We start from the raw sequence: 40,921 nt of genomic DNA, 5'->3' as shown, positions 1-40,921 counted from the left end.
GGCCTGTTAAGTCCATGAAGCGGACATGCCCTCCCCTGACCCCTCCCGCAAGCGGGAGGGGAATATTATTTCAGAGCCGTGCGGCCTTCATCGCGAAGATCGTCTCATGCGGCTGATACGCCGCCATCTGGTCCAGCAGCCCTTCGATGCTGTCATCATGGATCATGATGCCGGCATGCTGCGGCCGGATGAAGCCGGCTTCCACCATCTGCCGGTTGAAGCCGATCAACTGGTCATAGAAGCCCGCGACGTTGAGCAGCCCGACCGGCTTGTTGTGATAGCCCAGCTGCGCCCAACTGATCGCCTCCCACAGCTCGTCCATCGTGCCGACGCCGCCCGGAATCGTGACGAAACCGTCCGACAGGTCGGTGAAGAGCTGCTTGCGCTGGTGCATGGTCTCCACCACGTGCAGTTCGGTGCAGCCGCGATGCGCGACTTCGGCGCCGACCAGCGCTTCGGGGATCACGCCGATCACCTCGCCGCCCGCTTCCAGCGCCGCATCCGCCACCGCGCCCATCAGGCCCAGCCGTCCGCCGCCATAGACGACACCGATGCCGCGCTGTGCCAAAGTGCGGCCGACATGGCGCGCCGCGTCGATATAGGTGAGGTCGGCCGGCGTCGCCGAGCCACAATAAACAGCCAGTCTTTTCATCATCTTCCAGTCCCGAAGCGCCGCGCGCTCCTCAAGCCATGTCCTGCAGCATCAGCGCCGCGGTCGCCTTGGCGCTGCCCACCACGCCGGGGATGCCCGCGCCGGGATGGGTGCCGGCCCCTACCAGATAAAGGTTGGGAATGACATCATCGCGATTATGGGCGCGGAACCAGGCGCTCTGGGTCAACAGCGGCTCCAGACTGAAACCGCTGCCCAGATGGGCATTGAGGTCGCGGCCGAAGTCGCTCGGCGCATAATGGAACTGGGTCACGATGCGCGAGCGTATGTCGGGGATCAGCCGATGCTGGATCTCGTCCAGGATGCGCTCGGCATAGGCCGGCGCGAAGCGATCCCAGTCGATCGGCAGCTTGCCCATGTGCGGCACCGGGGCGAGCGCATAGAAGGTCGAATAGCCCTCCGGCGCCATCGACGGATCGGTGACGGTCGGGTGATGCAGATAGAGCGAGAAATCCGCCGGCAGCACGCCATGGCTGTAGATATCGGTCAGCAGCCCCTCATAGCGCGGGCCGAATAGGATCATATGGTGGGGAATGCCCGGCCAGCTGCCCTTGATGCCGAAATGCAGCACGAACAGGCTGGGCGACCATTTCTTGTGCTGCAGCTTTTCCGCCTGCTTCTGTCCGCGCGGATGATGGCCCAGAAGGTCGCGATAGCTGTGCATCAAATCGCCATTGCTGGCGATCGCGTCCGCCTCCCCGCGCCAGCCCGACGCGGTGCGCACCGCCACCGCCCGGTCGCCATGAGTCTCGATCTCGACCACCGCATCGCCCAGCCGCAGCACGCCGCCCAGCCGCTCGAAATGGGTCGCCATGCCCTGCACCAGCCGGTTGGTGCCGCCCTTGGCGAACCACACCCCGCCATCCTTCTCCAGCTTGTGGATCAGGGCATAGATGCCGCTGGTGGTCATCGGATTGCCGCCGACCAGCAGGCTGTGGAAGGACAAGGCCTGGCGCAGCTTCTCGTCCTTCACATGGCTCGACACGATCGAATAGACCGATCGCCAGGCCTGATATTTGGCGAGGCTCGGCCCCGCCCGCACCATCGAGGCGAAGTCGAGGAAGGCGACCGAGCCTAGCTTGCGATAGCCCTCCTCATAGACGCCGTCGGCATAGTCGAGGAACCGCTCATAGCCCGCGACATCCTCGGGATTGAGCTTGGCGATCTGCGCGCGCAGCGCCACCTCGTCGTTGGAATAGTCGAAATTGGTGCCGTCGCGCCAGTTGAGCCGGTAGAAGGGCGACACCGGCACCAGGCTGACATCCTGCGCCATGTCGTTCCCCGACAGGCGCCACAATTCGGCCAGGCAGGCCGGATCGGTGATGACCGTCGGCCCCGCGTCGAAGGTAAAGCCGTCCTTCTCCCACATATAGGCGCGGCCACCGGGGCGGTCGCGCGCCTCGATCAGGGTGGTTGCCACCCCGGCCGACTGCAGACGGATGGCCAGCGCCAGGCCGCCAAAGCCCGCGCCAATGACAATCGCTTTCCGCTCCATCAGGCGGGTGGGTTCAGCAATGCGTGCATGGCATCCCTTATGCGCACCGGGGGACGCCCGCACAAGATGCGGATGCGATCGGCGATGGTCGATCGCCCGGCATAGAAGCGCTGGATCAGCCCCGGCCGCAGCCGATAGAAGCGGGCAAAGATGCGCCAGCGCTGGTCCGGCACCGCAGCGCCGAAGAGCATCCGGCCAAGCAGCCGATAATAAAGTCCCTTCTTCCAGTGCGCCGCAGCATAGGTCCGCGTCGCCGCCGGCAGGCCCTTCAAGGGCTGCTCCACCAGCCAGGTCGCGAATCGCACCGCATCGGGCAGCGAATAGCCGGTCATCGGCTGGAACAGCCCGGCCTTCACCCCGGCCCGCGCGACCGGGTCATCGGCCGGCCAGTAACGGTCGAAATCGCCGCCATGCACCACCGGCAGCACGCCGCTCTCGCTGTGGATAACTTCCTCCACCTGCCACCCCTGCGCCTGCGCATAGGCGGCGATCCGCTCCGCGATCCCTGCCTCGTCCAGCGCGGGGCTATCGCTATAATAGGTATCCTCGACAAAGATCGTCCGGGCGTCGCGCGGCAGCAGATAGACGAAGCGATAGCCGTCGATCTGCGCCACCGTCGCATCCATGATCACCGGCCGCGCAATCCCGTGCGGCTGCGCCAGCCGCAGCGTCTGCCCGACGAATTTCTGCCAGCCACAGCGCAGCGCCGACAGGTCGCCCGCGCCCCGCGCATCGATCATCGCATGGGCGTTGATCCGCCGCCCATCCTCCAGCACCAGAAATTGCCGGCCGATCGTCGCCACCCGCGCGCCGGTCAGCAAGTGATCGCCCAGCGCCGCCCGCACATGCGCGTCGAAACGGGGGGAGGCGATGCTGTTATAAGGGGTGTCGAGTTGCCGCCGATAGCCGGGAAAGCGCACTTCATGCCCCTGCGACCAGCGGCTGCTGACCAGCGGATCGACCAGCCAGCGGTCGCGCGCATCGACATCGCCGTCGAAGAAGGACCAGATATGATTGCCGCCGACATGATCGGCCTGCTCGATCAACAGGATGCGCGTACCCGGCCGCCGCTCGGCAAAGGCAAGCGCGATCAGCCCCCCGGCAAGGCCCCCGCCGATAATCGCAAGATCGCATTCCAGATCAGCCACTCCCCCTGTTAGCGACGCCGACGCCAAAGGCAAAGCGGGATGGTCCGGCTGGGATGGGTGGGTAACGGAATGGCGGCTTTAGTCGGAAGCAATCTTAAAGCCGCCATTAGAAAAGCGGGTTGTGCCTAACACCGCCTGACATATTCATGCCGCACGACCAAAGATCGAGGGTGCCGCTATCGACGACATAGGTCGCAGAAGCCGCGAAATAATCCCTGTCATCGATAACGCTTTTTCTCTCGACTGATTTTACAAAGCGCCCGGCCGGGAGCCGATCATGCCCAGCGAGATGGATGGCAACATCGATGCGATTTGGATCGATTTTCCATCCTCGCTTGGCGAATTGATACTCCCTCCGCATTTCGGATATATGCTTTAAGCATGGGTCTCGGCCCAACCGCGCCTCTATGACTACGACGTCTTCTATCTTCGGCTTGCCTGTAGGACACCCGGCCATGAAGAGTAGGCTAGGAAGTAAAGCGTAACCTGCATGAGCCATTCGACAATGCTATGCTGCACGGTCAATGTCTGCAACCGGGATTGACGATGGCGACTATTCACTGCCGCAAATGGTCGCAGGCCGACCTACCCACATCCGTCATGCCGGGCTTGACCCGGCATCCCGCTTTTCGATGCGACAGATAAAGAAGCGAGACCCCGGCTCAAGGCCGGGGTGACGATGATGGTGAGGGCTGCTCTTGGTCGTACCCGGCCCATTGAACTCGACCCGCTGCCTGCCCTGTGGATAAAAATAGGGCCGGTGTTTTCACACCGACCCCAAGGCATGTTCGCAGGAGGAACAAGGTGAGGCGGGGGGGCCGTCCCCGGGGGGGGCGCCCCGCCCTGCCAATCTCAGTAATTGTAGGCGCGCTCGCCATGCTCGCCGAGGTCGAGGCCTTCATATTCGACCTCCTGGCTGACCCGCAGGCCGGTGATGGCCTTGGCGATGAAGATGGCGATGGCAGTGCCGATCGAGGCCCAGATGATGGTCACGACGACCGCTTCGATCTGGACGAGCAACTTGGCGCCGATTTCATAGTCCGCCGCGCCGGGGCCGCCGAGGGCCGGCGAGTAGACGATGGCGGTGCCGATGGCGCCGATCATGCCGCCGATGCCGTGGATGCCGAAGGCGTCCAGGCTGTCGTCATAGCCAAGCTTGGGCTTGAGCACGGTGACGGCATAGAAGCAGATGATCGAGGCAACGGCGCCCAGCACGATCGCACCGAACGGGCCCGAGTTGCCGGCGGCCGGGGTGACCGCGACGAGGCCGGCGATAACGCCCGAGCAGAAGCCCAGGGCCGATGCCTTGTGGCCATTGACGCGTTCGATCAGCATCCAGAACAGGCCGCCCGATGCGGTGGCGACGAAGGTGTTGATCATGGCGAGCGCGGCCGAACCATTGGCTTCCAGCGCCGAACCGGCGTTGAAGCCGAACCAGCCGGCCCACAGCAGGCCGGTGCCGACGGCGGTCAGCGTCAGGCTGTGCGGGGCCATCGGTTCCTTGGGATAGCCGATACGCTTGCCCAGGATGATCGCGGCGACCAGCGCCGAGACGCCGGCGTTGATGTGGACCACGGTGCCGCCTGCGAAATCGAGCGCGCCGGCCTTGAAGAAATAGCCCGAAGCAGCCCAGACCATGTGCGCGATCGGGAAATAGACGATCGTCAGCCAGACGGCGGCAAACACCATCACGGCCGAGAATTTGATGCGTTCGACCACCGAACCCAGCACCAGCGCAACGGTGATCGCGGCGAAGGTCATCTGGAAGCAGACGAAGACATATTCCGGAATCTCGACGCCGGCGGTGAAGGTCGCGGCCTGCGAAGCGGGCGTGATGCCCTTCAGGAACGCCTTGTCGAAGGTCGAGACGACGTTGGAGAGGCCGCTGGTATAATCGGGGCCGAAGGCCATCGAATAACCGTACATGACCCAGATCAGCATGGCGAGGCAGGCGGCGGCGCCGATCTGCGTCATCACCGACAGCATGTTCTTGCTGCGGGCAAGGCCGCCATAGAACAGGGCGAGGCCCGGCAGGATCATCAGGAAGACGAGGATGGTAGAGGTCATCATCCAGGCAACGTCGCCCTTGTCCACGGTCGCGGCCGGCGCGGCCGCGTCCTGTGCCCAGGCGGGCAGCGCGGCGAACAGCGAGAGGCCGGTGGCCCCCAGCGCGCCGCAAATCTTCTTCGAAAAGGTCATCATTCCCCCCTTCTTACAGCGCGGTTTCGCCGGTCTCGCCGGTGCGGATGCGCACGGCCTGGCCGACATCGAGGACGAAGATCTTGCCATCGCCGATCGCGCCCGAATTGGCGGCGGCCTGCGTCGCTTCCACCACGCGCGGCGCGAGGTCGTCGTCGCAGACCACCTCGATCTTGATCTTGGGAACCATGTTGGTGGAATATTCGGCGCCGCGATAGATTTCGGTCTGGCCCTTCTGGCGACCAAAGCCCTTCACTTCGCTGACCGTCATACCGGCGATGCCAAGCGAGGAAAGAGCCTCGCGGACATCGTCAAGCTTGAACGGCTTGATGATAGCCATGACAAGTTTCATGTCGCCCCCTTATTTGGTGTGCGGCGACATACCAGCAAGAGGCGTGCCAATTTGCTAATGACGCATTAACGCGGGATTTCCACTAGGGGAGATTGTTGCGCCGCCGAAAAAATGTGCAGATGCACAGCCATGCCTAAAAAATAGGCATGTTCCCGCCTACCATTGCGATCCTTCGGCGACTGCTGCCGCTTCGGCGGGCAGGGTGGTGCGACCAAGAGCGGCGTTGCGATGGGGGAAACGACCAAAGCGCGCGATGGTTGCATGATGCTGGCGGGCGAAATCGAGCGACCGGGCGTCGCCGGTCCCTTCGAAAAAGGAGAGAAGGAGCGCGGGCCCGCCCCGCCAATCTGGATGTCATAGCCCAGCGCGATGGCGCCGCGCGCCACCTCACGGGCGATCGGGTCGGTGGCAAAGGCCTGGGCCTGGCCGCGGAACATGTTGCGGGGCAGCTGGTCGAACAGCAGCACGGCGGCCAGCGCATCGTCGGCGCGGTCGAGGAAGCTTTCGGGCGGAAGCGTCCGCTTCTCGCTCCACAGGACGGCGAAGCGGTCGATGCAATGCTGGTCGAGCGCCGGATCATGGCTGTACCAGCCTTCCTCGCCCACTTGGTTGAACCAGAAGTCGAGCAGGGCGGCCGCCCAGTCGGCGGTCACGGCGTCATGGCTGTCGGTCAGCATGTTCATACGCAAAATACGTATCGATCGTCGCCCGGTTCCTCGGCCCATGGCGGCGGCGGGTCGGGTGACCGCGCCGCCATGGCAGCAATGGGGTCAGGCGGCGGTGCCGCCGACGGTCAGCCCGTCCATCAGCAGGGTCGGCTGGCCGACGCCGGCCGGCACGCTCTGTCCGCCCTTGCCGCACATGCCGATGCCTTCGTCGAGCGCCCAGTCATTGCCGATGCCGATCACCTTGGTCAGCGCGGTCGGACCGTCGCCGATCAGGGTCGCGCCCTTGATCGGATCGCCGATCTTGCCATTCTCGACCTTGTAGGCCTCGGTGCAGGAGAAGACGAACTTGCCCGAGACGATATCGACCTGGCCGCCGCCGAAGCTCTTGGCGAAGATGCCCGACTTGACGCGCGACAGCAGCTCTTCCGGATTGTCCTGGCCACCCTTGATGAAGGTGTTGGTCATGCGCGGCATCGGCGCATGGGCATAGGATTCGCGGCGGCCATTGCCGGTCGGCGCAACGCCCATCAGCCGGGCGTTGAGGCGGTCCTGCATATAGCCCTTGAGGATGCCGTCCTCGATCAGCACATTTTCCTGGGTCGGCGTGCCTTCGTCATCGATCGACAGCGAGCCGCGGCGATCGAGGATGCTGCCATCGTCGACCACGGTGACGCCCGGCGCGGCGACGCGCTGGCCGATGCGGCCGGAAAAGGCGCTGGTGCCCTTGCGGTTGAAATCGCCTTCCAGGCCATGGCCGATCGCTTCATGGACCAGCACGCCCGGCCAGCCGGGGCCGAGCAGCACGGTCATTTCGCCGGCGGGTGCGGCGACCGAGCGGAGATTGACCTGCGCCTGGGCCAGCGCTTCGTCGATGGCGCGGTTCCAGATGCTGGGGTCCATCACCTGATCATAGAGATAGCGGCCGCCAATGCCGAACACGCCAGTTTCGCGCCGGCCATTTTCTTCTAGGATGACCGAGACGTTGAGGCGGACGAGCGGGCGGATGTCGCTGGCGGTGAAGCCGTCGGCGCGGACGATCTCGATCACCGACCAACTGCCGGCTAGGCTCACCGAAACCTGGGCGACGCGCGGGGCGCGGGCGCGGGCGGCGGCGTCGATCGCGGCGCACAGGGTCACCTTCTCGGCGAAGGGCACCAGCTCCAGCGGATTGGCGTCGGTATAGAGGTGGCGATTGGTGCGCTGGGGCGGCGGGGCGGGCTGGCCCTTGGCCGGATCGAGCAGGGTCAGCGTCTGCGCCGCCTTGCGGATAGCCGCTTCGCTCAGGTCATTGGCATGGGCAAAGCCGGTCATCTCGCCCGACACACCGCGCAGGCCGAAGCCGGCATCGGTCGAATAATCGGCGGTCTTGAGCCGGCCGTCGTCAAAGCCGAAGCTCTCGCTGGCGCGATATTGGAGGTAGAGCTCGCCATCGTCGCAGGCCGAAAGCGCCTGCGCGGTCAGGCGGCGCGCGCCATCGGGATCGAGCAGGCCCGGACGATAGAGCAGGCCGCGGGCATCAGTGAATTGCGAAGCGAGATCGGTCATGCCGCCCGATATAGGCGCGGCATGACGGATGCCCAATGGAAATTTTAGAGGGTGCCTTAGAGGCTGGCGCCCGAGGCGATGTCCGGCTTGTTGCCTATCTCGGCATTGTCGGCGACGCCGCCGGCCAGCACGAAGCGGCGATCGCAATAGCCGCAATCGACATAGCCATGCTCGTCGATTTCCAGGAAGACGCGCGGATGGCCAAGGGCGGCGGGAATGTCACCCGAACCGTCGCAGGAGACGCGGGACTTGGTGACTCGGATGATTTCGGGCGGCTGGATCATGGGAGGCGGAATTAGCAGCGGTGACGCGGCGCCGCAATATCTGGCAGCGCGTGATTACATCAGCGGATAGAGGGGCTGGGTGCAGCCGGCGTCGGCAGGGGGCTTTGCCGCGATCCTTGCGCTTGGGGGCTTGGCTTGCCAGTCGGCGCAATTGCCGACCGCCATCACCGCGAAAGGCGACAGCATCAGCAATATCGGCGCGACGGAGCCGCCAAGGAAGACGCTGATCGGCATGGGCGAGAAGATGCCGGAACCATGCTTGCTGCAGGATGAATGTTACGGGTGCGGATCGGGGCGGGTTTGCGGGGGCGCTAAGCCCTTCGCTGTCGCTCGGGAGGTTCGCCGGAAGCCGTCCCCCGGACGGCTTCTCATTCGGCGAAACTGGTGGGCGATGACGGGCTCGAACCGCCGACATTCTCGGTGTAAACGAGACGCTCTACCAACTGAGCTAATCGCCCCCATGGGGTGCGGGCGCTTCTAGATTTTTTTGGGCGCGGGTCAAGCGGCCTTTATCCGATGGGGCAGATCAGTGCGCGCGATAGCGATGGCTGGCGCCGAACCAGCGAATGAGCTTCTCGGCCGCATCGTCGGCCAGCGCGATGAAGATGCGGCGGCCGTCATGCGGATCGGCGCGGCGCTCGACCAGGGCCTTGTCAGTGAGCGTGCGAATCCAGCGCAGCGCCGTGGTCGGCGGCACGGCGGACGCGATGCAGAGGCTGGAGACCGAGACATGGGCCTGTTCCAGCCGGGCGGCGAGCAGATCGAGCATCATGTCCCAGGCCGGATCGGCGAACAGGTCGCCGGGCAGGAAATCGGCGCGCAGCCGGCGGGCGCGCAGCAGGTCGCGGACCTGGGCGGCGGTGACGGAAGCGGTTTCCGCCATGGTGGCCGCGCCGATCGTGGCCATGGCCGGCATGGCGGTATAGCCACCCTGGCGGTCGGCGATGCGCGCGGGCATGTCGAACGCGGGGAGCGTCGGGCGCGGCCGATCGGTCAGGGCCTCGATCGTGCGGGCGAGACGGCTGACTTCCTCGCTCAGCCGCTGCAGCCGGTTGCCGTCGCTTTCATGGGTGGCGTCATGCAGATTACGGGGCAGAGCATCGCCGTGCGCGGCGGCGAGCAGGGCGGCGGCGATGTCGCTATTGTCGGGACTGCACAGCAACTGGGTCTGCGGGCTGCGCATGCAGGCATAGGCCATGTCGAGCGTCTCGATCCCGGCGAGCAGGACGACCGCCATGCGATTCTGGATCGCGATCGTCTCGACCTGAACGATCAGCCGTTCGAGCAGCGGATCAGGCTGGTGGCAGAGCAGCAGGACGACATCGCACCCGACCTGCATGTCGAGCCGGGCGGCGGCCCGGTCGAGCGGGACGGTGCCGAGCAGGCGCAGGCCGGCGGCATGGGCCAGCATGGCAGCATCGTCGAACCACTCGTCATCGGCAACGATCAGCAGCCCGCGCCGGTCATCCGGCGCGGCATAGGGGCTATCATGATCGGTCGAGAAGGGACTGGCCATCACCACGCAATCTCCCGTGCCTGTTATGTTCCGCAGCTTAGCCGCTTGCCCACCGGGCGCAGCCGGCGCTGACTCCATAATGGCGCAAATGCACGGGGCTGTCGTGATGGCCGTCACGCGGCCGAGATATCGGCGGGGATGCGGAAACGAAAAGGGCGCCGGCTGATGCGGGCGCCCTGTTCTGCCTATTCGATCCGAAATGGACTCATTTCGTCGCAGGTCAGACCGCGGTGCGGCGGGCGAAGTCGATATAGAGTTCGCGCAGCCGGGTCGCGACCGGGCCGGGGGTGCCGTCGCCGACCGGCTGGCCGTCGATCCTGACGATCGAGAGGCAGAAGGTGGACGCGCTGGTCATGAAGGCTTCCTTGGCGGCGAGCGCTTCGGCGAGGGTGAAGGGGCGACGGATGACGGCGATGCCGCTTTCTTCGGCAAGGGCCGTCAGCGCCGCGCCGGTGCAGCCGGCCAGCACCGACTGGCTGTAGGGGCGGGTGACGATGCCTTCGTCGGTGACGATGAAGGCGGTGGAGGAGGCGCCCTCGGTGATGAAGCCATCCTCGATCATCCAGGCTTCCTGCGCGCCGGCTTCCTTGGCGGCCATCTTGGCCATCGCCTGGGCAAGCAGGCCGACGCTCTTGATGTCGCGCCGCGCCCAGCGCAGGTCGGCCATGGTGGCGACCGCGACGCCGGTTCTGGCGGCGGGCACATCGAGGAAGGTCTTGTTCTGGACGAACATGAACAGGGTCGGCTGCAACCCGGCCGGCGGGATGAAGTCGCGGGTGACATCGGCGCCGCGGGTGATCTGGAGATAGACCAGCCCCTCGCCAAGGCCGTTATGGGCGACCAGCGCCTTCTGCGCCGCCTCGATCTCGTCCAGGGTCAGCGGCAGGGCGATGCCGATTTCCGTGCAGGAGCGTTCCAGCCGGGCAAGATGGCTGGCGCTGTCGACCAGCCGGCCATCGATCACGGCCGCCACTTCATAAATGCCGTCGGCGAACAGGAAGCCGCGATCGAGCGGGGAGATGCGGACGTCTTCGAGCGGCAGAAACTGGCCGTTGAGATAGGCGACGGACATGGCGGCGGGCGATCCTTGATCTGGTGATTTACGCCGCCGCTTTTGCCGCCGCGGCGGCCGGGGTCAAGGCAGCGAAATAGGATTTGCTCCGCTTAACTTCGCATATTTCCCGCACATTGTGACATTATCTTGCGCTGGCCTGATCCTATCGGAAAGTCAGGGGATGGCAGCGCCGATGATAGGGGAAAAGGCTGCTGTAGGACAGGCTCAGGCGGCCTTGCCCTTGAGCGCCTTTTGCCGGCGGCGCTGGACCGAGGAGCCGATGCCCATGGATTCGCGATATTTGGCGACGGTGCGGCGGGCGATGTCCATGCCCTTGGCGCGCAGCAGGTCGACCAGCGTGTCGTCGGAGAGGATGGCATGGGCCTCCTCCGCGCCGATCAGCGCCTTGATATGGCTCTTCACCGCCTCGGCCGAGACGGCGCCATCGCCATCCGCCGCCGCGACGCCGCTGGTGAAGAAATATTTGAGTTCGTAAAGGCCGCGCGGGCAGGAGAGATATTTGTTCGAGGTGACGCGGCTGACGGTCGATTCATGCATCTCGATCGCGTCGGCGACCGCGCGCAGGGTCAGGGGCTTGAGATAGGCGACGCCGTTGCGGAAGAAATCCTCCTGCTGGCGGACGATCTCGCTCGCGACCTTGATGATCGTCTTCTGCCGCTGGTCGAGTGCCTTGACCAGCCAGTTGGCGCTGGCGAGGCAGTCGGCCAGCCAGGCCTTGCTCGCCTTGTCCTGCGGGCCGCCGGCCAGTTCGACATAATAGGTGCGGTTGACCAGCACGCGCGGCAGGGTGGCGCTGTTGACCTCTATGCCCCAGCCTTCGCGGGTGCGGCTGACGAACAGGTCGGGCGTGACCGGCGTGGCGCTGTCGCTGGCGAAGCGCAGGCCGGGCTTGGGATCATAGCCGCGCAGTTCGCGGATCATGTCGGCCAGATCCTCCTCATCCACGCCGCAGATGCGGCGCAGCTGGGGCAGGGCGCCCTTGGCCAGCAGGTCGAGATTGGCGAGCAGCCGCTGGATGCAGGGATCGTAGCGGTTCGCCTCCTTCGCCTGAAGGGCGAGGCATTCGGCAAGCGAGCGGGCGCCCACGCCGGTGGGATCGAAGCTGTGGATAACTTCCAGCACGCCTTCCACCGTGAAGAGTGGAACGCCCAGGCCATGGGCGGTCTGGAGCAGATTGGCCTCCAGATAGCCCGCTTCGCTGATCTGGCCGATCAGCTGGGTGGCGATCAGCAGGTCCATGCCCGACAGCGTGCTGCGGGCCTGGTCCATCAGATGTTCCTGCAGGCTGGGCGCGGCATTGGCGAAACTGTCGAAATCGACCGCTTCGCCCGAACCGCTGCCGCCGCCGAGCATGTCGAGCGAGCCTGAACCGCTGCCCGCGGCCATGCGGTCGGCCGGACCATCGTCGATGAAGGTTTCCGCGCCATGATCGACGTCGAGCGGGCTGTCGGCGCCGCCCAGCCCCTGGGCGATCAGATCGTCGCTGGCACCGGTTTCTGCGGCCAGCGTGGGCGCCTCCACCTCGCGGTCGACGCCGCTGCCCTCACGGCCGCCGTCATCGGCGGCGCCCTGTTCGAGCAGCGGGTTCTTTTCCAGTTCGCCCGCGACGAACGCCTCGATCTCCAGATTGGACAGCGCCAGCAGCTTGATCGCCTGCTGGAGCTGCGGCGTCATCACCAGAGACTGGCTCTGGCGGATGTCGAGGCGTGGCCCGAGCGCCATCAGCCGGGCCGTCCTGCATCAGCGAGGGGGCGCCGGCCGATCATGTCAGAGCTGGAAATTCTCGCCCAGATAGAGGCGACGAACATCGGGATGGGCGACCAGTTCGGTCGGGCTGCCGGCGAACAGCACCTGGCCGCTGTAGATGATGCAGGCGCGGTCGACGATTTCCAGCGTCTCGCGCACATTATGGTCGGTGATGAGGACGCCGATGCCGCGCGTCTTGAGCTGCTTCACCAGGTCGCGAATGTCGGCGATCGACAGCGGGTCGATGCCGGCGAACGGCTCGTCGAGCAGCACGATCGAGGGATCGGCGGCGAGCGCGCGGGCGATTTCGCAGCGACGCCGTTCGCCGCCCGATAGCGCCATGGCGGCGGAATCGCGCAAACGGGTCAGGCCGAATTCGTCGAGCAGCTGTTCCAGCTTCTCGGCACGGGCCGCCTTGTTGGGTTCGGCCATTTCGAGCACGGCGCCGATATTCTGTTCGACCGTCAGGCCGCGGAAGATCGAGGTTTCCTGCGGCAGATAGCCCAGGCCCAGGATCGCGCGGCGATACATGGGCAGGCCGGTAATATCCTGGCCGTCGAGGATGATGCGGCCCTGATCGGGACGGACGAGGCCCATGACCGAATAGAAGCAGGTCGTCTTGCCCGCGCCATTGGGGCCGAGCAGGCCGACGACCTCGCCCTTGCCCACGGTCAGCGACACGTCGGACAGGACGACGCGCTTGTCATAGCTTTTTGCGATCGAGATGACGGACAGGCCCTCGCCCACTTCCTGCGGAGCGAGAGGTCGCGCTGAAGCGGCCCTGTCCTGGATCGTCACATCGTCCATCACTTCAATCCTTGTGCCGCCAAATCGGGGTGCGGCGGACATGGGTCCGCCTGCGGCAATTGGCAAGCTTTGTGCATGGGATCGCCGCCGGGGCAAGGGGAAAATGCGATGGAGAAGAGGGGGATGGGCGTGCCATCCCCCTGATGCGCGGGTTATTCCACCATGATGCGCGGGTTGGGCAGGACGACGCCGACATCGCTGGCATAGGCGTCCCACGCCTTTTCCAGCGCCGCCCGGCGTGCCGGTTCGCGGGCGGACAGGTCCGTGGTTTCGCCCGGATCGGCGGCGATGTTGAACAGATGCCATTGGCCATCGCCGGCATCGGTGATCTTCCAGTCGCCCTGGCGCAATGCGCGCGAGCCGAACAATTCGGTGCCGATCGCCTCGGAGGCGGGGTGGACGGTCGCGGCCTTGCCGGCGAGCCAGGGCGCCCAGCTGGTGCCGCGGATCGGCTGGACGGTGCGGCCCTGGAACGTCCCCTTGGGCGGGGCGATGCCGGCGAGGTCGATAAGGGTGGGGGCGACGTCCATGACGTTGAGATAGTCATGGGCGATGCTGCCCGGCTTCTTCACCGCTGGTCCGGAGAGGAAAGCGGTGGTGCGGGTGCCACCCTCGGTCGCGAACGCCTTGTAGAGCCAGGAGGGGGTGGTCGCCGCCTGCGCCCAGCCGGGGCCATAGCTGATATAGCTGCTGTCCTTGCCGAGATTGTCATAGCTGTTGTCGGCCGCCTCGGCGCGGGCGCGGAAGCGGGGATTTTTGGCATGGACCAGGTCCATCCCCTCGGCGCCATTGTCGGCGAGGAAGAGGATGACGGTATTGTCATACTCTCCGCTGGCCTTGAGCGCATCGATCACCCGGCCGACATTCTGGTCGAGCCGGTCGATCATCGCGGCATAGATTTCCATCGTCCGCGACGCGGTCTTCCTCTCGTCCGGGGTCAGCTGTGCCCAGGGCTTGCTGTTTTCAAGGGGGTGCTGGGCGGCGCTGGCCGGGACCAGGCCGAGGGCGATTTGCTTCTTCAGCCGCTCGGCGCGCAGCGCTTCATAGCCCGCTTCATAGCGGCCCTTATATTTGGCGATGGTTTCGGCCGGGGCCTGCAGCGGCCAGTGCGGCGCGGTGAAGGCGAGATAGGCGAAGAAGGGCTTGTCGTCCTTGGTCGCTTTGATCTGGTCGATCAGCTTGGTGGCGAAGGCGTCGGAGGAATAATAGTCGCTGGGCAGGCTTTCGAGCGTGCGGCCATCCTCACGATAGGTGGTGAAGCCGGGCTTGGGCGTGGCCGAAATGTCGGTGCCATAATGATTGCCCGCCCCCTGCAGCAGCGCGAAGCTGTGCTGGAAACCGCGGGCATGGGGATCCTGCTCGGGCGTGAGGCCCAGATGCCATTTGCCCGAAAAGAGGGTGCGATAGCCGCCGGCGGTCAGGACTTCGGGCAGGGCGGCGATGTCGGTGCGCAGATAGCCCTCATGGCCGGGCTTGCCGACCTGATTGGGAGCTTGCATTTCGGCCATGGTGCCAAGGCCGGCGCGATGATTGTCGGTGCCCGACAAGAGCATCGAGCGGGTCGGCGAGCAGGTCGGCGCGGTGTGGAAGCCGGTGAGGCGCACGCCCGACAGTGCGAGCCGGTCGAGATTGGGGGTGGATATCTCGCTGCCGAAGGCGCCGAGATCGGAATAGCCCAGGTCGTCGGCGACGATCACCAGGAAATTGGGACGCTTTTCCTGCGCCGCCGCGGGCGTGGTGAGGGCGGTGGCCAGCGCCAGGCTGGCAAGGACAGTGCGGAGCTTCATGGGGTCTTCCGTGAAAGGGGCCGCGTCCGAAAGGAACGCGGCCCAGTGTGCCGAAGGTCAGGGTCAGGGTAAGGGGGTGAGCAAGCCCTGCTCAGGCGGCTTCGGCAATCTTGCCATCTTCCTTCTTGATGATGCGGCTGTTGCGGCCGTCGATCGAGACGGGGACGGTGCCGGCGATGGTGGCGCGGCGCAGCTGGCGATGCTGGGTGCCGAAATCGGCGATGGCGCGATGCTGGGTGGCGCGATTGTCCCAGATGGCGACGTCGCCCGGCTGCCAGCGCCAGCGCACGGTGTTTTCCGGCCGGGTCACGGCATCCTGGAAGGTGGCGAACAGGCGCTGGCTGTCGGCCTGGCTGAGGCCGACGAACTGCTTGAAGAAATGGCCCAGGATCAGTGAGCGCTCGCCGCTTTCGGGATGGACATGGACCAGCGGATGTTCGGTTTCATAGACGGTCGAGGCGAAGACTTCGCGATAGCGCTTCACGGCTTCCTCATTCGCGTTGGTGACGACCGAGGCATAGTCATAGAGGTTGGAATGGACCGCCCACAGGCTGTTGGCCAGCTGGCGCAGCGGTTCGGGCAGTTCCTCATAGGCGGCCGCCGTATTGGCCCAGAGCGTGTCGCCGCCGGCCTGCGGGATGACGATGGCGCGCAGGATCGAGGATTCGGGATAGGCGGGGACGAAGGTGACGTCGGTGTGCCAGCTCGAAGCGGCGCGGCCTTCCTTCGAATCCAGTTCCAGCAGATATTTGGAGCCGGGCACGACCGGGACGGTCGGGTGGGCGACCGGCTTGCCAAACCGCTCGGCAAAGGCTTCCTGGCCGGCATCGTCGAGATGATGCTGGGCGCGGAAGAAGATCACCTTGTGACGGACGAGGGCGGCGCGGATCGCGGCGATGGTGGCGTCGTCAAGGTCGCCGCCCAGCGCGAGGCCGCGAATCTCCGCGCCGATACGGCCGGCGACGGGAACGACATCGAGCGGACCGTCGGCATCGGCGGCGTTGAGGAAGCTCTGGGTCAGGATGGTCATGGCAGGTCTCCTTGAAATTATGCGTGGACGGTCAGGCGGGGATCGCGTCGCGCTGGTCGAGGGCGCGGCGGATTTCGGCATGGGCGGCTTCGTCGAGCGGGAAGCGCCAGATGATGAGGGTGGCGATGATGTGGGCCAGGGCCGGGCCAAGGGCGAAGACGGTCTTCAACCCTTCGAGCGCGGTGGGATCATTGTGCGGGCCGGCGGCAAAACCGAGCCAGGCGATGAGCGGCAGGGCGATGCCGATGCCGATCGCCGGGCCGAGCTTGGCCGAGAGGGCAAAGACCGAGAAGAAGAGGCCGGTGCGGTCATGGCCGGTGCGCAGCCGGTGGGCGTCGGCCACATCGGCGACCATGGCGCGCAGCATGAGGTTGCCCGACCCCTGGGTCAGCCCCTGGGCGATGGTGAGGGCGAGCAGCAGCGGCAGGCCGCCGGGGAAGACGAAGAGCAGGCCGATATTGATTGCCGCCTGGGCGATTTCGCCGCTGATCGCTGCCTGGCGCTTGCCGATGCGGGTGCCGATGCGCAGCCAGATCGGCGCGGCGGCGACGCCGAAGATGAACTGGAGCAGATAGAGGCCGCTGGCCCAGGCGGGCAGGCCCATATACCAGACGGCGAAGAAGACGATCAGGCTGGCGCGGATCGACTGGCCGGCGGTGACGGCGGCGTCGGAGGCGAGGACACGCAGCAGCAGCCGGTCGGAAAAGATGACGCTGGTGGCGCGCCAGAAGCTCTGACGGACCGGCGGGGTGGCGGGCACCGGCGGTTCCGGCACGGAAAAGAGGGTGAGGGCGAGGCTGGGGATGAGGGTGGCGATGATGAAGCCGCCGACCAATTGGAGCTTCAGCGTGCCATTGCCCGGTTCGACCTGATCGAGGATGGTCGGCAGCACCAGCACGGCGAGCAGGCCGATGGCGCGCAGCAGTGCCTGATAGCTGACGACGCGGGTGCGGCCATGATAATGGCGCGACAGCTCGCCGGCCCAGGCGGAGGCCGGTATCTCGATCATCGACCAGCCGAGATAGAAGAAGAAGAGGGCGGCGCCGAGATAGGCGGGCGTCACCAGCGCGGCGGGCGGGAAGAAGAGCAATGCCGATGACAAGCCGAACAGCAGGCCGCCGGCCGCGATCCAAGGGCGGCGCCGGCCGAAACGGCTGCGCGTGCGGTCGCTGAGCGCGCCGACCAGCGGATCGGCGCTGACGTCCCAGATGCGGCCCAGCAGGAAGATGAAGCCGATGGTCGCGAGCGAGAGGCCGAACTGGGTGGCGTACAGCTGGGGCACGAACAAGGCGAGCGGCAGGCCGGCGCCGGCGATCGGCACCGCGATCGAGGCGAAGCCGGTGAGGCGCAGGCGCGAGAGCTCCCCCTCCCCGACGCGGGCGGGTTCCGGCCGGGTGATGCTCCGGTCATCCAGATAGTCTGCGTAGGGAAGGGTAGCCATGATCTTGCCTCCGTATTGGGGGTCAGAATTTGCTGCGCAGGGTGACGCCGATGGTGCGGGGATCGCCGACGGTGGCGGTGACGAGGCCGGTGTTCGCGACCGAGAGCGTGTCGACATAATCCTTGTCGAACAGGTTCTTGGCCCAGAGCGACAGGTCGATCAGGCCATCGTCCAGCCGCACGCCGATGCGGGCATTGGCGACGCCGTAGCTGGGCACCAGCGAGTAGCGGCTGTCCGACACGGCGGTGTAGTAGGAGGAACGCCAGCTATAGTCGGCGCGGCCGTAAAATTGGGCGTCGCCCCATTTGGTGGTGCCGAGCGGAATGGCGAAGTCGCCGCCCGCGCTCCACGACCATTCGGGCACGCCCGACAGCGGCTTGCCGCTAAGGTCGGTCACGGCCGAGCCGCCGGTGGTCGGGTTCAGCGCCTCGACCGGGGTCGGGCCGTTCTTGAAGTCGACATAATAGGCGTCGGTATAGGCAAGCGAGGCGTTGAGGTTGACATAGCGGCTGAGCGCCAGCGCACCGTCCAGCTCGAAGCCGCGCGCGCGCGCCTCGGGAATGTTGGTGATGTAATTGCGGGTGCTGTTGGTGCCGACAATCTGTTCGGTGATCGCGGTCTGATAGTCGAAGATGTTGGTCCAGAAGGCGGCGGCGTTGAGCGTTGCCCTGCCGCCCCAGAACTGGCTCTTCACGCCGGCTTCGTAATTGTCGACCTTTTCCGGGCCGACATCGGGGCTGACCCCGGCGGGGATGTTGGTGAGGTTGAGGCCGCCCGACTTGTTGCCGCGCGAATAGGTGGCATAGACCAGCACGTCCGGCGTCACCTTGTAGGACAGGGTGGCCAGACCCGAGAGGCTGTTGTCGGTGAAGCCGGTCGAGTAGCTGGTGACGGGGTTGAGGCTGTTGCGCAGCGCGATCGCGGCGGTGCGCTGGGCCGCGGTCAGGCTGGAAAGATCATTCCCCTCCGCCCACCATTGGCTGTAGCTGCCCTGTTTCTTCTCGTGCGTGTAGCGCAGGCCGAGCGTCAGCGAGAGGCTGTCGGGGATGATGGCGTAGCTGGCCTGGCCGAACAGCGCGGCGCTCTTGGTTTCCGGATTGGAGCTGGAGCGGGCGACGAAGCCGTTGACCGCCGCATTGCTGACCACCGGATCTGCATTGGGGAAGAGCCAGAGCGGCGCGTCCACGCCATAGCCGGCGGCACCCGAGCCGTTGATGATCTGCCAGAAATAATAGGCGCCCAGCACATAGGAGAGGCGGGTGTCGCCATTGGAGGCGACGCGAAATTCCTGGCTGAACTGGCGCTGGTTATTTTCCTGATGGTTGAGCGTGTTGACCGAGAGTGAGGTGGCGTCGCTGTCGTTGCGGGGATACCAGTTCCAGGCGCGATAGGCGGTGATGGAGCTGAGCGTGACCGAGCCGACATCCCAGTCGGCCTTGCCCGAAATACCCCACTGATTCATGTTCGCCTGGAACTGGCCGTCGACATCGACCTTGCGGGCGAAGGGATCGGTGGCGAGCGGCGTGTAACCAGCGCGGGCGGCGCGGATCGCGAAATTGTTCGCGATGGTGTTGCCGTCATCATAGGTGGTGAAGACGGTGCTGGGCAGGCGGACGCAGCAATTGAGCGTCTGCTTGGCATAGTCACCGATCAGGCGCAGGCTGAAGCCCTCACCCTGGGTCAGCAGCAGCTGGCCGCGCGCGGTGAAATTGTCGTAATCATGGACTTTCTTGCCGTTATGGACATTGGTCAGGAAGCCGTCGCGATGGGTATCGGCAATGCTGACGCGCACCGCCGCCCAGTCGGTCAGGCCACCGGTGACCGAGCCGCGCACCTGATGGAAACCATAGTCGCCCAGCGTCGCTTCCACCTGGCCGCCGAAATCGAAGCTCGGCTGGCGGGTGGTGATGTTGATCGCGCCGGCGGTGGTGTTCTTGCCGAACAGCGTGCCCTGCGGCCCGCGCAGCACCTCGATCCGTTCAAGGTCGACCAGATCGAACTGGCTGGCGCCGACCCGGCCATAATAGACATCGTCGATATAGACGCCGACGCCATTTTCGAGGCCGTCATTGGTCAGGGCGACGTTGGAGCCGAGGCCGCGAATGTTGATGTTGGTGTTGCGGGGGTTGAAGCTGAACAACTGGAGGCTGGGCGCGACCTGCTGCACGGCGGCGAGCGTATAGTCGCCGCGCTGTTCGACCAGGTCGCCGCCGACGACCGAGAGGGCGACCGGCACGTCCTGCGCCTTTTCGGCGCGGCGGCGGGCGGTGACCAGGATGGGCGCGCCATAATCGCCTTCATCGACGGCGGCTTCGGGGGCCGGGGCAGGCGCCGCAGCGGCGGGTTCGTCGGCGGCATGAGCGGCGCTCGGCAACAGGCCGATAGCGACGCCGGCGAGCAGCAGGCGACGGAGGGACAGGCCGTGCCGGGGTCGGCTGGGCGCGAGGACTTGGGACATGAAGAGGCTTACTCCCTGAATTTCTTGTCTGTTCTGCTTGTGGGCTGCGGACGCAGGGCATCGTCGCGCACGGCATTCAGGCCGTAGAGCGCGGCGGCCGCCTGGAGCAGCGACACGGAATAGGCTGGGTGCGGCGATGCGCGTCGGCCGCGAGCTTCCACGGGCATGCAATCCCCCTTTCCCGCACGACGCATCGGCGGAGGACGGGCGGATGGAGGCGCGCCGCATGGCGACGCGCTGCGTGGCGGGCGTCAGGCCCTAGATTTCAGATGGATGGCACATCGTTTCATTCCCCATTCTGTTGGGGGGAACACGAAGCTGGCGTCGTCGCCCGAGCATCGTGCGCTTTAGCTGTTGGTAACGCGGAGCAAGCTGCATCCCGATCAAAAGCCGCGGGTCCGATGCCGATGTCGTCATCCGGGCGGGGACCAGTCCGCTCCGTTTCAGGCAATCTCTACTTATAAGATAGAGTGTCTGGCTCAACCAAGTTTTGCTTGGCCGTGCCCAAATTGCGCTGTGCCGGTCCATCCGCCCGTTCGAGCATGGCGTCGCGCCGGGCGAGGGTGATGAGGCGCAGGCCCGATTCGGCGGCGCGATCGAGCGCGAGGCTGGTGGGGGCGGAAAGGGTGACGAGCAGCGGGCAGGCCGCGAGCGCGGCCTTTTCCACCAGTTCATAGGAGCAGCGCGAGGAGAGGAGGGCGAAGCCGCCATCCCAGCCAAGGCCGGCGCGGGCCATGGCGCCGATCAGCTTGTCGAAGCCGTTGTGGCGGCCGACATCCTCGCGCGCGAGGCGCAGCGTGCCGTCGGGCGCGGCGAGGGCGGCGGCGTGGAGCGCGCCGGTGCGCTGGTTGCCCGGCTGGCGCGCGTCGAGCGCATCGAGCGCGCGGAACAGGGCATCGTCGTCGGCCTGGGTAACGGCGGTGACGCGTGGCAGCGGGCGCAGCGCCTGCTCCAGATTCTCAATGCCGCACAGGCCGCAGGAGGATTCGGCGACGCGGTGGCGGACGCGGGCGAGGATGCGGTCATGGCGGTCGGCGATCAGGCGGATGCGCAGCAACAGGCCCTGGGGCGCTTCATGAATGTCGATATCGATGATGTCGGCCGCGGTATCGATCAGCCGTTCGGACAGAGCGAAGCCGGTGGCGAGATCATCCAGATCGGCCGGGGTCGCCATCAGCACGGCATAGCCGATGCCATTATATTCGAGCGCGACCGGGCATTCGACCGCGACCGCGCGGGTGACGGGCGCGCGGTTGCCGTCCGGGGTGATCCGGGTGAAGCGGACGGGCCGGTCGGCGTCGCTCATCGGGCGGCGCGCACCGTGACGGGAATCGACTTGTAGGCGGGGGTGCCGCTGGCCGGATCATAATCGTCGAGCGGGACGAGATTGTTCGCCTCGGGATAATAAGCGGCGAGCGATCCGCGCGCGATGGCGTGCATGACGATGGTGAAGCCGCGTAGTTCACGCCCGGCCGGCGTCGTCACATCGACCTTGTCGCCATGGGCCAGGCCCATCTCCGCCAGATCGATCTCGTTCGCGAAGATGATGTCGCGCCGGCCATGGATGCCGCGATAGCGATCATCATAGCTGTAGATGGTCGTATTATACTGGTCATGGCTGCGGATGGTGGTGAGCAGCAGCGGCAGCGCGCCCGCGTCCGGCGCGGCCGGGTGGGTGATGAACTGCGCCTTGCCGCTGGGCGTGTTCCAGATCCGGTCGCTGGGGCCGATGGTCAGGCGGAAACCGCCCGGTTCGCGCACCCGGATGTTGAAGTCGCGGAAGTCGGGATAGACCGCCTCGATCCCGTCGCGGATGCGGTCATAATCGGCGACCATGCCGTCCCAGTCGGTGCGGCTGGCGGGCATGGCGGCCTTGGCCAGACCCGCAACGATCGCCGGTTCTGAGCGGACATGGGGCGAGGGTGGCTTCAATTTGCCGCGCGAGGCGTGGACCATCGACATGCTGTCCTCCACCGTTACCCATTGCGGGCCGGCGGCCTGCAGATCCAGTTCGGTACGGCCAAGGCAGGGCAGCACCAGCGTCTCGCGCGCGGTCAGCAGGCAGGTGCGGTTGAACTTGGTGAGGATGTTGACCGACAGGTCGAGCCGGCGCACGGCGGCGAAACAGGCATCAGGATCGGGCATGGCGACGGCGAGGTTGCCGCCGAGGGAAATCAGCGCTTTAGATTCGCCGGCATGCATGGCGGCCAGCGCCTCGACCGCATTATGGCCATGCTTGCGCGGCGACTGGATGGAAAAGGCGGTGTCGAGCCGTTGCAGCATCGCCTCGGTCGGCAGTTCGGTGATGCCGACGGTGCGATCGCCCTGCACATTGCTATGGCCGCGCAACGGGCAGATGCCGGCGCCCGGCTTGCCGAAATTGCCGCGCAGCAGCAGCAGGTTGGCCAGCGCCTGCACATTCTGCGTGCCGTGGCGATGCTGGGTGATGCCCATGCCATAGCAGATGATGACCCGGTCGGCCTTGGCATAGACATGGGTCATGCTCTCGATCGCCTCGCGGGTGAGGCCGGACAGGCGCTCGATCCACGGCCATTGGGTCGCCTCGATATCGGCGCGCAGGGCGTCGAAGCCCTCTGTATGCTGGGCGATGAATTCGTGGTCGAGCGTGCCGGGCTGCCGTGCCTCGATCGCCAGCAGCGCCTTCATCATCCCCTTGAGCATCGCCATGTCGCCGCCGATCCGCACCTGATGATAGGCGGACGCGAGCGGGGTGGCGCCGGGCGAGAGCATTTCGGTGGGATGCTGGGGCGACTTGAAGCGTTCCAGCCCGCGTTCGCGCATCGGGTTGGCGACGATGATCGGCACGCCGCGCTTGGAGGCGGCGGCGAGTGTGCTCAGCATGCGGGGATGGTTGGTGCCCGGATTATGGCCGATGCAGAAGATCGCGTCGGCATGGTCGAAATCCTCCAGCGTCACCGTGCCCTTACCGATGCCGATCGACTTGGGGAGGCCGGTGCTGGTCGCCTCGTGACACATATTCGAACAGTCGGGGAAATTGTTGGTGCCGAACTCGCGGGCGAACAGCTGGTAAAGGAAGGCGGATTCGTTCGAGGCGCGGCCCGAGCAGTAGAATTCGGCCTGGTCGGCATGGTCGAGCGCCTGAAGCGCGGCGCCGGCGCGGGCAAAGGCCTCGTCCCAGCTGATCGGCACGAAATGGTCGGTCGCGGCATCATAGCGCAGAGGCTCGGTCAGGCGGCCGGCATCTTCGAGCTTGTGGTCAGTCCAGTCCCATAGCTCGCTGACGCTGTGGCGGGCGAAGAAATCGGGATCGACGCGCTTGACCGTCGCTTCCCAGGTGACCGCCTTGGCGCCATTCTCGCAGAATTCGAACGAAGAAGTGTGCTTGGGGTCGGGCCAGGCGCAGCCGGGGCAGTCGAAGCCGTCGGGCTGGTTCATCTGGAGCAGGGCGCGGGTGTCGGGGCTGGCGCGCATCTGTTCGGCGACCGTCTTTGCCACCGCACGCAGCGCGCCCCAGCCGCCGGCCGGGCCGTCATAGCTGGAGACGCCTTCCACCGTGTCGGGGATCAGGTCTTCGGCGGATTTGTCCATGGTCGTCTGTCCCACATCATCGCGGTGCCCCGCGTTGGATATAGGAAAAATCGGCTGGAGAACCAAGGCCAGGCAGGCAGGATGGGTGGTGCCCGAAGGGGGCTGTCATCATCATCTGCAGCTATCGGGAAAGTGATGGTGCGGTCGAGAAGACTCGAACTTCCACGGCCTTTCGGCCACAACGACCTCAACGTTGCGCGTCTACCAATTCCGCCACGACCGCACATCAACAGGGAAACCGGCGGGGCCGGTACCTTGGTAGGAGGCGGCCCTTAGCAAAGGCTTTTGGGTCATGCAACCAGTGATCGGCATCAACGTTATCTTTGTTTGGCAGAAAATCGGTTGCGAAAGGGGGCTCGCCCCATGTCGTTGCATTTCTGGGTGGGATCGGGCGGCGCGCTGGTGGTCGCCGCGGTGATGGGGCTGGGCCTGGGCGCCTATGTCACCAGCCCGCAAAAGCCGGCGCGGCCTGCGCTGGAGGCGGAAGCGGATAGCGGAGACATGGCGGCGGTGCCGAATTTGCCGGAAGCTGAGCGCGGACCGGCGTTCGTGAGCTGCACCGGATGCGGGCCGACCTTGGAGGAACGGCGCATGAAAGCCGACATGGCGGGGCTGGATGCCGATGGCATGATCGGCGAATCGCGCGATCCGGCGGTGCGCGACTATCTGGCGGAAGAGGAACAGCCGGTCGAATCGGCGGCGCTGGGGTATCCGCCGCTGCCGCAGCCGACGGTGCGGGTCGATCGCCTGCCGCCGCGGATTGAGCGATTCGCGGCGGGCGGGGCGGGACCGGGACCGGCGCTGATGCCGGTCGCGGCGACGACGGCACCGCCCTCCGCCGGTCCCCGCAGAACCGGCAGAGGCGGGCTTGCCGCAGTAATTATTCGGCAGCGACCGGGGTCGATGCGTCGCTCAGCGGATGGGCCAGGCGATTGACCATTTCCTTCGGGCAGACCTGCCAGATGTAGCGGCGCCAGCGATCCCAATCCTCCAGGATGGTGTTCGACCATTTGCTGTCGGTCGCGACCGCATGTTCGGCGATCAGCGCCTTCAGCTCGCCTTCCCAATGGGCACTGTCCAGACGTTGCCAGACGATGCTTTCCGGGTTGGCGCGGCTCGGGAAGCTGCCATCCTCGTCGAGGATGAAGGCCATGCCGCCGGTCATGCCCGCGCCGAAATTGGCGCCGGTCTTGCCCAGGATCACGGCGGTGCCGCCGGTCATATATTCGCAGCCATTGGCGCCGCAGCCTTCGACCACCACCTTCGCGCCCGAATTGCGGACCGCGAAGCGCTCGCCGGCCTGGCCCGCCGCGAACAGCTTGCCGCTGGTCGCGCCGTAGAGGACGGTGTTGCCAAGGATGGTGTTGTCCTTCGACGAGAGCGGCGAGGAGACGGTGGTGCGCACCTTGATGATGCCGCCCGAAAGCCCCTTGCCGACATAGTCGTTGGCGTCGCCGAACACTTCCAGGGTGATGCCCTTGCAGAGGAAGGCGCCGAGCGACTGGCCGGCCGAACCGCGCAGGCGCACGGTCAGATGGCCGTCCGCCAAGGTCGACATGCCGAACTTTTCGGTCACGGCCGAGGAGAGGCGGGTGCCGACGGCGCGGTGCGTGTTGCGCACCGTATAGGTCAGCTGCATCTTCTCGCCGCGCTCGAATACGGCGCGGGCATCCTTCATCATCTGCGCGTCGAGGCTGTCGGGCACTTCATTGCGCCACTGGGGCAGGCTGAAGCGGCGATGCTCGTCGGGCGCGTCGACCTTGGCCAGGATCGGGTTGAGGTCGAGATCGTCGAGATGCTCGGCGCCGCGATTGACCTGCTTCAACAGTTCGGTGCGGCCGATCACTTCGTCGAGGCTGCGGAAGCCCAGACGGGCCAGGATCTCGCGCACTTCCTCGGCGATGAAGGTCATCAGGTTGATGACCTTTTCCGGGGTGCCGGTGAACTTCTGACGCAGCTTCTCATCCTGCACGCAGACGCCCACGGGGCAGGTGTTGCTGTGGCACTGGCGCACCATGATGCAGCCCATGGCGACCAGCGACAGCGTGCCGATGCCGAATTCCTCGGCGCCCAGGATCGCGGCGATGACGATGTCGCGCCCGGTCTTGAGGCCGCCATCGGTGCGCAGCTTCACGCGGTGGCGCAGACCGTTGAGGGTCAGCACCTGATTGGCTTCCGACAGGCCCATTTCCCAGGGGGTGCCGGCATATTTGATCGAGGTCTGCGGGCTGGCGCCGGTGCCGCCGACATGGCCGGCGACCAGGATGACGTCGGCATGCGCCTTGGCAACGCCGGCCGCGACCGTGCCGATGCCGGCCTGGCTGACCAGCTTGACGCAGACGCGGGCGCGCGGGTTGATCATCTTGCAGTCATAGATGAGCTGCGCGAGATCCTCGATCGAGTAGATGTCATGGTGCGGCGGCGGCGAGATCAGCGTCACGCCGGGCGTCGAGTGACGCAGGCGGGCGATGAATTCGGTCACCTTGAAGCCGGGCAGCTGGCCGCCCTCGCCGGGCTTGGCGCCCTGTGCGACCTTGATCTCGATTTCCTCGGCCGACCCCAGATATTCGGCATGGACGCCGAAGCGGCCCGACGCGATCTGCTTGATCACCGAGTTGGCATTGTCGCCATTCTCATAGGGCTTGAAGCGCGCGGCATCCTCGCCACCCTCGCCCGACACCGCCTTGGCGCCGATGCGGTTCATGGCGATCGCCAGCGTCTCATGCGCCTCGGGGCTCAGCGCACCCAAGGACATGCCCGGCGTCACGAAGCGCTTGCGGATCTCGGTGGTGGCTTCGACCTCGTCGATCGGCACCGCCTCGCGGGCGAAGTTGAACTCCATCAGGTCACGCAGATAGACCGGCGGCAGGTCGCGCACGCCGCGCGAGAATTGCAGATAGGTCGAATAGCTGTCGGTGCCGACGGCGGTCTGCAGCAGGTGCATCAGCTGGGCGGAATAGGCATGGGCCTCGCCGCCGTTGCGCTGGCGATAGAAGCCGCCGATCGGCAGGCGGACGACCGCACTGTCATAGGCCTTGTCGTGGCGCAGCATCGCCGAATAGTGGAGCGAGGCATAGCCTTCGCCCGAAATCTTCGCCGGCATGCCGGGGAAGAGATCGTTGACCAGAGCGCGCGACAGGCCGACCGCTTCGAAATTATAGCCGCCGCGATAGGAGCTGACGACCGCGATGCCCATCTTGGACATGATCTTGAGCAGACCCTCGTTGATCGCGGTGCGCTGACGCTCGAAACACTGGTCGAGGGTCAGGTCGCCGAACAGGCCACGGGCGTGGCGATCGGCGATGCTGGCTTCGGCCAGATAGGCGTTCACCGTGGTCGCGCCGACGCCGATCAGCACCGCGAAATAATGGGTGTCGAGCGCTTCGGCCGACCGCACGTTGATCGACGCATAGCTGCGCAGGCCCTTGCGGACGAGATGGGTGTGGACGGCCGCGGCCGCCAGCACGCCCTGGATCGCGACCCGATCCTGCCCGGCGCGCTCGTCGGTCAGGAACAGTTCGCTGCGCCCTTCGCGCACCGCCTGCTCGGCTTCCTCACGGATGCGGGCGATCGCCGCGCGCAGCTGTTCCTGGCCGCCGGTCGAGGGGAAGGTGCAGTCGATTTCGGCCACGGCCGGGCCGAAATAGGCCTTGAGCCGCGCCCATTCGGCGCTGTTGAGCACCGGCGATTCCAGCACCAGCACATGGCTGTTCTGCGCATCTTCCTCCAGAATGTTGTGGAGGTTGGAGAAGCGCGTCTTGAGGCTCATCACATGCCGTTCGCGCAACGGGTCGATCGGCGGGTTGGTGACCTGGCTGAAATTCTGGCGGAAGAAATGGCTGATGGTGCGCGGCTTGTCGGAGATGACCGCCAGCGGCGTGTCGTCACCCATCGAGCCGATCGCTTCCTTGGCATCCTCCACCATCGGCGCGAGGATCAGTTCCATATCCTCCAGCGTCATGTTGGCCGCGACCTGGCGACGGGTTAGTTCCGCCTTATCCCATGCCGGCAGGGCGCTGGGGACGTCGGGCAGGTCGGTGATGTCGAGGAAGTCCTTGATCAGGTCGCCATAGGGGCGCTCGCCCGCGATGCGATCCTTGATCGCGCGGTCGTCATAGACTTCGCCTTCCTGCAGATCGATCGCGATCATCTGGCCCGGACCCATGCGGCCCTTCTGGACGATGGTGGTTTCGGGCACGACGACCATGCCGGTTTCCGAACCCACGATCAGCAGATTGTCGCCGGTCAGCGTGTAGCGCAGCGGGCGCAGCGCGTTGCGGTCGACGCCGGCCACGACCCAGCGGCCGTCGGTCATCGCGAGCGCGGCCGGGCCGTCCCACGGCTCCATCACGGAAGCGAGATATTCATACATGTCGGCATGCGCCTTGGGCAGCTCGGCGCTTTCCGCCTGCCATGCCTCGGGCACCAGCATCAGCTTGGCCGTGGGCGCATCGCGGCCCGAACGGCAGATCGCCTCGAACACGGCGTCCAGTGCGGCGGTATCCGACGCGCCGGCCGGGATCACCGGCTTGATGTCCTCCGACTGCTCGCCAAAGGCCAGCGAAGCCATCTTGATCTCGTGGCTCTTCATCCAGTTCTTGTTGCCGCGGATCGTGTTGATCTCGCCATTATGGGCGAGGGTGCGGAACGGCTGGGCCAGCCACCATTGCGGGAAGGTGTTGGTCGAATAGCGCTGGTGGAAGATGGCGACGCGGCTCTCGAACCGTTCGTCCTGCAGGTCCGGATAGAAGACCGACAGCGATTCGGCGAGGAACAGCCCCTTGTAGATGATCGAGCGGCACGACAGCGAGCAGATGTAGAAGTCGCTGATCTGCGCTTCGATCACCTTCTTCTCGATACGGCGGCGGATCAGGTAGAGATCCTTCTCGAATTCGCCGACGTCGCGTTCCTCCGGCATCGGGCCGGCGATCATGATCTGCTCGATCTCGGGACGGGTACGCTGCGCCTTCTCGCCGATGACGGAGACGTCGACCGGCACCTGGCGCCAGCCATAGATGGTGTAGCCCGCGTCGATGATCTCGGCCTCGACGATGGTGCGGCAGGTTTCCTGCGCGCTGAGGTCGGTGCGCGGCAGGAAGATCATGCCGACGGCCAGGCGGTTGGGCAGCGGCTTGTGGCCCGAATCGGCGATCGCATCGTCGAAGAAGCGGACCGGCAGGTCGACATGGATGCCCGCGCCATCGCCGGTCTTGCCATCGGCGTCGACCGCGCCGCGGTGCCACACAGCTTTCAGCGCATCGATCGCGGAGGAGACGACGCGGCGGCTGGGCCGGCCGTCGGTCGCGGCGACCAGGCCGACGCCGCAGGCATCGCCCTCCATCTCGGGATGATACATGCCCTCGGCAGCGATGCGTGCGCGCTCTTCGGGGCTGGCCATGAAATTGGTGTCGGTCATGCTGACTTACCCTTGCATCTGGCCGTCCCCTTCTTGGGGCACGGCCGCCTTCATTCTGTTGGTGCCGGCGTGCCGGCGTCGATCGTCAGTTTGCCTTTTGCGTGTCCGCCCCGAGCAATGCGGTGAGGCGGTCGCGTTCGGCCTTGGTCAGGTCTTTATAGGTGCGCGGCTTGGGCAGCTTGGCGAGTTCGGCCTGGGAGGATTGCATGATCTCCGGCATGGCCTTCATCATGTCGGGCATGATCTTCTGCATGCGGCCGATATAATGGGGATCGGTTGCCAGCTGCATGAAGCCCTCGCCGAACTTGGCGCCGGTCGGTGTCTTCAGGAAGGCGGCGATCTGATCCAGCTCGGTGGCATTGTAGCGATAGGCAAATGCCTCCGCCATGCCGGCGCGCATGTCCGGTTCGTAACGGCCCATGAAGCGGCCCATGGCCGGCATCATGGTGTTGACGATCACGTCCATCCGCTTGCGGAAATTGGGATCGAGGATCGCCATCATTTCCTCCATCGTGCCTTCGCCCAGGCCTTCGGCCCGTTCGGGGTCGATGCCGCCGACCTTCAGGAACTCGCGGATGGGCATCTTGGTCATGCTGTCCATCATCGGGCCCATCATCTTCTGCATCATCGGGCCCATCATCTTTTCCATCGTGCCGTCGGGCAGGATGAGGGCCGCGATCGGCTGCGCCTTGGCGAGCAGCGCCGGATCGACCGGCTGCTCGGCGGCTACAGGCGCCACCGGCGTCTGCGCCTGCACGGCGACCGGGGGCGCCAGCAGAAACAGGGACAGGAAGGCGAGGCGCATCACGCGGCAACCTTCTCGCTGGCGGCGGCGACGGCCTTGGCCTTGAGATATTTGTGCATATGGTCGGTCACGTCGCGGCCATCGCGGATGGCCCAGACCACCAGCGATGCGCCGCGCACTATGTCGCCGGCGGCGAAGACGCCGTCCATGCTGGTCATCATCGTCTTGTGATCGACGCGCAGCGTGCCCCAGCGGGTGACCGACAGGTCGTCGGCGCCGAACAGGCGGGGCAGGTCTTCGGGATCATAGCCCAGCGCCTTGATGACCAGATCGGCTTCCAGCGTATGTTCGCTGCCCGGATCGGGCTCGGGCGCGCGGCGGCCCGATGCGTCGGGCGAACCCAGGCGCATCTTGGTGACCTTGACGCCGGTGACATGTTCCGTGCCCTCGAAGGCGATCGGCGCGGTCAGCCAGACGAACTCGACGCCTTCCTCCTCGGCATTGGCGACTTCGCGCTGCGAGCCGGGCATATTGTCGCGGTCGCGGCGATAAAGGCACTTCACCGACTTGGCACCCTGGCGGATGGCGGTGCGGACGCAGTCCATCGCGGTGTCGCCGCCGCCGATCACGACGACATTCTTGCCGGTGGCGAGCAGGGTGCCATCCTCATGGCCGGGCACGGCATCGCCAAAGCCTGCCTTGTTGGAGGCGGTGAGATAGTCGAGCGCCTTGACCACGCCCGGCGCGCCGACGCCCGGCGCCTTGATGTCGCGGGCCTTGTAGACGCCGGTGGCGATCAGGATCGCGTCATGCTTGGCACGCAGCTGTTCCATGCTGGCGTCGCGGCCGACCTCGAACCCTTCGTGGAAGATGATGCCGCCATCCTTGAGGCGCTGGACGCGGCGCATGACGACGTCCTTTTCCAGCTTGAAGCCGGGGATGCCATAGGTCAGCAGGCCGCCGGCGCGGTCGTGCCGGTCATAGACATGGACTTCATAGCCCGCGACGCGCAGATATTCGGCGGTGGTGAGGCCGGCGGGGCCGGCACCGATGACGCCGACCGACTGGCCGCGCGCGGCGCCGGGGACCAGCGGTTCGACCCAGCCTTCCTTCCAGGCGGTGTCGGTGATGAACTTTTCCACCGAGCCGATGGTGACCGATCCGTGGCCGGAAAATTCGATCACGCAATTGCCCTCGCACAGACGGTCCTGCGGGCAGATGCGGCCGCAGATTTCCGGCATGGTGCTGGTCAGGTTCGACAGCTCATAGGCTTCGCGCAGGCGCCCTTCGGCGGTCAGGCGCAGCCAGTCGGGGATGTGATTGTGCAGCGGGCAATGGGTCGAGCAATAGGGCACGCCGCATTGCGAGCAGCGCGACGCCTGTTCCTCGGCCTTGTCCAGGATGAAGGACTTGCTGATTTCCAGAAAGTCCTCGGCGCGCGCATCAGCGCCGCGCTTTTCCGGATAGGCCTGTTCCTTGCCCACGAACTTCAGCATCGGATTTTCAGCCATGGCATTTCCCTGCAACGATTGTTTGCAGTGCGCATAGCAGGAAAACCCGCGGAGTCACGCGGATTCTGGCATTTAAGACAGTTAAGCTGACCTATTATCTAGCGGTTTGGGAAAAGACTGTCGCGGCGCTGTAATTATCTTTCAAATATTAGGTCCATATCGGACTTATCTCAGGCTGAGCCAGACCAGCGCGCCGATGCCGACAATGATTCGATACCAGGCGAAGGGCGCGAAGCCATGGCGCGACACCAGGCCGACGAACCATTTGATCACCAGCAGCGCGACGATGAAGGAGACGATGAAGCCGAGCGCGATGCTGTCCCAGCCGACCTGGGCGCTGGTGAGCTGGTCGCCCTTCTTGAGCAGTTCCAGCGTCGAGGCGCCGAGCATGGTCGGGATGGCGAGGAAGAAGCTGAATTCGGCGGCGGTGCGGCGTTCGACGCCCAGGGTCAGCGCGCCCATGATGGTCGCGCCCGAGCGGCTGACGCCCGGCACCATGGCGAGGCACTGGATGAAGCCGATGCCGATGACGCGGACCAGCGGAATGTCGGCGATGCCGTGGAAGCGCTGTTCCTTGATGAGGCGTTCGATCACCAGGATGGCGACGCCGCCGACGACCAAGGCGCACGCGACCACGCGGGGCGAGCCGAGCAGCGTGTCGATATAGTCGTGCAGGGCAAGGCCGATGACGACGGCGGGGATGAAGGCGACCAGCAGGTTGCGCACGAAGCGGATGCTGACCGGGTCGAGGCGGAGCAGGCCCATGGCCACCGCCCAGAAGGTGCGCCAGTAGAGGACGACGACGGCGAGGATCGCACCGAGCTGGATCATGACGTTGAACATCGCCCAGACCGACGCATCATAGCCGAGCAGCTCGCTCGCCAGGATGAGGTGGCCGGTCGAGGACACGGGGAGAAATTCGGTCAATCCCTCCACGATGCCGAGCAGGATGACCGTCAGATAATGCATGTCCATGGGGATGTCGGATCCTCAAGCAGGGGGCGCATAAGCCAAGCCCTCCCCCCGCGAAGGGAGAGGGCCGGGCAATGCCTATATGTCAGGGATGCACCATGCCGCAGTGCAGCGAAAAGGCAAAGCGGCATGGCCACGGCCGGTCGTGGCCGATCATCGGCCCGTCGAGCCGATGGCGGGAACGGATCAGGCCTTCACGCGGCCGGCGAAACGGCCATGCTTGCGATAGGGGACCATCCAGCGTTCGGCGACGGCGGCCATCGGCGTGGGGGCGACGCCCAACGCCTCAAGGCCCGGCGCGCCGGGCGCGGCGACATTGTCCTGGCCCAGCATGGCGAGCTGGTCGCGGGTAATCGGGCCGCCGGGCAGCATCGCCAGCAGCGAGGCGAAGGCGCCGGGGACTTCGACCAGCGGCTTGTCGCCCCGGCCGATCGCCTTGGCGACCCAGGCATTGATTTCCTTCATGCTCATGACCTGCGGGCCGGCGAGTTCGAAGGTCTTGCCGCCAAAGAAGCCGGGCTGCTGCGCCGCGTTGGCGATCGCCTCTGCGACGTCGCCGACATAGACGGGCTGGAACTTCGTGGCGGCGCCGATCACCGGCACGACCGGGCCGCTGCTGGCGACGCCGGCGAAGCGGTTGAGGAACTGGTCCTCCTGGCCGAAGATGATCGACGGGCGCACGATGGTCGCGGTCGGGAAGGCGGCCAGCACGGCAGCTTCGCCTGCGGCCTTGGACCGGCCATAGGCCGAGGGGCTGTAGGCGTCGGCGCCGATCGCCGAGACATGGACCAGCGCGGTGACGCCGGCGGCGGCCGCCGCCTTGGCGACATTGGCGGCGCCCTCATGCTGGACGGCGTCGAAATCGCCGCTGAGGATGCCGACCAGGTTGATGACGATGTCGCTGCCGTGCAGGGCGCGGGCGACGGTGTCGGGCTTGCGGATATTGGCCGCGACGAACTGGGTCTGGCCCAGATTGCCGAGCGCCTTCACCTTGACCGAATTGGCGAGATCGCGCTGGGCGATGCGGACGCGCGCGCCGCGTGCCATCAGCGCCTGAGCGACCTGGCGCCCGAGAAAGCCGCCGCCGCCGAAGATGGTTACCAGATTGTCCTTCATCACGCGCGTCCCATGCTGTTCGAAAAGGGGAAAGTTCGTGCCGTTTCCCTTGCAACTTCCGCCGCCCGCTGACAACCGCCCGCCGGCGGCGGCGTTCCCTTTTCTGGAGCGTTTTCTAATCGGGTGGCATCACCCGATGGCTCGGAAAACGCAACCAGCCAATCAGCCGATCCAGCCCTGCAGTCCGGCGATCATCCACAGGCCCAAGAGCAGGAAGAGCAGGGCGGCGCCGATCTGCAGCGCGCGCATCGGCACGCGCTTCGCCAGTGCTTCGCCGAACAGCACGGCCGGGACATTGGCCAGCATCATGCCGCAGGTGGTGCCTGCGGTGACGGCGAGCAGATTGTCGAACTGCGCGCCCAGCGCCACGGTCGCCACCTGCGTCTTGTCGCCCATCTCGACCAGGAAGAAGGCGACCAGGGTGGTCACGAACACGCCGGCCTTGGACGGGGCCTTGAGTGGCGCATCCTCATCGATCTTGTCGGGCACCAGCGTCCAGAGCGCCATGGCGATAAAGCTGCCTGCCACGGCGTAGCGGAACCAGGGCTGGGTCAGTACCCCGGCGATCGAATGGCCGACCAGCGCGGCGAGGAAATGATTGGCGATGGTCGCGACGAAGATGCCCAGGATGATCGGCACCGGCTTGCGGAAGCGGGTGGCGAGCAGCATGGCCAGCAACTGCGTCTTGTCGCCCATTTCGGCGAGCGCGACGAGGGCGGTGGAGGTGAGGAAGGCTTCCATGAAGAACGTCCGGGCCGGGCTCTGACAAAAGACACAATGCCACCGTCTTCCCCGCCCGGCCGGACTGGGAAGCCGATGCCATTGGTCTCGCCCGATGCGGCTGATACCGCATCCCATATGCCATGGCCTCTCGGCCAAATATGTTGACATATGGCCCGTCCCTTTCGGCGGAACGGCTGGCTACTCCCCAGATGACGCGCTAGCCTGTAGTCGGACAGGCCGCGAAAGGCAAGCCGATGGCGACGGGTGAGAACAAGACCATGGAGACGGCGGCGGATGTCGCCGCCTATCTCGACACGGTCGAGCCGGCCGAGCGACAGGCGGATGGGCGGATCGTCGCGGCGTTGATGGCGCGGCTGTCGGGTGAGCCGCCGCGGCTGTGGGGGCCGAGCATCATCGGTTTTGGCCGCTATCATTATCGCTACGACAGCGGGCGCGAGGGCGACATGTGCCGGATCGGCTTTGCGCCGCGCAAGGCGGAGCTGGTCTTCTATCTTGCCGGTCTAGACGACGCCGATTTCATGGCATTGGGCAGGCATCGGCGCGGCAAGGGCTGCCTCTATGTCAAGCGGCTGGCCGATATCGACATGGGGGCGCTGGAGGCGCTGATCGTGCAGAGCCTGGCGCATATGGACGGGCTCTATCCGCGCTAGGAAAAGCGCTCAGGGCGTGCTGCTGCTCTGCTGCATCCGCCGTTCGGCGAACCATTGCTGCAGCATCTGGGCGGTGCAGCCGGTGAAGCCGTTGCTGCCGATGGCCGAGCAGCTGTTGGGCAGGATCTGGCGCTGGGTCTGTTCCATCGTCGCGACCTGGCTGCCCCAGCCGGGGCCACCCACTTCTTCGGGCTTCTCGCGCAGCTTCTTGGGGATGCGATAGCGTTCGGATTCGGGCTTGCGGGCGCAGACCACGATTTCCTCGCCCTGGCCGGTCGGGCAGGGATCATCGCCATAGACGATGAGGTTGAAGATCTTCTGCGGCGGATCGTCCTGGGCGACGGTCGGCGCGGCGGGCAGGGCGAGCGCGGCCAGGCCGGCGATCAGCAGGGGGCGGGGGAGACGCATCATCAATTCCTTCATTCGCCCCGGTTGCACCCCGTTCGTCCCGCGCTGCGCTGGCGCGGGATCGATATGAACAGACGCCGCAGGACGCCCCATGCCGTCACGGCCGGGGCGGGACTTCCTGTTCCTGCGCCTTCTTGGCATCGGCGTCGGCCTTTTCCTCGGCCAGAACGCGCTTTTCGATCGCTTCGCTATCGGCGTCGATGGTCGACAGGCGCCTGGCGCGCTCGGCTTCGACCAGATCCTTCCAGCTGGCATTGTCGGCCTGCTGCCGTTCCGCCTTGGCGAGGCGCGACAGCTTGGCGAAGCAGCCGGTGGCGCCGCCGCCGCCGACCGGCGAGCAGCTTTCGGTGCCGTCGCGACCGACATATTCCATCGACTTCACCCGCTCGCCCCAGGCCTGGTTGCTGGGCTTGTTGGGGTCGCCGCGCAGCGGCTCGGGAATGCGGTAGCGTTCCTCCTCGCCCTTGCGGGCGCACACGACGATTCCGTCGCCCTGGCTCTGCGGACAGGCATCATCGCCATAGACGATGACCAGATTGACCTTTTCGGAGCCGGTGCTGGTGGCGGCCGTGGGGGCGCTGTCCTGCTGCGCGAGCGCGGGGGCGGCGGTGCCCAGCATCAGGCCGGCGGCCAGAGCGATCAACGGGGTCTTCATCATCGGTCCGTCCCTTGTTCAGATGCGCTTCGACAGCGCGATGGCGGCGCGGCAACCCAGGCGGATCGCGCCGGACAGCAGCGGATAGGCCGGGGCCTGTTCCGCGCCATGGGCGATGGCGGCGTCGCGATGCTCGACCTCCTCCGCCTGGAAATCCTTGATCAGGGCAGAGAGTTCCGGATCATCCTCGCCCAGTTGCTGCAACTGTTCCTCATAATGAAGGTCGATCTCGGTCTCGATCGCGGCGGTGCAGGCCATGGCGGCCTTCGGCCCCATCGCGGCGGTCACGGCGCCCAGCGCGAAGCCGGCGACATTCCAGATCGGATGGATCGCGGTCGGGCGCACGCCGCGTTCGGCGATCAGCGCGTCGAAGGCGGCGCGGTGGCGCTCCTCCTGCGCGGCCATGCCGGCGATCAGCCGGCCATAGGGATGGCGATCGCCCATCACCGCAAGCTGCCCGGCATAGATGCGCACCGCGCCGAATTCGCCCGCCTGATCGACGCGCACCATGGAGGCGCGATCGGCGCTATTGGTGCGACGTCCGGGACGCGGGAAATCCTTGGTGGCGCTCATGCCTTCCTCGCTTTCAGCAGCAGGGCCAAGATGGCGAGCGCGGCCGCGCCCGACAAGAGGCCGTTATAGCCTGCCAGCGAAATGCCGAAGAGGCTCCAGGGCGCGACATCGCAGCGGGTGATTGGCGTTGCCATGATCTGGCTCAAAATATCGGCGCTGCTGCCGCCGGTCGGCGTGGTCGAGCAGGCGGTCAGCCCTTCCCACCAGCCATATTCGACCCCGGCATGGAACAGGCCGATGGCGCCGCTGATGCCGATGGCGATGCCGGCGAAACCGGCGAACAGCCCGCTCATGCAGGCGCGACCGCGCAGCGCATAGGCGATCAGCGCCAGCGGGATCGCCGCCATATGGGGATAACGCTGCCACCAGCACATTTCGCACGGATGCAGCCCGCCCAGATATTGGGAGGCATAGGCCGTGCCCAGCGCGATCACGGGCACGAGCAGGGCAAGCAGGCGGGCGCGGCCCAGGGCGGGGGACAAGCTGTTCATATCGCCCGCTTAAACCCTTGTCCGCCTTTCGTCATGCTGAACTTGCCCGTCCGGTCATCCGAACGGGCACGACTCATTTCGCGCCGGGCTTGCGTGCGGCGGCCTGCTGCGCCTGGGCGATGGTGGCGCCTGGCGTGCCAGCGAGGCGGGAAATGGTCTTGAGCGCATAATCGAGCTGGAAGTCCTCGATCCCCTTCTTCTTCAGCTCCTCCGCCGTCTGGGCGAAGCGCGGATCTTCCTTGCTGTCCTCTTCCAGCGCGGCGTCGTCGGTCTTGATCTCATTGATCAGGTGGCGGCGCAGGTCGCTTTCGCGGAACTTGGGGCGATCCTTGTAATCCGGGTCGCTGAGCTGCGGCACCTTGATGTCCGGCTGTATGCCGCCTTCCTGCACGCTGCGCCCCGACGGGGTGAAGTAGCGCGCGGTGGTGAGCTTGAGCGCGGTGGTGTTCGACAGCGGCAACATGGTCTGGACCGAGCCCTTGCCGAAGCTGCGTTCGCCCATGATGAGCGCGCGATGCTGGTCCTGCAGCGCGCCGGCGACGATTTCGGAGGCCGAGGCGGAGCCCGCATCGACCAGCACGATCACCGGCAGGCCCTTCGCGTCATCGCCGGGCTTGGCATAATAGCGCTCGACATCGCCCTTGTTGCGGCCGCGCTGCGAGACGATCTCGCCGCGTTCCAGGAAGACGTCGCTGGTCGACACCGCTTCGTCCAGCAGGCCGCCGGGATTGGAGCGCAGGTCGAGGATATAGCCGGTCGGCTTGTGGCCCAGGCTCTTGTCGATGCTGCGGATCGCCGAGCGGACATCGGCGCCGGTATTGGCCGAGAAGCTGACGATGTTGATGACGCCGATATTGTTCTTCACTTCCCACTTCACCGGCTTGATCTCGATGATCTCGCGGGTGAGGGTGAGGTCGATCGGCTTGTCGCGGCCAGTGCGCACGATGGTCAGCTTGATGCTGGTGCCCGGTGCGCCGCGCATCTTGTCCACCGCCTCGTCCAGCGTGCCGCCATAGATGAGCTGGCCGTCGATGTGGGTGATATAGTCGCCCGCCTTGATCCCGGCGCGCCAGGCCGGCGTATCCTGGGTCGGGGCGATCACCTTGACCGCGCCATCCTCCTGCGTGACCGACAGGCCAAGGCCGCCATAGCTGCCCTCGGTCTGGGTGCGCAGATTCTGGAAATCGCGCGCATCGAGGAAGCTGCTGTGGGGATCGAGGCTGGCGAGCATGCCGTCGATCGCGCCCTTGATCAGCTTTTCGTCGTCGACCTTCTCGACATAGTCGCTGCGGACCTTCTGGAAGACGTCCATGAATTCGTCGAGCGCCTTGTAGCTCGATGCCTCGCCATCGGCGAGCGCCGCGGTGGTGGCGGGGATGAGCGCAAGCGCGCCGAGCGCGACCGCGCCCTGCAGGAAGGTGGATTTCATGGCTGTCCTTGGAGTCCGCATCAAGGGGTCGATATACGTCGATTCGCTATCCAACGCAAAAGCGCGCTTCGACCAATGTTGCCTGGCGTCGATGAGCGTGGGGTTAATGGTTCAATTCACGATGCTGCTGTCGGGAAGGCGGCGGATGCGATTGAACAGCCAGCGCCGCTTGAAACTGCGCTCCAGACCGATGAGGTCGCCGGCGGGCAGCATCGCTTCGATGAGCGCATCCAGCACCTGAGTGGCGACATGCTCCTTGCGCGCGGAAAAGACGAAGACGATCTGGGGAGCGTCGGCATGGTCCATGTCGCGCAGCGCCGCATGGAGTGTCGCGACACCGGGCACACCGTCAATTAGAGCAGTGAGCCGTTCGCGAAGATCCGGGGAAAGTGGCCGAAGTCGGGCGGTTTCATCAATTCCGTTCGCCTCATGACGGGCGGCTTCTTCCATCCGTTCCGCTTGTTCCAGTGGCGCGAAATAGGGAGCCGCCTCCTCAGGTCTGCCAGAGCGCAGCAGATAGTCGACGATATGGCGATAGGCATGGGGTAGGAGGGCACGTTCCCCATCTGCCGCAGCGAGCAGCAGGTCGATCCCTGCATCGTCTCCCGTGGTGAGCAGCATGTCGCCTTGCCGGAAACGGGCGTCGTTTGCGTTGGGATGCAGAGCGAGCACAGCGGCATAGGCTTGCGCAGCCGATTGCGGCGTATCGATGGCTTCGGTCAGGGCGGCATAGCGATAGAGTTGATCGCGTGATGTCGCGCCCCCAGCGATCTGACCGGCGATCGCCTGCCGTTCCGCTTCGTCCGCCTGTCTCTGTGCATGTTCGTCAGCCCATAAGGCATCGGCCCAGTCGTGCCACTGCTCGTCGAAATGGGTGATAATGGGGGCGAGCGTTTCGCCTAGCAGCGGTTCCGCGGCCGTTTTTTGCAGTCGGGCTGGCAGGTCGGCGGATTGTGACAGGGCGGCAAGCCTCTGGGCAAGGGTCGGGTGCGTGTCGTGACGATCGGCGGACCTGCCCAGTTCCCGGTCGATCATGGTCTGGTCGGCCGGATCGTCTTCGGTAAAGACTGATGCGACGGTGGTGAGTGGCGATCGAGGTGGATCAGGGCGCAATGGTGCCTGGTCCCAGACCAGCCGCCATGCCGTGTCGAAGCGACCGGCTTGTGCTGCCACACGCAGCAAGGCGTCAGCCATGATGCGCGGTCCCACCGCGGTTGCGGCTACCTGGTCGGCCTCATATTCTTGCCGCCTTGCTAGGGTGAAACTGTAGGCCGCAAACCAGGGGCCATACCAGCCGAAAAAGCGCCGTAACAGGCCCGCGACGATCCCGTCCGGCAGCCGCTCCTCGACCTGCGCCCAGCGTTGGCGGACACGATAGACAAAGCCGCTCGCATGACCATGATCGCCCACGAAATGGCCGAATTCATGCGCGATGACAGCCTCCACTTCGGCGGGGCTGAGGGCCGACAATAACGGCAGTCCAAGGTATAGGCGGTTGCGGGCGCCAAGGAAAAGAGACCCGCTGTCCTGTACGATCGCAGCGTTCATCTGATCGATGATGCGCACATCATGGATGACCGAACCACCGGTTGCGGCGCGTATCCGTTCGATCATGTCGAAGAGCGCAGGGGCCGTGTCCGGTTCCACCCTCACCCCCTCGGGCGGCGGTGCGGTGACCCAGAGCGCCTTTATCAACGCGAAGGATAGCAGGCCAAAAACTATGGCCATTTTCACTTCGGCAGCGATTCCGGTGCGGGTAGTGACCATCAAGACAATCATCGCGATGGTCAGTCCAGTCAGCAGTGCCAGCAAGCCGAGGATGACGACATAGCCGAGCAGGCCTGCCAGCACGACCCGTCGCCGATAGGCAGACGAATTGTGCGCTGCCGATTGCTCCAGCGCTGCGATCATCTGGTCGAACCGGGCGTCAGGCACGACGGTCTGCCCCCAGCCCGTTGAAGCGCTTTCTCCCACTCGGATACTCTTCAACTGGTTCCCCCTATCTAGCCCAGTCCCACCAGCGGCACGATGTCCACCGGGCGGCCATTGCGGCGCAGTTCGATGGTGACGGTGGGGCGGCCCTGGGCGGCGGTGAGGCCGACCGGGTCGCCCTGGCGCACACTCTCGCCGACCTGGGCGGTGACGCGGTGCAGGCCGGTGATGAGGGTGGTCCAGCCCTGGCCATGGTCGATGATGAGGATCTGGCCATAGCCGCGATAGGGGCCGGCAAAGGCGATGCGGCCGGCGGTCGGCGCGACCGCCTGGGCGCCGGCCTGGGTCACCAGGGTCAGGCCGCGCGATCGCACGCCGCCGTCATTCACCTCGCCCATGCCGGTGACGAGCTGGCCGACGACCGGCAGGCGATAGGGCGGCGGGCCGCTGTCCAGCGTCTCGCGGTCGGGAGCGGGGGCGCCCGCCCC

Annotated in this window: 34 protein-coding genes, 2 tRNA genes, 1 pseudogene and 1 riboswitch; of the genes and pseudogenes, 2 read left to right on the top strand and 35 right to left on the bottom strand. The window is 65.8% G+C overall.

What is annotated here, in order from left to right; all coding sequences use genetic code 11:
* Window positions 1-70: 70 nt before the first annotated feature.
* The 22 genes and pseudogenes from CG471_RS16810 to CG471_RS16705 all read right to left on the bottom strand — a co-directional run bounded on the left by CG471_RS16810 (window position 71) and on the right by CG471_RS16705 (window position 24,014).
* Window positions 71-652 (bottom strand): TIGR00730 family Rossman fold protein, encoded by a 582-nt coding sequence (locus CG471_RS16810; RefSeq protein WP_037507379.1) that lies wholly within the window; start codon window positions 650-652, stop codon window positions 71-73.
* A gap of 31 nt (window positions 653-683) precedes the next feature.
* Complete coding sequence (locus CG471_RS16805; RefSeq protein ID WP_010335595.1) at window positions 684-2,165, bottom strand: phytoene desaturase; 1,482 nt, start codon at window positions 2,163-2,165, stop codon at window positions 684-686.
* Entirely contained in the window at window positions 2,165-3,313 is a 1,149-nt protein-coding gene (crtY, locus tag CG471_RS16800; RefSeq protein ID WP_099232580.1) for a lycopene beta-cyclase CrtY, read from the bottom strand. The genes CG471_RS16805 and crtY overlap by 1 nt, the downstream gene beginning before the upstream one ends.
* Before the next feature lie 852 nt (window positions 3,314-4,165).
* A complete protein-coding gene (locus CG471_RS16795) occupies window positions 4,166-5,512 on the bottom strand; it encodes an ammonium transporter (RefSeq protein ID WP_099232582.1) in 1,347 nt (448 codons plus the stop codon).
* Between the two features lie 13 nt (window positions 5,513-5,525).
* Entirely contained in the window at window positions 5,526-5,864 is a 339-nt protein-coding gene (locus tag CG471_RS16790; RefSeq protein WP_004209785.1) for a P-II family nitrogen regulator, read from the bottom strand.
* 156 nt (window positions 5,865-6,020) lie between these two features.
* Window positions 6,021-6,547: pseudogene (locus tag CG471_RS16785) on the bottom strand (DUF924 family protein).
* Between the two features lie 87 nt (window positions 6,548-6,634).
* Entirely contained in the window at window positions 6,635-8,077 is a 1,443-nt protein-coding gene (gene tldD / locus CG471_RS16780) for a metalloprotease TldD (protein ID WP_099232581.1), read from the bottom strand.
* A gap of 56 nt (window positions 8,078-8,133) precedes the next feature.
* Window positions 8,134-8,361, bottom strand: a complete 228-nt coding sequence (locus tag CG471_RS16775; RefSeq protein WP_017501516.1) for a zinc-finger domain-containing protein — start codon at window positions 8,359-8,361, stop codon at window positions 8,134-8,136.
* Between the two features lie 54 nt (window positions 8,362-8,415).
* Window positions 8,416-8,595 carry a hypothetical protein gene (locus CG471_RS16770; protein WP_099232579.1) on the bottom strand — a complete coding sequence of 60 codons (180 nt, stop codon included), beginning with the start codon at window positions 8,593-8,595 and terminating at the stop codon, window positions 8,416-8,418.
* A gap of 148 nt (window positions 8,596-8,743) precedes the next feature.
* Window positions 8,744-8,819: transfer RNA gene (locus CG471_RS16765), tRNA-Val, on the bottom strand.
* Between the two features lie 68 nt (window positions 8,820-8,887).
* Complete coding sequence (locus CG471_RS16760; RefSeq protein WP_099232578.1) at window positions 8,888-9,877, bottom strand: MarR family transcriptional regulator; 990 nt, start codon at window positions 9,875-9,877, stop codon at window positions 8,888-8,890.
* A gap of 220 nt (window positions 9,878-10,097) precedes the next feature.
* A complete protein-coding gene (locus CG471_RS16755) occupies window positions 10,098-10,949 on the bottom strand; it encodes a D-amino-acid transaminase (protein WP_099232577.1) in 852 nt (283 codons plus the stop codon).
* Between the two features lie 207 nt (window positions 10,950-11,156).
* Window positions 11,157-12,674, bottom strand: coding sequence for an RNA polymerase factor sigma-54 (rpoN, locus tag CG471_RS16750; RefSeq protein ID WP_097385228.1), 1,518 nt, complete (start codon window positions 12,672-12,674; stop codon window positions 11,157-11,159).
* Window positions 12,675-12,719: 45 nt separating this feature from the next.
* Entirely contained in the window at window positions 12,720-13,505 is a 786-nt protein-coding gene (gene lptB / locus CG471_RS16745; RefSeq protein WP_010336951.1) for an LPS export ABC transporter ATP-binding protein, read from the bottom strand.
* Between the two features lie 152 nt (window positions 13,506-13,657).
* Window positions 13,658-15,292, bottom strand: a complete 1,635-nt coding sequence (locus tag CG471_RS16740) for an arylsulfatase (RefSeq protein WP_099232576.1) — start codon at window positions 15,290-15,292, stop codon at window positions 13,658-13,660.
* 91 nt (window positions 15,293-15,383) lie between these two features.
* Complete coding sequence (locus CG471_RS16735; RefSeq protein WP_099232575.1) at window positions 15,384-16,322, bottom strand: TauD/TfdA family dioxygenase; 939 nt, start codon at window positions 16,320-16,322, stop codon at window positions 15,384-15,386.
* 31 nt (window positions 16,323-16,353) lie between these two features.
* Complete coding sequence (locus CG471_RS16730; RefSeq protein WP_099232574.1) at window positions 16,354-17,763, bottom strand: MFS transporter; 1,410 nt, start codon at window positions 17,761-17,763, stop codon at window positions 16,354-16,356.
* Between the two features lie 22 nt (window positions 17,764-17,785).
* A complete protein-coding gene (locus CG471_RS16725) occupies window positions 17,786-20,221 on the bottom strand; it encodes a TonB-dependent receptor (protein ID WP_099232573.1) in 2,436 nt (811 codons plus the stop codon).
* A gap of 8 nt (window positions 20,222-20,229) precedes the next feature.
* Window positions 20,230-20,388 (bottom strand): hypothetical protein, encoded by a 159-nt coding sequence (locus CG471_RS16720; RefSeq protein WP_004209804.1) that lies wholly within the window; start codon window positions 20,386-20,388, stop codon window positions 20,230-20,232.
* Between the two features lie 287 nt (window positions 20,389-20,675).
* Window positions 20,676-21,527 carry a formate dehydrogenase accessory sulfurtransferase FdhD gene (fdhD, locus tag CG471_RS16715; RefSeq protein ID WP_099232571.1) on the bottom strand — a complete coding sequence of 284 codons (852 nt, stop codon included), beginning with the start codon at window positions 21,525-21,527 and terminating at the stop codon, window positions 20,676-20,678.
* Window positions 21,524-23,791 (bottom strand): FdhF/YdeP family oxidoreductase, encoded by a 2,268-nt coding sequence (locus CG471_RS16710; RefSeq protein ID WP_099232570.1) that lies wholly within the window; start codon window positions 23,789-23,791, stop codon window positions 21,524-21,526. The genes fdhD and CG471_RS16710 overlap by 4 nt, the downstream gene beginning before the upstream one ends.
* Before the next feature lie 136 nt (window positions 23,792-23,927).
* A tRNA-Leu gene (locus CG471_RS16705) sits at window positions 23,928-24,014 on the bottom strand.
* Window positions 24,015-24,154: 140 nt separating this feature from the next.
* Here CG471_RS16705 and CG471_RS16700 point away from each other — a divergent pair.
* Window positions 24,155-24,727, top strand: a complete 573-nt coding sequence (locus CG471_RS16700; protein ID WP_180275729.1) for a hypothetical protein — start codon at window positions 24,155-24,157, stop codon at window positions 24,725-24,727.
* Here CG471_RS16700 and gltB read toward each other — a convergent pair.
* The 6 genes from gltB to CG471_RS16670 form a co-directional block, all read right to left on the bottom strand.
* A complete protein-coding gene (gltB, locus tag CG471_RS16695; RefSeq protein WP_063976157.1) occupies window positions 24,672-29,207 on the bottom strand; it encodes a glutamate synthase large subunit in 4,536 nt (1,511 codons plus the stop codon). The genes CG471_RS16700 and gltB overlap by 56 nt on opposite strands.
* A gap of 85 nt (window positions 29,208-29,292) precedes the next feature.
* A complete protein-coding gene (locus CG471_RS16690; RefSeq protein WP_099232569.1) occupies window positions 29,293-30,012 on the bottom strand; it encodes a DUF2059 domain-containing protein in 720 nt (239 codons plus the stop codon).
* A complete protein-coding gene (locus tag CG471_RS16685) occupies window positions 30,012-31,463 on the bottom strand; it encodes an NAD(P)-dependent oxidoreductase (RefSeq protein ID WP_004209812.1) in 1,452 nt (483 codons plus the stop codon). Before CG471_RS16685 ends, CG471_RS16690 begins: the two co-directional genes overlap by 1 nt.
* Before the next feature lie 165 nt (window positions 31,464-31,628).
* Window positions 31,629-32,438 (bottom strand): undecaprenyl-diphosphate phosphatase, encoded by an 810-nt coding sequence (locus tag CG471_RS16680; protein WP_099232568.1) that lies wholly within the window; start codon window positions 32,436-32,438, stop codon window positions 31,629-31,631.
* Window positions 32,439-32,621: 183 nt separating this feature from the next.
* Window positions 32,622-33,551 carry a complex I NDUFA9 subunit family protein gene (locus tag CG471_RS16675; RefSeq protein WP_099232567.1) on the bottom strand — a complete coding sequence of 310 codons (930 nt, stop codon included), beginning with the start codon at window positions 33,549-33,551 and terminating at the stop codon, window positions 32,622-32,624.
* Between the two features lie 162 nt (window positions 33,552-33,713).
* Window positions 33,714-34,292, bottom strand: a complete 579-nt coding sequence (locus CG471_RS16670) for a TMEM165/GDT1 family protein (RefSeq protein WP_037507236.1) — start codon at window positions 34,290-34,292, stop codon at window positions 33,714-33,716.
* A gap of 93 nt (window positions 34,293-34,385) precedes the next feature.
* Window positions 34,386-34,494: riboswitch (yybP-ykoY riboswitch) on the bottom strand.
* Between the two features lie 34 nt (window positions 34,495-34,528).
* Here CG471_RS16670 and CG471_RS16665 point away from each other — a divergent pair.
* Window positions 34,529-34,945 carry a DUF1801 domain-containing protein gene (locus tag CG471_RS16665; protein ID WP_099232566.1) on the top strand — a complete coding sequence of 139 codons (417 nt, stop codon included), beginning with the start codon at window positions 34,529-34,531 and terminating at the stop codon, window positions 34,943-34,945.
* Between the two features lie 9 nt (window positions 34,946-34,954).
* Here CG471_RS16665 and CG471_RS16660 read toward each other — a convergent pair whose 3' ends face one another.
* From CG471_RS16660 to CG471_RS16630, 7 genes are all read right to left on the bottom strand, one after another.
* Window positions 34,955-35,353, bottom strand: coding sequence for a hypothetical protein (locus CG471_RS16660; protein WP_257211582.1), 399 nt, complete (start codon window positions 35,351-35,353; stop codon window positions 34,955-34,957).
* Between the two features lie 97 nt (window positions 35,354-35,450).
* Window positions 35,451-36,011 (bottom strand): hypothetical protein, encoded by a 561-nt coding sequence (locus tag CG471_RS16655; RefSeq protein ID WP_010336965.1) that lies wholly within the window; start codon window positions 36,009-36,011, stop codon window positions 35,451-35,453.
* 15 nt (window positions 36,012-36,026) lie between these two features.
* Window positions 36,027-36,581, bottom strand: coding sequence for a demethoxyubiquinone hydroxylase family protein (locus CG471_RS16650; protein ID WP_004209834.1), 555 nt, complete (start codon window positions 36,579-36,581; stop codon window positions 36,027-36,029).
* Window positions 36,578-37,072: a disulfide bond formation protein B gene (locus CG471_RS16645; RefSeq protein ID WP_099232564.1), complete on the bottom strand. Its 495-nt coding sequence runs from the start codon at window positions 37,070-37,072 to the stop codon at window positions 36,578-36,580. Before CG471_RS16645 ends, CG471_RS16650 begins: the two co-directional genes overlap by 4 nt.
* 73 nt (window positions 37,073-37,145) lie before the next feature.
* On the bottom strand, window positions 37,146-38,501 hold the full coding sequence (locus tag CG471_RS16640) for a S41 family peptidase (protein WP_004209836.1): 1,356 nt from the start codon (window positions 38,499-38,501) through the stop codon (window positions 37,146-37,148).
* A gap of 111 nt (window positions 38,502-38,612) precedes the next feature.
* A complete protein-coding gene (locus CG471_RS16635; protein ID WP_143560235.1) occupies window positions 38,613-40,490 on the bottom strand; it encodes a M48 family metallopeptidase in 1,878 nt (625 codons plus the stop codon).
* A 14-nt stretch (window positions 40,491-40,504) separates the two neighbouring features.
* The coding region (locus tag CG471_RS16630; RefSeq protein ID WP_180275728.1) for a murein hydrolase activator EnvC at window positions 40,505-40,921 on the bottom strand (417 nt) is incomplete at its 5' end.

Origin of the sequence: Sphingobium sp. IP1 (genome assembly GCF_002708645.1) — a bacterium.
GTDB lineage: Bacteria > Pseudomonadota > Alphaproteobacteria > Sphingomonadales > Sphingomonadaceae > Sphingobium > Sphingobium yanoikuyae.
Note: the sequence above shows the minus strand (reverse complement) of the source record. Positions and strands in the feature narration are given on the sequence as shown.

Coding starts and splice junctions, on each gene's coding strand:
- CG471_RS16810 (WP_037507379.1), bottom strand. CDS start 652: ATGAAAAGACTGGCTGTTTATTGTGGCTCGGCGACGCCGGCCGACCTC.
- CG471_RS16805 (WP_010335595.1), bottom strand. CDS start 2,165: ATGGAGCGGAAAGCGATTGTCATTGGCGCGGGCTTTGGCGGCCTGGCG.
- CG471_RS16795 (WP_099232582.1), bottom strand. CDS start 5,512: ATGACCTTTTCGAAGAAGATTTGCGGCGCGCTGGGGGCCACCGGCCTC.
- CG471_RS16790 (WP_004209785.1), bottom strand. CDS start 5,864: ATGAAACTTGTCATGGCTATCATCAAGCCGTTCAAGCTTGACGATGTC.
- tldD (WP_099232581.1), bottom strand. CDS start 8,077: ATGACCGATCTCGCTTCGCAATTCACTGATGCCCGCGGCCTGCTCTAT.
- CG471_RS16775 (WP_017501516.1), bottom strand. CDS start 8,361: ATGATCCAGCCGCCCGAAATCATCCGAGTCACCAAGTCCCGCGTCTCC.
- CG471_RS16770 (WP_099232579.1), bottom strand. CDS start 8,595: ATGCCGATCAGCGTCTTCCTTGGCGGCTCCGTCGCGCCGATATTGCTG.
- CG471_RS16760 (WP_099232578.1), bottom strand. CDS start 9,877: ATGGCCAGTCCCTTCTCGACCGATCATGATAGCCCCTATGCCGCGCCG.
- CG471_RS16755 (WP_099232577.1), bottom strand. CDS start 10,949: ATGTCCGTCGCCTATCTCAACGGCCAGTTTCTGCCGCTCGAAGACGTC.
- rpoN (WP_097385228.1), bottom strand. CDS start 12,674: ATGGCGCTCGGGCCACGCCTCGACATCCGCCAGAGCCAGTCTCTGGTG.
- lptB (WP_010336951.1), bottom strand. CDS start 13,505: ATGGACGATGTGACGATCCAGGACAGGGCCGCTTCAGCGCGACCTCTC.
- CG471_RS16740 (WP_099232576.1), bottom strand. CDS start 15,292: ATGAAGCTCCGCACTGTCCTTGCCAGCCTGGCGCTGGCCACCGCCCTC.
- CG471_RS16735 (WP_099232575.1), bottom strand. CDS start 16,322: ATGACCATCCTGACCCAGAGCTTCCTCAACGCCGCCGATGCCGACGGT.
- CG471_RS16730 (WP_099232574.1), bottom strand. CDS start 17,763: ATGGCTACCCTTCCCTACGCAGACTATCTGGATGACCGGAGCATCACC.
- CG471_RS16725 (WP_099232573.1), bottom strand. CDS start 20,221: ATGTCCCAAGTCCTCGCGCCCAGCCGACCCCGGCACGGCCTGTCCCTC.
- CG471_RS16720 (WP_004209804.1), bottom strand. CDS start 20,388: ATGCCCGTGGAAGCTCGCGGCCGACGCGCATCGCCGCACCCAGCCTAT.
- fdhD (WP_099232571.1), bottom strand. CDS start 21,527: ATGAGCGACGCCGACCGGCCCGTCCGCTTCACCCGGATCACCCCGGAC.
- CG471_RS16710 (WP_099232570.1), bottom strand. CDS start 23,791: ATGGACAAATCCGCCGAAGACCTGATCCCCGACACGGTGGAAGGCGTC.
- CG471_RS16700 (WP_180275729.1), top strand. CDS start 24,155: ATGTCGTTGCATTTCTGGGTGGGATCGGGCGGCGCGCTGGTGGTCGCC.
- gltB (WP_063976157.1), bottom strand. CDS start 29,207: ATGACCGACACCAATTTCATGGCCAGCCCCGAAGAGCGCGCACGCATC.
- CG471_RS16690 (WP_099232569.1), bottom strand. CDS start 30,012: ATGCGCCTCGCCTTCCTGTCCCTGTTTCTGCTGGCGCCCCCGGTCGCC.
- CG471_RS16685 (WP_004209812.1), bottom strand. CDS start 31,463: ATGGCTGAAAATCCGATGCTGAAGTTCGTGGGCAAGGAACAGGCCTAT.
- CG471_RS16680 (WP_099232568.1), bottom strand. CDS start 32,438: ATGGACATGCATTATCTGACGGTCATCCTGCTCGGCATCGTGGAGGGA.
- CG471_RS16675 (WP_099232567.1), bottom strand. CDS start 33,551: ATGAAGGACAATCTGGTAACCATCTTCGGCGGCGGCGGCTTTCTCGGG.
- CG471_RS16670 (WP_037507236.1), bottom strand. CDS start 34,292: ATGGAAGCCTTCCTCACCTCCACCGCCCTCGTCGCGCTCGCCGAAATG.
- CG471_RS16665 (WP_099232566.1), top strand. CDS start 34,529: ATGGCGACGGGTGAGAACAAGACCATGGAGACGGCGGCGGATGTCGCC.
- CG471_RS16660 (WP_257211582.1), bottom strand. CDS start 35,353: ATGCGTCTCCCCCGCCCCCTGCTGATCGCCGGCCTGGCCGCGCTCGCC.
- CG471_RS16655 (WP_010336965.1), bottom strand. CDS start 36,011: ATGATGAAGACCCCGTTGATCGCTCTGGCCGCCGGCCTGATGCTGGGC.
- CG471_RS16650 (WP_004209834.1), bottom strand. CDS start 36,581: ATGAGCGCCACCAAGGATTTCCCGCGTCCCGGACGTCGCACCAATAGC.
- CG471_RS16645 (WP_099232564.1), bottom strand. CDS start 37,072: ATGAACAGCTTGTCCCCCGCCCTGGGCCGCGCCCGCCTGCTTGCCCTG.
- CG471_RS16640 (WP_004209836.1), bottom strand. CDS start 38,501: ATGAAATCCACCTTCCTGCAGGGCGCGGTCGCGCTCGGCGCGCTTGCG.